Here is a 48,829-nt window from a genome sequence, read left to right on the forward strand (position 1 = left end):
GTGCTCATGCAAATCCAGCGCAGAGGAGACTCTGGGTCGCCCCGCATTTGCTCGTCAATGAGTTCTTCCAAGGCTGTTACCAGTTGCGGGTCGGTCACCGTGATGGGCTTGCGTCCAGCTCCAGGTTGCCGGATGCGCCCTTCTCCTGGCGTAGAACCTTCTTGAATTTCACAAATACCCTTGGCTATCGCTTTGCGTGAAAGTCCACACGCACGACTTACGAGTGACACTCCCCCATATCCCAAAGCTTTGGCTTCGCTTGCTGCCATGATCCGTCGCGTTCGTTCGTCCAATAGCGGCCATACTGAATCAAATTTTTCTCTCATCTTGACTAATGTGCTCATCAAATAAAGCTTAGCATATTTTATTCAATATTGCTACCTTTATTTATTTACGCCGCCTAAAGGTTATTTCCTTACACTTTCTGAGTCAAGTGGTCAATTTCTTCTACTATATAAATAAGTGCTTGAGGAAATTAAGGGTTATCCACAAGATTAATAAGACTTAATAAAAGTCCTTCGTGTTCACTGTAGCTAAATCAAATCCTTATAACAATTCAACATTCGTGTCCATTAGTAGTTAAATCCTTTTTTTGGCCAAATGTACTTACACGTGTCTCTATCACAGAAATCGTATCTTTTTTCTCTGCTAAACTAATCTGGTTAGCCTTTACCACCAAACCAAAAAGAATCCAGAAATAGCCCATGGCATTAAAATAAGACCACTTATCCCCTGTTAAATTACCTACAAGATTTGCTACAATCATGGCAACAAAACCCAATCCAAGACCTTTCATCTGGAGATCATCTGATTGTCGGAATAGGGACCAACCCTTCTTCATTGCTGTATAAAATACTATAAGGAAAATACCTAAACCTATAAAACCCTGCTCAACAAGCACCTTAAGATAACCATTATGAACACTCTTACGAATCCCCTTTGCTGATCTAATGCCTAAATATTGGGTATTATCAAAGCCAATTCCTGTTAAAGGGTTAAGAGCAACAGACCTTAAAGCTTGTGACCACATTTCAATACGACTCTGCGATGATTGATCCAAACCTTCATCTGTTCTGGTCATTTCAATTCTTTCGACAACCGATTGAGGAAGGAGAACAGTCCAACTGAACATCAAAAGTATTAGAAAAACTAAAAGGAGTCTCTTCTTAAATACTCCTAAAAATATAAGACCTACAACTGCAGAAAGATATCCTCCTCTTGAAAACAGATATAACAAGCAATGAAAATTAAATACTACCACAATCAAAAAAAGCATCCTTCTTACTTTCACATTATCACATAAGAAGAAACCTATTAAAAACACGGTAATTTGTGCATAGAACGCAGCAATTTCATTTGGTCCCAGATAAGTGAAGGTAGAACCAACAGCTCTCTTATCCTCAGAAAAGTGTTCGTACGTAAACCACTTAGTGTTTTGATAGAAGTTAACATCCATCAGAATAAGAGCTATAACCATTATCCAAATTAATATCATTATTTGTTTCTTATTTTCAACAATGTTTAATGTTACAAAATATAAAAGTGGTAACATAATAAAATTTTTCCATGCTACAAACTGTTCATCATTAACAGATATTGGATAAGGTAATCCAAACTTGAAACTACCAACCCAAAGAGCAGAGTAGGATGTAAAAATTAGCAACATTATTGCTCTATTAACAAACTTATCATCCAGGGAATTTTCTTTTTTACTTATGATAATAATGCTTAAAAAAGCCAGCATAAATATATCCATAATATCTTTACCAAAAGGAAAAACCTGAAGTTTATCCATAAGGTTCTGTAATGGAATCAATAATGTTACAAGATAAAGACCAATCTCTGTCTTGTAAAAAATAGTTAAAATAAAACAGACAACACAAATAATATATGCAAAAAGTGGTATATATTTAGTAAGTCCTAATCCCAGCATTTTATAGTTTATCCTAATCCCATTCCAATCATTTTTCTTTGTTATTGATTCTGGATATAACAAACCTGAACTTTCCAGATGGCTCACAAGGGATACTGTCCACATACTTTATACTCAAAACAAATGATTGGCCAAAAACTTCCCTACTCCTTTTAATTAATTCATTTCTACTATCTGCATTGAACTTTTCATTATTCCGAATCTTTATTGTTATTTTATTAATATCCTCTTGTATTACCTGAGCCTGCATTATTCCTTGGATATCACATAATAGAGGTATAGCCATAGGCCCGGCAATTATCCTGCCCTCTGGTGTTTTAATGTAATCAGTAGTTCTTCCTTCAATGGGTCCCATTAAAGGCAAGCCCCTTCCACAACTACACTTTCTTTTAAGTAATCGCCCCATATCACCTATCTTGTAACGGATAAATGGCATGGCATAGTTTAGAATATCTGTAACTACAATTTCCCCAACATCTCCATCCTTAACAGGTCGACCCGTCTCAGGCGCTAATATTTCAACAAAAACACTTTCGGCATTAATATGAAGACCATTGTGTATTTCACATTCTCCGGCAATAGGTCCCAATTCTCGACAGCCATATCGTTCAAACACCTTACAATTGAAAACACGTTCAATAAGTTGTTTATTATCATTTGAGAGTGCTTCTGCTGATGTAATTATGCCTTGAGGATGCAAGTTTGTGATACCAGACTCAGAAAGATATTTTGCAAATAGAGACAGTGCACTTGCATAAGCTATTATTGTTCTTGGTTCATATGCCCTCAGTCGACTGGCAAATTGAACCATTTTTTTTTCAGTTAAAGAATAGGCGTCTAAGTGAATACCTTCACGTAGAACATTATTTTTTATCTTACTTTTAAAATCATCAGATAAATTCCTGCTCTCCCCCCATATAATGGCCGTTTTCTCACCAATATCCCATGAACTCCACCGATTACTCCTTATACGAAAAGCTTCTCTTAACTCTTGTCTTTGTTTGTCATAATAAAAAGAAAGAGGAGTGCCAGTTGAACCACCAGTTCTATCTGCAATTAAATCTGAGGTGCTGAGACTATGCGAGACAATATCCTTAAGATTATTTTGTATATCAGATTTGGTTAATACAGGTATTTGAATAAAATCCCTATATGTGTTAACTTCGTCAGGATCGAGTCCTAAATCCTTAAAACGTTGGTGATAGAACCGAGTATGACTATAGGCGTGTTTGATAATTTTTTGTAACCCCTTCCATTGAAGCTCTTCAATGCTTCCGGAAGAAAAATACTGTGTTTTCTCATAATAATCAAGGTACTCTTGCAATCTGCTTCTGTTTTTTTTAAGATACAGTGGAAATAAACATTTTCTCACTATGATAGAGTAAACGTCCATGACATCTCTTTAGTGGTTACTTTAAAAACACCTTTTTAATACTAATTCTCAGTTTTTTATTAATAGACCAAACTACAAACAGATACAACAAGGCTCCTACAATAATTTTCAGAACAAGATTGAATATATTTACATCAATATCCATTTCTGACAACACTAAATACATACCAATGCCTGCAAGCAAATAATGGAACAATGCAAGAAAATCAGTGTCTACTTTCAAGTAATTAAATGCCACCTTGACAGTCAAAACAAGAGCTATGATATAAGTAATAAGAGTTGCGATTGCAGCTCCTTGAAGACCCCACCGGGGTATCATGTAAACATTCATGGCAATGTTAAGGAACATTGAAAAAGCAATTATACGATTATAAAGGTTAATCCTCTTTTTTATATAAAAACCGGTTGCATAAAGGGGTATTACCCCCCAAATAGCCGCTCCGGCGACCAAAAATGGAATAACCGATGCGGCCTCCATAAATTTTTTTGACGCTAATATCTGAATCACTTCGCGCGAAATAGCTGATAAACCAAAAACAACGGGGATACTGATTAAAAAAAGGATATTTAAAGACTTTGACACAAATTCTGATGTCTTCTCTTCTCCTTCTGTCCGGTATATCTTCATATACATAGGGGTTAGGGCCAGCCAGATTGAGGAAAAAATGCCGGTACTTATTGACATGCATAAGTTACCGGAAACACTATATACCCCAACCTCACTTGTTCCCAGGAAGTAATCAATGAGATACCTGTCAGAATATTTTATAAGTAATGCTGCTGCTTCAATGCCTATAAAGGGATATCCATAATGCAGGCATTCTTTTAGAAACTTAGATGAGAATGAAGTAATCTTGATTTCTTTAAACCATTCCATAAATAGAGGACTCAATATCAGTAAAACAACATTCGTCAATAAGGTACCAATCAGAAAACCCTGTACAGTTCTGGAAATAAAATAAAAATATAGGAGCCCGGTGGCTATGCGACCATAGCTTCTGATAATGCCTATCCAAACAAAAAGTGCTGACTTTTGCTCAATACGCAAGAAATTCTTAATCCTGACTATCATAGCTTCGGTAACTACCAAGACTGCAATTATAGCAATAAAATCAACAAGGCTTTTATTTGGAAGATATTTTAGTAATTCACCACCCGCCACAAAAAAAATTACTGCTATAGACAATGCTATGAATAAAGATCCCCAGAACAGGGTACTGTAGTATGTTTCTGTTCTGTTTCCTCTTTTGTTTAACTTAAATTCATCGAAATAAAAAACTGCTGAATTTTGCAAGCCAAACTTAGCAGGCACAAGTACAAGAAAGATTGTTAATGTTACCAAACTCAGCATACCATACTCACTTTTAGACATGATTCTTGTTAGAATCGGTAATGAAATAAAACTCGACAGAGATATAACCATCGTGCCGATATAATAAACTGATGACTGTTTGACTAATTGACGTATAGATTGAGTCATATATTTTTCAGCATTACTCTCAAATTGCAAAATCAATAAAATGAACTACCCTGCTGCAAGCAAGCGGGGTATCAACTTCTCTATTTGGTGCATTACTCGCAGCAGGCAACAGGGAAATAGACTCTAAAAGAGATTAAAAATCTCATATTAGAGTTGCCATCAAAGAATATGTGTTTGAACTTAAGCTCTAATAGAAAAAACTATCCTTTCCTCAAGATTGCTGAAATATGTGATGTAAAAAATTCACGAATAAATGGCATTTTCACTAAAGGCAACAGTCCCTTAACCGGGGTTAAAGACATTTTTTCAACTATAAATCCTGACTGTTTCACATAATGTTTAAATCTCCTTATTGTCATCTTATTTAAACCACCGTCCACATCCTCAAACCTATTAGCATCATCACTTCTATAAAATTTTCTCACGGTCATAATTGTTTGCTCCGAAAATAAAACATGTGCCCAAGGATATTTAATCATCATAAACATATGAACCCCATAAGGATGTAACCATGGAGGGCCAAAAGTAATAAAAAACTTACCATGCTTTTTTAGCACATAAAAGACATCATTCAATATCTTCTCTGGATATATAAAGTGCTCAAATGAATTCTGACTGAAGGCTACATCAATAGAGGCTTCTCCAAGCTTCGATATTGGTGGAAAAATAAATTCAACCTTATCATAAATCCCCAGATCTTTAGCACGATTTTCTGCATCTTCAAAAACCGGCCTGATTTCCGTCCCGATAGCATGTTTCCCTCCCTCTAAAGCTACCCCGAGGACCTGACTTCCATCACCACATCCAATGTCCAAAACCACTTTATCTTTTATTGACTGGACAAAACAATCACCAAAGTAATTCTTAAGTAACCCTAAAGGATTTGAAACTGAAACTAAAGTATCATCTATACCTGATATTTTCCTGCCTGGCGGTGGATAGCAATAAAATCGGAGAAATAGTTTTTGAAATAAGTTTAATTGGGGAAAATTATTATTACTTTTCATTTAATTCACACAATGCAATTCACTGCCCTATTATTATATATAGCAGCAAACTACATATACCCCAGGGATTTCAGATTTTTAGCTATTTCCTCATCTACGCTATAAGAACTGTCTTCCTCTACGACACTGGTTAATTTTCTATATTCGAAAAGTTTATTTTTTAAATCTTCCAGGGTACGGTTACTCAACGATGATTTATTTAGTAAAATTTCTTTTCCATCCGATATGTCATAAAACTCCTCATTTCCATCCGAGCTACTGATATATTTATATTTATCGTTCTGTATCATTATCATCCTGCTCTTAATCATTTCCAGGTTAATCCTGTTATCGCTATGCTCAAATCTTTTAGCAATAAAAAAAGGAACACGACCCTCCCATTCAGCAAAAACATGTTCGTGATGCTTCTTTTGATTCTCTTTGAATTTCAACAAATTAATACCTGAAACATTTGTTAATTCATCCTTTGAAACTCCGGCTATTCCCATTATAGTTGGAAATATATCAACAAGCTGTGTATACCCATCTACTTCAGTATGACAATCTATTCCTTCAGGGTATTTAATGATAAGGGGAACATGGAGAACTTCTTTATGCAGGCTTGCCACGTGTGACCAGTGTCCATACTCTCCGAAGTGTTCACCATGGTCTGAGGTAATGACAATCATCGTGTTGTCATAAATATTATTATTCCTGAGCCTGGATACTATTTCACCAATAACACTGTCAGTATATGCAATCTCCCCGTCATACAGATCCTTTATATACGACACTTCGTTATCATTCAGATTGATGTCTTCCACATAGCAAATCAGAGGATTGTGGGCTATTTTTTTTACCTTGTCTTTATTGATATTTTTATATTTTCTTAAAAATTGTTTTCTAAATGGAATAGGCGGAGAAAGTGGATTATGCGGTTCGATATAATGAAGAAAACTGTAAAAAGGTTTATCTTTCTCAGTCCTGTTAATCCAGTCTAAAAATAAAAGGTTAGTCCTCTTTGCACCCATATCCTCATAGCTCAAAAAACTCCTTATCTTTCTGAATCCACCATTGATTATCTTTTCAAGCGCCGTTCTTGACTGAACACCTTTCCAGACCTCCACAAACAGATCATGTCCCTTATTAAACCCAACAAGTTCGCCAACCTGACTATTGTTTACAAAACCTGCTGTCTGGTATCCGTTTTCTTTTAAAATTGTGGCAACGGTTGGTATTTCGTCTGCAAGGCGTTTTTCTCCGTAAACACCGTGCTCTGACACATATAGACCTGTAAGCATTGATGCATGTCCCGGCGGAGTCCATACTCCGGTTGAATAATTCTGCCTGTAAATCGTTCCTTCAGCAGCTAACCTGTCGATATTTGGCGTTGTGGGCCTGTGGTAGCCGTAACACGAGAGGTGGTCAGCCCTCAAGGTATCAATGGATATTAATATAATATTGGGTTTCACTTACAATAACTTCTTTAGCCGCAGATTCGCACAGATTTAATAATTTTCTAAACACAGAGGCAGTGAGAATAGACAATACCTTTTCAGCCGTTAAAGACACTAACTTTTTTTAACCACAGAGACACTGAAACACTGAAACACTGAGTTTAAAAAGATAAAAAAACTTCAGTTTATGTTACTTCTCCGAGTCTCAGTGTCTCAGTGGTTAAATCAGGTCTTCTTTTCTTCATGCCGACCTCAGTTCCCTTTGAAAACTTCTTCATAAAATCTCTCATGTTCCTTTATCATTTTTTCAAGAGAAAATGTGCTTGCAGCACGTTCTCTTGCCTTAACGCCCATTCGGACTCTCCTCTCAGGATTGTTGTAGAGTTCCAGTATAGCCTGTGAAAGGCGGTCGGAGTCATCGGGAGGTATGATAATACCTGTTTCGTTATGTATGACAGCCTCAGCATTCCCACCAACGTCAGAGGCAATAACCGGTCTTCCTGCAGACATAGCCTCCAGAATGGCGTTAGAAAAACCCTCATTCTTGTTAGGCACAAGGCAAAAGACGTCCATCAGCGGCAGGAATCTTTCCACGTCCTCAACAAACCCCATGAACTTCACGATGTTCTTAAGAGGCCCATTACTGCAATAAGATTCAAAATAGTCTTTTGTCGGTCCAAAGCCCAGCACTAACACCTTCAGGCTTTTAATTGAAGGCAGAACCTTTTCTATTCCTTCAAAGAAAACGTGATATGCTTTTTCCGGCCTGAAAATCGCAGAAGTTCCAACAACAAAATCACTCTCAGAATATCTTAACTTTTCTCTTATTCGTTGAACCCTGTCGACACTGTTATGGCTGAATCTCTTTATATCAACACCGTTATAAATTGTCTGTGTTTTATGCTCAGGAACTCCTTCGTTTTCATAAACCTTCCTGCCTACTGTATTGCATACCATAATAAAACGGTCGATAAACCGGTTCATAAGCTTGTTTAAGAATATTTGCCTGGGCTTCTTAAGATCACCGGTATCCCTTCTGCTGGATATGATTTTCTGTGCTCCGGCAAGCTTCGCGACAACAACACCGAACGTGTCTGACTTGAAATGAAACGTCTGGACTATATCTATCTTGTTTTCTCTTATAAACCTCCCTAACCTGATCCCCTGTACAAGTGCCCTATGCGAATAAATTCTGCTCAGGTTAAGGTCCTTGACCGGAACCCCCTGCTTCCGGATCTCTTCATGAATTGTTCCTGGTGCACCTTCAAAAAATGATATCGCTGTGTTGAACCTCTCTTTATCGAGCAGCGTTGCAAGCCTGACAAGGTGCCTTTCAGTGCCTGCACCAGCCTTGAGTTGATCTATTATGTAGAGGACTTTTATCTTCTTTTTTTCTTCTTGCCGGCATCTCATTTTTCTGATCCTTCTATTGTGTATGAAATCCAGAAATCCTGTCATCTGGACGGAAAATACGGCTTCAGAAAAGAAACTCAAAAGTGTTGTCTTAATCTGATTGGTCACACAAGCCCTCTTGAGCAGAAACAGATCGTCCCCGGCCCTGTTTATTCCGTCTTTCAGCACACAGGCACACTTAAACCCGACATCCTCAACAATGTCTCTGATTTTCCCATTGATATCCTTATCAGAACCATAGGGATAGGCAAATGTACTTATCTCTTTGTCGAGCCGCTCTTCCATCAACTTCTTTGAGAGCAGGATCTCTTCTCTTGCTTCCTCTATGGGTATTCGAGACAAGGATGGATGGGTATGAGTGTGCGCACCAAAAGATATGCCCTCCTTGTTCATCTCTATAATCTCCTCCCATGACAACATTTTATTCTTTAAGTCATAATCGGCAGCATCAACATTTAAATGTCTGAAGATAAATTCCAGAAATTTCTTCCTGTTTATGGTGCTAAGGTTCTTACTGTATTCATTGACTTCCTTAATGGCCTTCTCCTTTAAAATAGCTGTCCTCAGCGGATACTTCATGAAATTCCATTCCGATAGATCAAGTTCTCTTTTCGCGGTATTTCTAATGGCATGTGCAACGGCATCGACAAAAGGGGGAAGGTTGCCGTTTGAAGAGCCGATCGATCCAGTGGCAAGAAATACAGTGATCGGCACTCCAAACTCTTTTACAACCGGGAATACAGCATGATAAACACTCTTATACCCATCATCAAAGGTAATCACGACCGTTTTTCTCGGTACTTTTTTGCAGGATTCCAGCAAGTTCGCCGCATCTTCAAGTGAAATCAGGTTGTAATTATTTTTAACCAGGTATCTAACATGCCTTCTGAATATTTTCTCCGGAACCTCCAGGTTCAGATATCCCTTGTCGGCTATATCGTGATAGGCAAGAATTTTAATTCCGGCAGATCCTTTATTCAAAATCTCACAGAGTCTTGTTACACCAGAGTAATGCAGGAATATGCATATAACCAAACGAACAAAAGATTTGAGATCCGATACAACTTTTTTCAAATAAATAATAAGTATTTTCATCCTGGTGGTCTGAACAGAACTCTGCACTTATATTAGATTAGAGACTTTTTCTCCTGTCCTCTTCAAATAGTAACGTAGCTTATTCGGGAAGGCAGGATAGAATGTCGGCATTACACAGTTGCTGCAGATCATTATTTTGTCTCTGCGTTGCAGTCTGATAAACTCCCGGTGTTTGAAGTTACCCCAGACCTCATCAAGCCTTTTACCCTGGCAGAGGTTGCCGATAACATACTTTGGATAAAAGGGACACGGAGTGACGTCACCGTTCGGATTTATCGTAACGAGGGTGCTGCAGCCCAGGCAACGCCTGAAACCGTATTCACCACATGTGAAGGCCTCGTCAGGAGCAAAGTCAATACCCTGGAAGTTAATGTACGGGTCTGCGGCATTAATCGATTTCAGCCTGCTGATGATTTCATGAAAACGTCGGGTCTGTTGCAGGCTGAAGAGGTGGGACTTATCTTCACTTGTAACAAAATAGGGGTCTGGTCTTATCTCGTTAATTACCGAGGAGTCGATGTTATGCTGGGAAAACTCCGTTACAAGTCTTGGATAGACTGCATCCACCGGATAGTCTTTCAAAAAATCTACTATTGATTCAAAAGACTCATAATTGATGTTGGAGAGGGTTGAACAGATAATTATCTTCGGGTTTTCAGAGCCTTTCCTCGCATCAACCACAGATTCTATTGCCTTCTTTATTTTCTGAAAAGTCCCGCTGACCCCTCTGACCTTATCGCTTTCCAGATCAATGGCATCGAGAGAAAAGTAGATCGTATCGAGGCCGGCATTGACAAGGCCCTCTGCGGTCTCCCTGTCCATCAGGATACTGTTTGTCGGGAAATATGTTCTAATGTCGTTTTCGGTACAGAATCTTATCATCTTGAAGATTATGTCTTTTCTCAACAGGGCATCACCGCCGAATATTTCCACTGTTTTGATTCCATAATCCCGCAATCTTTCAAGGACAATATTCCACTCTCTCCAATCCAGCTCTAAACCCTTTTCTGCATTGCGTTTCCAGATATTACATGTCTTGCACCTACTCGTGCACCTGTAAGTCAGAAACAACATGGAATCAAGTCCCCTGACTCTGAATGAACTTATCTCGCGGTTGATGTCATTTGTTAAATCTTTTGCAATACCGTGGAACTGTTCGATCATTGTAAGCACCCCTGTAATCCTTGTGTGGGTGTATGAATCATTCCTGCAGCAAACCTAACCAATTATCTTTGGGATCGGTACACTCCCACTTTTAAGTTTGGCCAAATAGTCTCGAATCAACCCGGCTTCCAGCCGATTGTGCAATTCGCGAAAATGCTTTACAGTCGTTGCGCTATCCAGATACAACCTTCCTTTTTCAGTCTGTTTATGGCCTTCGACCGTCCCGTCTTCAACCTCTTGCAGACTCTTTATCATAAGCTGTGTCCCCAGTTTCATCATTTTTATAAAGATAGTGATTTCGTTATCGTCTTCATCCAGCTCCGGTCGTCCCTGGTGAATTATATCCCCATCATCAATTCCAGGATTAACATAATGAATTGTAACACCAACATATTCAGGCTCATTATTATATAAAGGCCAGAAATAACATGAGCAACCTCTGTAATAAGGCGCAAGTCCGCTATGCAGATTGAGTGTGCCAAGGGGAGGCACGGATAGAAGGTTCTTCTTGAGTATTGAACAGCCACATACAGCTATTACATCCGGAGATAGCTCTTTTAATAATGATACATTTTCAGAAGAAGAAACATCCCTGATTTTTGTATAGTACACAGGACATTCGCTGTATGTATCTATAATCTTACCCTTTTCATAAAAACTCTCCATAAAAAGATCAGAAACCCTACTTAAATATTTTTTATAATACAACGTATCTGAACAACGGCTTGCTATAGCAATTGGGGTTAACTTGTTTTTAAGTATCATCCTGGAGAACATTGAAAACTTTTCAGACAGTGGTTTTTCTCGATATTGGGGCTCAATAAAAATACCAACTACATTGAACTTATCAAGAATATGACTTGCGAAATACTTGTCCTGAATGTCAGGACTTATAATAATCGCCACTTTTAATCGTTCTCCGGTCATTCTTCCATTTCCCGTTTGACATCAAAATGCATCGGTTTCCTGATATAGTCAATGCACTTTGAAAATCATTTCATGCAGGTATGTCTCCTGAAATGACGTTTAGGTTCCTGTAACAGTTACCTTGTCCCTGATTCTCTTGAAAAACCTGACCGGCTTGTCTTCCAGAAAATGCAGAAACCTTGAATATACTGAATTATTAAAAACTATAAGGTTCTTATATGCCCTCACGTTGTTCGTCCATTTCTTTTTGTACTCATCATGTATGCCACACATGTCGTATTCATGAACACCATTAACAAATAACGATCGTATTATTTCATGGTCAAGGAAACTCCCTGGTGAAAAATTTTTATATTCACTGTTGAACTCCGAAAGCAAAGCTATATCACATCCCTTGTACTTCAGATGGTACTCATATGCAATCGGTTCTTTGCCTTTATAAACGCACCAGATTGAAAGCCATCCCTTGTTTCGGGCCTCCTCCGAAAGCAGCCTGAAAAATCTGTTTCTATCGGGGCAGTTAATAAACGCCTTCCCTTCCCTGTATTTCCATCCCTTCTCAGTAACAGATACGATATCATCAAATCCTTTCATGTCATTATATTCTCCGACATCAACATCACCGAGCCTCTTGATCCTGTTGCACACGTTCCTTATCGTCTTTCTATACTTACTCGAAAGACCTTTAATATACTCATCCCACTCACTCTTTATCTCGATATAGGGAGAACTCAGTCCTGGATTTACAATATATCTTTTTCCTGTCTGTTCAAGAACTTTCACCATTAAACTGTTTATGGTCTCGTCATGTATCATGTTCTTGAAAAATATTACATCCCACTCCTTACTATCATTTAGCAGAAAGGAAAAAAAAGTTCCCGCCAGGTATTCATGATTTTTTTTTAATATAAATCCGCATCCAGGAGAATCATCGTTTGAGAGGAACTCGACACCTCTTACCGGAATCCCTCTAAAACTGCTTTGACACCTCATCAGCGGAGCGATCCCTTGAATGCCGTCTCTGTCAACGGCTGCAATAATGAAAAGTCTCTTTCCCTCACCAAAGGCCTGCCACCACGAAGCAAACCATTCATGTGTCAGGAACACCCTGTCGTTTCCTGACTGTTCCAGCAAACTATTCCAGTCATGGCGCAGCTCAAGAAACTCATTAAAAGTCGTTACTGTTTTTAATTCAACATCTTGGTCATGGTTCATGGGATTACTTCAAATGTCCACCAGATCGATTTTTTTCATGTCATCATTGCCAAGACTATACTCCATAGCGGCCTTATGGATGAAGGCCGGTTCAGGATCAAGAGGCTTTAAAGAATGACTCTTCCTCAGGGACTCGATCATCTGCCATCCAATGGAGTCAATAGCCACGGGATCAACTCCAAAGAGGAGCTGATTGGTTACATCTACGGTTTCCTGGTCCCGTCCGTTGAACCATTTATATTCTGTAAAAATCGCATCCGCAAGGATCAGCCTCGTTTTCTTAACTATGAGGTCATGGGCATTAAGCATTGCAATAGAATCCTGGATCGTTGGATGAAGTCTGTCAGGAGAAGAAATCGAACCGAAATGATTCTTCATGCTTATACTTACGCCTGAGTAACCGTCGAGTGCCTTAAGTACCGGCATGTTAATCAGATAGTCACATCCGTAAGCACCTTCACCGGCAAGGACCTTGCAGAACTTGTTACCCACAAATGGAATCGGAGCCTTGAACCAGGTTGTCCAGGAATAACCTCCGAGTTCATTGCATGTGCCGACCTTTATGCCTGTCCCCCTGTTCTTTTTAAAGCCGGCATACGCAAAGGCATTATCAGTGAGATCATATATTATAATGTTGGAAGGGGGAACTCCCCGGGCGATCAGTCCTTCCGTTACTGCCGAAACGACCTTTGCCTTTGTATATATCCCCGTCACCTGGCAATTCACCTTGATCGCGACCTTTTTATCCGGATTGGGGATAATCTCTTCCCATGCTTCTTTTACGGTCAGCCTGTTTGTGAATTTTTTTATTCCCTCCATAACCATTTCACGCACTGCCGCACCGTCAAGATTCACATTATCTTTTCCACCGCTGCGGTCTGTGGCATCCGGGTTTGTGATACGGACGACCCTGCTTCGTTGCGGCGGATCAAACTTCCTGGCCCCGCACGAATAAATAAGGGATGTCAGACTCAATGCCAAAGGGGCAAGAAAAGCATCGGCCAGAAAATGTCTCCGGGTAAGGCCGGCCTTCTCAGCTTTGTATCTGCCGCTTGTCATGGGCTGGATTCAGGCACAAAAGGCTGTCTTCAGGCAATGCTCCGCCTTCTCAGTTACATAACCTGTAATTGAGAAGTAGAAATTAAAATAGTAAGCTGCGGGTTTCAGGTGCTAATCTTGTAAAAACAAACCGCAACTCATGTCTTATGCTGCTTCAAGCTCATCGGCGTATATTTTTACGCCCACACTTCTGCCTAAAAGATCTATATTAACATGAAACACATACTGGTCTTCCTTATTCCTGAGAACCCCCTCTGCTCCTTCAAGTGGGCCCCTTCTCACTCTCACCCTGGTTCCCTCCTTCAGGAAAGGATGGACATCAAACTCTTTTCCGCTTTGTATCAACAACTTCAGGGAATTTATTTCCTCAGGTGACACCGGGGCCGGATAGCCCGGGTTCAATGAGATAAAGCTTACAACACCCTTTGTCTTCAGCACATTTAAAAACGCCTCCTGGTTGGCACAAATATGGACAAAGAGATAGCCTGGAAAAAGAGGAAAGTCAACAAATTTCCTCCTGTCCTTCCACTGTCTCAGCCTCTTGACTGAAGGCAGATACGACTCCACTCCCTTTTTCAAAAGCTCGTTATGGACAGCAAATTCATGTCTTGACTTCACATACAGGGCATACCAGTTAAGGCTCCCGGATTTCATTTATTATCCTTTCTGATAAGTTAACTATCCATTTGCCCAAACTAATAAATAACGGCAACCTACCCGGTCTTGTGCCAGGGATCAAATCCTTAACCCATTTTTGCCCATTCGTCCTTTCTACTTACTTGCTTTTTTCCAGGGCCGAGCCTCTCCTGAAGTTCAGTTGTAACCTTTTTTAAGGTCTCGATATCCTTAACAATATTTTCGATCTTGCTGCTGAGGGAATCGCTGTCCTGCCAGAACCTGTTTTCAGTCTCAAGCTCCCCGATAACCTCCTTAACAAGGTCCGGACTGATCTCCCTCGTCTCTTCAACAAAGGCTGCCAACATAAGGAAGTCACAGACTATATTGATAAGTCTCGGAATGCCTTTACTGAAGTTATAAACCGAGTCAACAGTCCCGTTTTTAAATATAACCGCATCCCTGTTGCCTGCAACTTCAAGCCTGTGAAATATGTACTCCTCTGTTTCGGCCCTCGTTATGGGATAAATATGACAACTGATGCTGATCCTCTGTCGAAGCTGACGTAATTCAGAACGGGCGAGAACCTTTTTCAATTCAGGCTGTCCGACCAGGACTATCTGTAATAGCTTTGCATCGTCTGTTTCAAGATTAGACAACATTCTGACCTCTTCAAGCAGTTCAGGGGTCAGATTCTGAGCCTCATCAATCACAAGTATCGGGTTGTGTTTCTTGGCATACTGTTCGATCAGGAAATCATTCAGTTCTCTAAGCAGGGATATCTTGTCCTTGCCGTTTACATCCAGGCCAAAATCCTCGTTTATCAATGAGATGAGCTGCTCAGAAGATACCCTTGTGTTGAATATTTTCGACAGTACAATATTGCTGTCCAATCCCTTTATCAGGTTCCTTATCAAGGTCGTCTTGCCGGAGCCGACCTCCCCTGTAAGGAGCATGAATCCCACCTTCTCTGTAATGCCGTACTTGAGATATGTCAATGCCTTCCTGTGAGACCTGCTCGGAAAGAGAAAGTCAGGGCTTGGCACCAGTTCAAATGGTTTTACTCTTAGATTATAAAATCCTTCGTACATCCCTCTCCTTTAATTTCAAGCACCAGCGCTCCATATACTTTTACTTAGATAGCAAGTCTGAGCTGCAACCATGCTATATTGTTTCTGTAATCATTGGCATTTATATCCGAATCACTCAGATTGTGTGTATAACCAAGAGTTGCTGTAAGCATCCTTAAACTGTAATTAAAGGAAAGACCGAGACTGTACCTGTCTACTACTTCTTCCTCAGGCAGAAACTCATAGTTTATGTATCTTCCTGTCAGTCTTGCTGTTATTCTGGATGTAACCGGGGTGCTGGAGCCGAGGGTTACACCTTTTGACCTGTCTTCCCTCTCAGCTGTATTATATTTATCTATATTCCTGAAAGCGCTCAGGGTTATTGTACTCTTTCCACTGTAGCTGATGGCTCCGGTTGAAGCCTTTCTCTTATAAGCACCCACATTGACAGAGTCTGAAAAAGCCTCGGAATAACCTGCACTGAATATAAGGCTCTCCGTTAATAAATAATCAGCTTTAATATTCCATACAGTTGAATCAATTTCAGTGCCTGTTTTATACTCAAACCACGTCTGTCCTGCCCCGGCATTAAGAGACAGTTTTGGACTTAATTTATAGTCAATATTGAGACCGGCATCCTGCCTGTCATACTCTTCTGTCCTGGCAGGTCTGTGTGATAAATAGGTATACGTCAATGATGCCGTCATCTTTGACGTTAGCTCCTTTATAAGACTTAAAGCAGCTGAATTATTCTCTGCATCATCCCCTTCCTCTTCCTCATACCAGATATTTTCATAAGTGTAACCAACCCTTGCCAGGAATGTCCCGCTCAGGGGATATTCAAGATAGGGATTAACAATGAAGCGGTTCGAATCGGTCGTATTTGTCAGGATATTGTCCAGAGCTACCTGTCTTCGTTCATCAATTGGCACCCTCGTATATACATCAGAGACTCTTATAAAAAAAATATCTCTGTAAGGTGAAAAGGTAGACTCGATCCTTCCAAGTTGTCTTATATCATTTCTGTCAGAGTTATCCTTATAAAAATCAAAACTGAGTCTGTAGTCGAGTGAAAGGTCTATTCCCCTATCAACATAAGTCAGAGCAATTGCAGGGCTAATGCTTGTTAAGAAATCACCCTCCTCATCATATGCTGTGAGAAAAAGATTGTCATTGTACTCCTCCCTGAGAGCGATACTCGGTGTAAAGCTCAGCTCTGCCCGTGACAGGGAGACCATACTTACAAAAAAAAACGGTACCATAGAGAGTATGAGCAATATTTTGGTCTTTTTCATCCCTCACCTGTTTTGATAATAATGAGAATAATGGTAGTGGCCACTCAGAAGAACAGTTTCAGCAGCATTATATACCACTCCAAGGACGTTGGTATCCTTTAACATTGCAACTGCATCCTTCATATTATCCTCGGGAGTGACTCCTTCTCTTACCACAAATATCACTCCATCGAGAATGGCCCCGAGTGAAAGTACCTCAGCAAAGGGAAGCACCGGAGGGGCATCAAAAATAACATACCGGTCTGGATAGCGGTGCTTGAGCTCTATCACAACCTCTCTCATCCTGTTTGATGAGAGTAACTCCCCGGGGTTGGAGACCTTACGACCGGCCGGAAGAAAGACAAGTCCGCCAATGCCGGTCTTTATAAGTGCGCTACCAATACCTACACCGTCTACAAGGCAATCAGTGAGACCAATTTCCGAATGAATTCCAAGGTAATCATTTAATGATGGCTGCCTCAGGTCTGCATCAACCAAGAGGACCGTATGGTCATATTCCTGAGCAAGTGTAATGGCAAGGTTCAGGGACGTTACACTCTTGCCCTCTCCTCCTATGGCACTTGTCACCATAAGCATATTCCTGAAATCATCCATTTTTGTAAGTTTTACAACCATGGACTTTAATTTCCTGTATTCTTCAGATATTAATGAATCCGGATCAACAATAGTGACCAGATTAGGGTTCTCTATTCTTGCCTGTCTTACAACCCTGGGAACCTTGGACCCAGGCGGGCTTATCCTCCTTGATTTCTCACCATTCTTCTCTCCATCTCTCATTTTTGCAGCTTTCTCAAGAATCTCTTCTATCCTGCTCATCCGGGGTCTCCTTTCATAATCATTCAGCCGCTATCATTAACCTGTTTTCTAAAACAACCTGCCTTGTAATTGCGCTATTACATTCATCAGACTAATCTTTATATCTGCAAATGCTGTCTCTATGTATGTCAGGCCCAGCAGCTCGTGGATAAAGGCAGCACATATGATGAGGAAATAAAAACCCGCAATTGTGTATATAAACCAGTCTCTTTTCCGCTCTTTTTTCTGTTCGGCTTCATTAAAAATCCTGGGGATTACGGCAAGGACTTCCAGCTCAAGGTTTTTGATTGTCTGGACCTCTTTCACTGAAGAATCAAGAGTATCCTGGAGAAAAACTGCACCAAATCCTCCTGCAAAACCAAAAAAGATACCTGCAAGAATCAAAGCCTTCCGGTTAGGGCTTACAGGCATGGTTGGCAGGGTAGCCGGCTCAACAATCCTGAATGTCGTTGCCTTATTTGCTATTTCCATCTGCTTTGAAACCTCAGACTGTCCAAGTCTCATCAAGAGTTGTTCGTATATCTTTCTATAGGAATCCCGTTCTTTTTCAAGGTCAGCCAGCTTCTTCTTGCCTTCTGGAACATATCTGAGTTCTTTTTCTTTCTGCTTAATCATAACACCCAGCATCTTCTCTTTTGCATCAAGTGCGTTTATCTCGGACTCTATCCTGTTGAGATCCTGTTTAAGGTCCTGATATATCGGGTTAATCGTGCTTATAGCTGAATCTCCTGAATTCACTTCTCCCTGGAGTCCATTGTCCGTTGGTTGGAGGGACTGCTGTTTTTTAAGTGCCTCTATCTCCGCCTTCAGCTTTACCACCTCTGGATAATTTTCCGTATAGCTTACAAGGAGCTGATTAAGCCTGTTCTCCATAGACGCTATCAGGATATTATTGTTGCCTTTCATGTTATTAATAACAGCAACAGAATAAGGCTCCTCGCCTTTAATTTGTCCCTTGATACTCTTCCTCTTTGCAATCAGTTCATTCCTTCTGAGTTTTATCTTGCCTATATCGCTCCCATACTCCTTTATTTCATTAATTAGGGAGCGCTCGTCTATTGCTACATAGATGCCCTGATCCTGTCTGAACTTGATTATTGCATCCTCAGCCCTATCCAGTTTCCCTTTAAAGAATGCTACCTGTTCCTTAAGGAATCTGCTGGCACCATAGGCCTCTTCCCTCTTTGCAGTTACGTTTTCATTGACATAGGTTCTCACAAGACTGTTAACGTAATCCATTGCAAGCCTCGGGTCCTTGTCCTGAAACGTCACAATAAAGAGATTGTTTTTCTTAACTTTTACGTTTGTCCTTTTCTGAAAGTCAACTATCATTGCCTCCAACTCTTTATTGTCCGCTGCAAGTGTGTCAAGGTCCAGCTCGCGAAGTACACTCAGAATCAAACTCCTGCTGAGTATGGTATCCCTGAGCACCCTGATCCTTTCCGTCATTGACGGAGTAATGGCAACGCCTTTAATCAGATCGTTAATGACATTACGTTCAATAATAATAGAGCTTTTTGCTTCATATTTTCTGGGTATGAAATATCCCCCCCAGACAATGACGGACATGGTGAAGAGAGATACCACAATGAAAAGATATCTCCTCTTAATGATCATTTTCAGGTATTTCTGAATCTCTGCATATGGTAATGCCATCTTTTTACCCTTCACCCCATAATATCAAGCAACAAATAAAGACCCGTCTCTGTTGCAGGCTTTTACAGACTGAAATCGTAACCCGGGTCAAAATATACCTTCCTTGACAATCACAAAGTCACCAGGCTCTAACGCAATGTTCTCCTTAAGATCTCCCTCTTTCATAAGGTCCTTCGTCTTTACAACAATAGTCTCCATCTGCCCATCTTTCTTCCTCAGGACGAGAACATCGTTTTCCTTGGCAAATTTTGTAAATCCTCCTGCCTCCAGGAGTGCATCAAGTATTCTGATATTTTCACGGTAAAAGACATATCTGGGCTCATTTACTGCTCCTGTTATATAAATCTTGTTAAGTTCATTATCGGGCATATAGATTATGTCCTCTGCCTTCAGCATTACATCTTTGGAAAGATCGCCCTTTATAAAGAGGTTGTAGAAGTTAACATCCAGTTTCTTGCCTTCCCTGACAACATAAGCACGCTCAAGGTCTGCATTCTTAAAACTTCCAAGCCTGCAGAGAAAGCGGAGCAGACTCGTCCTGCCGGGAAGATTGTGTACACCTGAGGGGACGCCGCCGCCAAAAACATATACTTTATTGTTTGTAATTCCTGTAACTGTAACCGTTACAATAGGTTTTTTCATAATCTTCTTTAATTCCTCGGTCAGTTTTCCGGCAAGCTCTCTCGGTTTATACCCTGAAGCATCTACATCACCTACTGCCGGAAGCGTTATCTTGCCATCAGGCCTGACAATAGTATCTGCGCTGAGTTCAGGCTCCCCCCACACAGATATCTGAAGCGTGTCTCCATCACCGATCAGATAATCATTGGCAAAGGCCACCGGCAGAAAGGCCAAAGAAAATATCAAACAGAACAAGACCTTTTTCATCTTTATCTTTCCTCCCCTTTCCATTTCTCAAGAAGACTCCTGGCCCTCGCTTCATCGGCAAATTTTCCCGTTGCAATAGCCTTTTCAAGGGTTTTTCTGGCAGCTCCGGGGTTACCACTTTCTCTGTATGCAAGTGCAAGGTGATAACGGATAGTGGGATTAGCTGGAAGGAGTAAAACAGCCTTTTCAAGCATCTTCACGGCCTCATCCGCCTTGTCATTCTGTAGGAAAACATAGCCAAGGGTATCCATGACACTACCATTGAAGGGGGCAATGCTGTATGCCCTGAGTGCAAGCTTGAGTGCCTCTTCCCTGCTCCCGTATCCCTCTGCATAAAGGTATGCAAGGTTATTCAGTGCAGGAACATAATTTTCCGCCACTTCAAGAACCTGAAGGTATTTTTTGACAGAATCCTCTTTTCTCCCCATAAGGTCATAGAGATTCCCCACAGCAAAAACCGCCTGCACATACTGAGGATTATCCTTTACGATATCTTCATAAACATCAATAGCACGCTCATTTTCACCCTTCCTTGTATAAAGGGAGGCTTGCATCATCCTGGCCTTGACATTGCTACTATCAACGCTCAGTCCTTCTTTTAGTGTTTCCAGGGCCTTATCCAGCTCTTTCTTATTCATATAAACAACGGCAAGCACTGTATAGCCATCGGCAGAACGGGGTTTCTGTTTTATCAGCTTGTTGGCAACCTCCATTGCCTTATCGGTCTCCCCCTTAAGCAGATAGACCCTCACAACATCTGCCATCAAATCGGAATTCCCGGGAGTTTCCCTTTGTCTGTCCTCTATTTTTCTCAGCGCATCCTTATAGTCCCGATTTGCTATATAGGCATTAATTATCAATGGAAAAGCCTTTTCAGGAGAAATGGCTTCCATATCCTCGAACACCCTCAAAGCATCTTCAAACCTCTTTTCAGACAAATATATACGTCCCTTCAGCACCCGTACAGGGATATTGTCCGGAATCGTCTGTATGGCTTCGTCAAGCACTCTGAGGGCCTTCCTTGCATCCTTTTTCTGAACGTAATAGTTTGCAAGGGCTATAAACCCTTCCGGCGTTTTAGTCTCCATGGCCTTTTTATAATAGCCAAGCGCCTCTCTGTCCCTGCCGGTCATTTCCAGCAGTGCAGCCATTTTCATATTAGCCTTGAGATTGCCCGGGTCCCTGCTTAAGACACCCTTATACTCATCTGTAGCCTTCCTGTAATTACCCCTCACTGCATAGTAAGCGGCAATGTTAAAGTAAGGGGCAAAATAGTCAGGGTCAACACCTTTTGCCTTATAGAAATATTCAAGGGCATCATTGAACTTCTGTCCTGCCATAAGGGCTACAGCTATATAGTTGTACAGCACCGCATCTGTTTTCATGTTACTTAACCCCTCCTTCAGGGTCTTTACCGCCTTGTCATACTCCTTTTGCTTCAAATAATAAGCAGCAAGAACAAGCCTCGTATTCAATACATCCGGAGCAATCTGCACAGAGGTCTCCAGTTCCGTCTCTGCTTCTTTAAACCTTCCCTTACTGATGTTAAAAAGGCCTTTCTTAATGTAAACATCCACGAGTTTCGGATCAATATCCACGGCCCTGTCAAACTCTTTCATCCCCGCTTCATACATTCCCTTTGCCATATAGGCGCTGCCCAACACGTTATGGGCCATTGCCATATTGTCATCCATCTGTAATATCCTCTTGCTCTCGGCAATAGAATCATCAATCCTGCCCTGTTTCAGAAGTATCATCGCTATCATGAGCCGCGGTTGAACAAAAGAGGGGGCAAGGTCAACGGTCTTTTGAAACCAGCTCAGGGACATCTCCATATCTCCCTTACTGTAGTAGCTCAGCCCCATAAAGTAGTACGTCCTCATGTCGGGCTGTATACTAGCAGCCTTCTGCAAGGCGGTTATGGCTTCCTTAAAATCCTTCTGATAAAAAGAGACAATCCCCTTAAGCCGGTAACCCTCCGGCCGGTCAGGAAACTTTTTGAGGATTTTATTTGCCATCCCCTCAGCTTCCTTCAGTTCCCCGTTGGCAACATGTAATAACCCGGCCCTGAAAAAGGCGTTAACATCCTTTGGGGTTATCTCTATTATCTTCTGATAAGCCTTTAATGCCTCGTCCCTGTTATTTAAGGATGTCTCCAGGCTCGCCAGCATGTAGTATGCCTTTGTATTCCTGGCATCCCTCTCCATAGTCTCATACAGGAGTGCCCTTGCATCGCTGTCGTCACCATTATTCATGTATACCCCGGCGAGGGCAAGTCTGGCAGGGATTCTCTCAGGATCAAGGGTTAAGGCCTTCTGAAAAGAATTCCTTGCTTCCTTTGTCCGGCCCTTAATTAAAAAAAGCTGACCCAGCACCTCATATGCCTCAGGGACATCCGGTTTTTTGTGGAGATAAACCTCCACCTCCTTTATTCCATCATCCGCCCTCTCCGTATAAAGATATATCTTTGCAAGTTCCAGATGAATGTCCGTATAATCCGGCTTCTGCCTGAGGACCTTCAGAAATTCCTTCTCCGCCCTGTCAAACTTACCGGTTAAAAGATAGGCCCTTGCGAGGTAAAACCTTGCTTCAAAAAAATTCTTGTCTTTCTCAAGTACATTTTTTAAGAGAACAATAGCCCCTCGGGGATTTCCGTCCTTTATATATGCAATCCCCTCTTTAAGCAACTCCTCCCTTGGCTTATCAGCACAGCCCGCAATAAAAAAAACAATCATAAAAACCAAAAAGATTTTTTTAAACAATAGCGTACCCTCCCTGGATATTCAGCTCACCCCCCATTACCTGTTTTACCAAAGACATGAATTTCCGGTAATCAAGCGGCTTTATCATACAATAAGAGTTATCAAAGTTTTCGAGTATGCTGATCAGGTCGCTGTTAATATGATCGGAAAGGATAATCGTAGGTATATCTCTCTTCTTTATATCCTCGAAAAGAAAAGCACCATAAGGATAACTCGTTATTATCAGTCCGAATTCGTTATTGTTCAGTCTGACTGCAATATCACATGAATTAACAATCGTTTCAACCCCGTATCCCTCGAATTCAAGAATCGCATAACATACACGTGTGAACCCTGACTCATCAATTATCAGTATTGTTTTATCACATTCTGCAGGCATGACACATAATGACAGCAAATTTGATGCCTGAACAAAAGATTCGCCATATTAACGACAGAGCGTGCTAAAACCCTCAAACTGTCCCGTTAAAATTGTTGCATCTGTATCCGATAGAAACAATATTACTATAGCCATAAGGATTGGTAGAGGTGTAGCATTATGACACACCTCTACCAATCCTTTAAAATTAAAGAATTTTAATAATAATACTGTCTCCAATGGATACACTTATTCAATATTCCAGTCCTTGAGCCTTTTGTAAAGCGCCTTCCTCGAGATCCCGAGCAGCCTTGCAGCCTTTGACTTATTACCATTGCATACCCGAAGTGCATTCTTTACAGCCTCAGACTCCAATTCACTGAGGGTCTTTAATGAATGAAGGGGCTCCTCCCTTTTTTTCAGGGATACAAACTCCTCAGGGAGTTCCCGTGAGGTAATAGTATCCCCCTTTGAAAGCACCACAGCCCTCTCCATAACATTCCTCAGTTGCCTGACATTTCCCGGCCAGTGGTAGTCATGAAATATTCTCATCACCTCATCTGATACAGTAAGCACTTTTTTCTCTCTTATACAGAACTCGTTGACATATTCCGATACAAGTAAAGGAATGTCATCCTGCCTCTCTCTGAGAAGGGGCACATTAATCTGAATAACGTTCAGCCTGTATAAAAGGTCCTTCCTGAAATTACCTCCCTTCGACTCCTTTTCAAGATCGCGATTTGTAGATGACACAAGCCTGAAATGGACCTTAATCTTCCTGTTGCTTCCAAGTCTCTCTATCTCTCTCTCCTGAAGGACCCTGAGCAGCTTTGCCTGAACCGAAAGATCAAGTTCACCTATCTCGTCAAGGAAGAGGGTACCACCGGAGGCCTCCTCAAACCTGCCTATCCTTCTTGAAACAGCTCCTGTAAAAGCCCCCTTTTCATATCCAAAGAGTTCAGACTCAAGTAACTCACGCGGTATGGCAGCACAATTCACTGCAACAAAGGGCCGATCCCTCCGGTCACTGCCGAAATGTAATGCCCGGGCAATTAATTCCTTTCCAGTTCCGGTCTCACCACAAATAATAACACTGCTCTCCGAATCCTTTATTGTCTCAATTGTATTGAATATCTTGAGCATCAGGGGTGTTTTCCCGATAATCCGTGGAAGGGTTGTTTCTTCTGCAAGTCTCTTTCTGAGCGCGTCAATCTCTCTTTTAAGTCGCCTCTGTTCGACTGCCCTCGCAAGGATACTCTTGAGTTTCAGATAGTCAGGGGGCTTGATAAAGTAGTAAAAAGCGCCATGTGTAATTGCATGTACAGCAGAATCAACGGTCCCGTATGCAGTCAGGAAGATAACGGGAATGTCGGGGTGGTTTTCAGTAACGTGTTCAAAAAGCTGCATCCCGTCCCTGCCCGGCATTCTCAGATCCGTAATCACTACATCTACGTCTTCCTGATGGAGCGCTTTCAGGGCCATGTCAACGTCTATGGACTCTACAACATTATAATCAGCTTCCAGAAGTATTGCAGACAGCACCTTGATGGCGTTTGGCTCGTCGTCTACAATCAATACTGTTCCATTGCCCATTCATACCTCTCCTAACTACTTACGCGAAGATACAATCTTACAGTAGTTCCAGCACCCTTTCTGCTCTTTATCTCCAGAGAACCGCCATAATACTGAAGGATCTCACGGGTAATAAACAATCCAAACCCCCTGCCCTTATTTTCAGGGGAAATATCGTTAATGCCACTGTCAGCCATCCCCGGTCCGGTATCAGAGACCTCGATCAATACAAAATCATTACCGGAGACATTTTGAGTCCTCGTCCTCACTGAAAGCTGCCCTCCTGAGCCCATCGCCTCGATCGCATTGTTTATAACGTTCAGCACCGCCTGTTCAAGCTGAAATGAGTCTATTGCCGCCAGCGGTATATCCCCATACTTATAGTCGGTACTTATGTCATTCGTATGCGTCTGGAGTGACGTATAAATCTCTATTTTTTTTAACAACATGGTTACATCCGACTCAGACAAACCGGCAACAGATATGGATGTACTGAGAAATTTTGAGATAAAATTATCAAGCCGCGTTATCTCCTCCTCCATTATCCTCGTAAACTCTATAAGGGTCTGTTCGTTCGAATATTTCTCTCTGAGATAGACAACAGAGCCCTTTATGGCATTCAACGGGTTTCTGACTCCGTGTGCAAGGGTGGAGGCTATTTTACCAATATCAATAAGCCGCTGGGAATCTTGCAATTTCCTGGCCATTGAACAGGCCGAGTAAGGACTGATCTCTACCCTGAGCTCTTCAATTTTTCCGCTGTCAACTCTTACCGGATCGATTCTTACATCAGCTTTAACCCGGTCATGCAGGCAATTAAAGGAATATCCTTTAAGGTTCAGGGGGGTTTTATCTGCCAGTGCCACGGACAGGGCATCCCTGTCGTCAGCTAATATCCTTGGAAGCACTTCATAATATTTCATGCCAAGTACTGCAGAGGAAGGTATCCCCGTAACCTCTGTAATCTCGTTTCCCCAGGAATTGATGCATAACATGTCATCGGTACAAAAACTATAGGATTGCTTCACAATACCCCCCTCTACTGAAGAAGAGATGTGACAAGTGAGAATCTTTAGTCAAACCTGCCGTTGCCAGCCACAGTTGTTAAGTATTTTTAATCTGTTAAGTATTTTTAATTATAACGGATATATAAAAAAAACTCCGGAGATTTTTCTATACAGAAATAACCCCAGAGACATGTTCCTATTAAGATTATAATGAAAAATCTCCTGAAATATCAAGAAAAATAGGCATATTTCTTGCTTTTTAAAATTGCATTTAAATGAAGGTTATACAATTTTACAGGTGAACAAGGAGGCAACATGTGCGGAATAGTCGGATATATTGGGAGGAGGAACTCTCTGCCGATTTTGGTTGACGGATTGAAGAGACTTGAGTACAGGGGGTATGATTCTGCGGGAATTGCCTTTCAGAATGGCAAGGGGATAGAGATATATAAAACAAAAGGCAAGATTAAGGACCTGCAGAAGATCCTGCCGCATCCTACACCGGACGCAATGGTAGGACTGGGACACACAAGATGGGCCACACATGGAGTCCCTTCTTCCAGGAACGCCCATCCGCACAGTGCAGACGGGATAGCAGTAGTCCACAACGGGATAATCGAGAATTACAGGAACCTGAGATCGCATCTCATTGCAGAGGGTCATACATTCTCTTCCGATACCGACACTGAGGTTATTCCACAGATGATTTCAAGCTATCTGCGGAAGAAACTGCCTATAAGGGATGCCATAAAAGAAACGGTTGCACACTTACGGGGTACCTTTGCAATAGGTATAATGAACGAGGCACATCCTAAAACCCTTTTTTCCATCAGAAAAGGAAGCCCTCTTGTAATAGGCATTGGCGATGGGGAATTTTTCTTTGCCTCTGATGTTTCCGCACTCCTTCCATACACAAAAAGGTTTATCTTCATGGAAGACGGACAGATATGTACGATTGGAGAGGAAGGGATAGAGCTTCGGTATCTTGACTCTCAGGAAACCACACCTGTTGAGGAGCAGGCAGTAGAGATTGACTGGACTCCGTCCATGGCTGAAAAAGAAGGTTATAATCACTTCATGCTCAAGGAAATCCATGAACAGCCAAGGGCGATGATGGATACCATCAGGGAGTGGACAGAAGACCCCGAGAGGATCCTTGACGAATTTGGTCTCACTGTAAAACGGACAATCGGGCTCAAAAAGCTACAGGTCGTTGCCTGCGGCACATCCTACCACGCAGCCCTCGTAGGCAAATACATGATAGAGGACATTGCACGCATCCCTGTTGATGTTGAAATAGCCTCTGAGTTCAGATATAAAAGCCCCATAATTGAACATGACTCCCTCTTTATCTCGATCACTCAATCCGGAGAGACCGCAGATACACTTGCGGCTCAGAGGGAAGCAAAGAAGAGGGGGGCCAGGACGCTGACTATCTGCAACGTGGTAGGGAGCACATCATCCAGAGAGGCAGACTCCGTCTTATACACAAGGACCGGCCCAGAGATAGGTGTGGCCTCTACAAAGGCATTCACTGCACAGATAGGGGCACTCTGCCTTCTTTCCATTGCACTGGGAATCAGGACCGGAAGGCTGACTCCCGGAGAGGCTGGCACACTGAGGTCTCAACTCCTGAAGATACCGGCATTTATGGAAAAGACACTGAAGATGAATTCAGGAATCGAAGAGCTTGCCAGGACACTCATATACTCAAAGACGTTCCTTTACCTCGGCAGGGGCATAAACTATCCGATAGCCCTTGAGGGAGCCCTGAAACTGAAGGAAATATCATACATACCTGCTACGGGATATCCTGCCGGAGAGATGAAACATGGTCCCATAGCCCTGATAGAAGAAGGACTACCGGTTGTTGTGGTAGCACCTGTGGATAACCTCTTTGAAAAAACCCTCTCCAACATAGAGGAGGTTAAGGCACGTGGTGGAAGGGTGATAGCAGTAACTGATGAGCCTGAATCACTTCGTGACAAGGTGGATGACCTGATTGTGGTGCCCTCTGCACACACTTCACTATCGCCCCTTGTCAATGTTATCCCCCTGCAACTCCTTGCATATTACATCGGCATGTTGAGGGGCTGTGATGTCGACCAGCCAAGAAACCTGGCAAAGAGTGTAACAGTTGAATAGATTAAAAAGAGACGGTATAGAATAAGGATATGGTAGGCGGAACAGGGATCGAACCTGTGACCTCAGCCTTGTAAGGGCTGCGCTCTCCCAATTGAGCTATCCGCCCATGTATCATTATTTAAAGACGTAAAATTTAAAGACATAAAACGCAAAGCGTTATGGACAAAGCAGAAAAAACTCCGTGTTACGCACTGTGCCCTTATGAGCCTTATCTTTAACGTTTTGCGCTCCCTAACTCTCTTCTTTCAGCCTCGCGATATAGTTGATTCCATATCTCAAGTGGTTATATTCTAAAATAAAACAGTATTTTTGTCAAATTCCCGGGAACGGCTTCAACTATGGGCTTCAGCCCAGTTTTTGCCATATCCGATATCGACCCTGATGGGCACCAAAATGACAGCGGCATTCTCCATCTCATGTTTGACAAGGTCTTTTACAGGCTGAAGCTCGTCTTCCCTTACCTCAATGACGAGTTCGTCATGGACCTGAAGGAGCATCCTGCTCTGAAGCCTTTCGGCTTTAAGCCTTTTGCTTATATTTATCATGGCCTTCTTTATGATATCGGCAGCCGTACCCTGTATGGGGGTATTCATGGCAAGCCTCTCTCCAAACGCACGCTTCTGGGCATTTGAGCTCCTCAGTTCAGGTATCTCCCGCTTTCTTCCAAAGAGGGTCCTCACATATCCAACCCTCTTTGCCTCCTCGATTATCTGCTTCACATAACGCCTGACACCGGGATGCTTCTCAAAATACTGCTCAATATAGACCCTGGCATCCTCCCTTGAGGAGCCTATGGCCCCTGAAAGGCCAAAGGCAGACATACCATAGACGACACCGAAGTTTACCGTCTTGGCCACCCTCCGCATCTCCGGGGTCACCTGCTCCCTGGAAACGCCAAACAGTTCCGCCGCAGTCCTTGTATGAATATCTATCTCTTTCCTGAAGGCATCAATTAGCCCTTCATCCCTGCTCAGGTGTGCAAGTATCCTCAGCTCGATCTGGGAATAGTCGGCAGAGAGCAGGAAAAAACCCTTCTCGGCAATAAATGCCTGTCTTATCCTTATTCCCCACTCCCCCCTGATGGGGATATTCTGCAGATTAGGGTCACTGCTGCTGAGCCTGCCGGTGGCGGTTACGGTCTGGTTGAAAGATGTATGAATACGGCCTGTCTCCGGACTGACCAGTTTTGGAAGGGCGTCAACGTAGGTGTTTTTCAGCTTGCTGAGCGTCCTCCAGTTCAGTATTTCACCGGGCAGCTCATGCATGAGGGCAAGTTCCTCAAGAACACCAACCTCGGTGGAATATCCTGTCTTTGTCTTTTTCCCGGGCTTCAGGCCGAGGGATTCAAACAATACTGCGCCCAGTTGCCGGGGTGAGTTGATATTGAACTCCTCACCGGCCAAAAAATATATCCTTGTCTTCAGGGCTGTCAACTCACGTTCAAGCTCTCCGGAAAGGTCGTTCAGAAGTTCAGTATCCACTTTTATACCCGCCTCCTCCATATCAGCAAGAACCCTTATCAGGGGCATCTCGATTTCAGAATAAAGACCCTCAAGCCCCTCCCCTTTCAGTTTCCCAAACAATATCCCCTCCAACTCCATGACAACGGCGGCATTGGAAGCTGAAAACTCGGTTGCCTCTTCAATACTCACCGCTGCAAGGGAAGAGCGCTTTCCGGCAACCTCTTTAAATGTCTTGATTCTCAGGGAGAGGTACTCAAGGCTGACCTCTTCAAGGTTGTGATTCTGTTTGTTCGGATTAAGGAGGTATGAGGCAACCATGGTATCATAAAGCTCACCCTTCAGATCAATGCCTGATTTTCTGAGTACGAGGAGTTTAGTCTTTAAATCATGGCCGATCTTCCTTATTGATTCGTTCTCAAAAAGCGGCCTGAATGCGTCAATGACTGTCCCGGCATCCAGCTGTCCGGGGGCTTCAGGGTAGTGATGGGCAATGGGCACATAATAGCCCCGGCCCTTCCCGGATGAAAAAGAGATGCCGATAACCTCTGCACTGACGGGGTGGGTGCCCGAAAATTCCACATTGAAGGCAAAGGAGTCCTCCATGGCATTTAGCAGGGCCTTGAGACGCCCTGATTCCAACACTGTCTCATAGCTGCCGGAGACATTCTGAGGAGGTATTAATTTAAGAAAAGTCCCGAATTCAAGCTCGCTGAAGAGATTGAGCAACTCCTGCCAGTCAGGCTCCCGGCGTATACACTCACTCACATCAAAATCAAGGGGCACATCCCTGTCAACTGTTGTCAGGGCATAGCTCCTGAGTATGGAATCCCTGTTCTCTGTGATGAGCTTTCTCAGCCTCTCCCGCTTTATCAGTTCAGGTTTGTCAAGAATATCATTAAGGGTGTGGTCCTTAAGAATCTCGCAGGCAGTCTTCTCACCGATACCCTTTACACCCGGGATATTGTCTGCCGTGTCACCTGTGAGGGCCATAACTTCCGGGATCCTCTCCGGGGGGATACCAAACCTCTCTATAACATCCGCCCTGCCGATGACCCGGTCCTTTACCGGATCATATATCCGGATGTGCCCGTCAACGACCTGGAGCATATCCTTGTCACCGGAGACAATATAGGCATCAACCCCCTCAGTGGCAGACTTGACCGACAGGGTGGCAAGCACGTCATCCGCCTCATACCCCGGCACCTCGTATATCTTTATCCTGAAGGCCTGAACAATCTTCTTTATGTAAGGCATCTGCATAATCAGCTCATCAGGGGCCGGAGGCCTCTGGGCCTTGTACTCTTCATATACCCGGTGTCTCTCTGTGGGAAGGGGTGAATCAAAGGAGACCACAATAGCGTCCGGCTCCTTTTCTCTCAGTATCTTGAGAAGCGTGTTGATAAAGCCATAGATGGCGTTGGTGGGAAACCCCTTGGAGTTGCTCAACCCCTTAATTGCGTGGTATGCGCGGTAGACATAGGAATTTCCGTCAATGAGATAGATGTTTGCGGGTTTTTTCATAATACCTATTTAAATCTCCATCACTCTTTATCCCTCTTTCCCCGCCTCTTCTGTTTCCAGGACTTTTTTATACTCACATTCCTTGTTCGGACAGGTAATGGTAACCTGTCCTGTCCTGTCCCTCTTTTCCACCAGATATTTTGAGTCACACTCCGGACACTTCTCAGCTATCGGCTTGTTCCAGGATGCGAATTTGCACTCAGGCCAGTTACTGCAACTCCAGAAGACCTTGCCCTTTTTACTCTTCCTCTCGATTATCTCCCCGCCGTCAAGGGGACAGCTCACGCCTGTGCCAAGGGGTTTTGTGCCCTTGCATTCAGGATAACGTGTACAGGCAAGGAACCTGCCGTAGCGGCTCTGCTTTATCACCATTGGAGAACTGCATTGAGGACACTTCTCCGTGGTCTCCTCTACAGGCTTCAGATTGCCGTTTTCCTCTTCAAGGGGTTTTGTGTTCTTGCACTCCGGATAACCGGTACAGGCAAGGAAACGCCCGTGCCTGCCCCACCTCTTGACCATTGGCAGCCCGCATGACTCACACAGGATATCCGTTGGTTCATCCTCGGGTCTTATTCTTTCCTGTGAATCCATTGCCTCGCTGAGGTCCTTGCTGAAAGGGTCGTAAAACTCCCTGACCACCCTGACCCACTTCAGCTTGCCCTCTTCCACCCTGTCCAGCTCGTCCTCCATCTTAACTGTAAAGCCTATATCTATGAGCTCGGGAAACCTCTCAACAAGGAGATCGTTTACAAGCATACCCAACTCTGTGGGCCTCAACTTGCCCTCTTCCCTCTTTACGTACTTCCTTTCCTGAATAGTCGAGAGGATGGCAGCATATGTACTCGGCCTTCCGATGCCCTTCTCTTCAAGGGCCTTGACAAGTGAGGCCTCGGTAAACCTTGGGGGTGGCTGCGTAAAGTGTTGTGATGCGCTTATATCCTTCAGTGAAAGGGTCTCTCCCTCCTTCAGGCGGGGCAGCAGACCCTCTTCTCCGGTATCCTCGTCCGTAGTAGTGTCAACACTCTCTGTATAAACAGCCATAAACCCTTTAAACCTTATCACATCACCCGACACCCTGAACTCTGCGCCGTTTCCTTCAGGAGTAATGATAAAAGTGGTCTGTTCAATCTCTGCCGGGGCCATCTGGCTTGCCACAAACCGCTGCCATATCAGCCTGTACAGGGAATACTGGTCCCTTGAAAGGAAGGCCTTGATGGACTCCGGAGGCCTGTTCATATACGTCGGCCTTACCGCCTCATGTGCGTCCTGTGCCTGACCTTTCTTCTTATATGCCGGAGGTGTCTTGGGAAGATACTCCTTGCCGTATTTTTCTTCTATAAAAACCCGTGCAGCCTCCTGGGCCTCTGTGGATATCCTGACCGAATCAGTCCTCATGTACGTAATCAGGCCAACCGAGCCTTCTTCACCAAGCTCAATCCCTTCGTAAAGCTGCTGTGCAACAACCATGGTCTTCTTTGGCGTAAATCTGAGCTTTCTGGAGGCCTCCTGCTGAAGGGTACTGGTAATAAAGGGTGGAGAGGGCTTACGTTTCCTGAGTTTTTTCTCTATCTTCTCAAGCACATAGGTCTTTGTCTTCAGTTCTTCGACGAGGGCCTCTGCCGTTGTCTTGTCTTTGATAAGGAATTCATTCTTCTCACGGTTTATTACATGCTTCTCTTTATATTTAAAGAGTCTTGCCTTGAACTCGGGAGGCACGGAACCCTCAAAGAGACCCCCTATGTTCCAGTATTCAGTGGGCTTGAAAGCCTCTATATCCCGTTCCCTCTCCACGATGATCCTTACGGCAACAGACTGCACACGGCCCGCACTCAGTCCCCTCCGCACCTTTCTCCACAGGAGAGGACTCAATCCGTAGCCCACAAGCCTGTCCAGAATCCTTCTTGCCTGCTGGGCATCCACCTTGTTCATATCAACCTTGCCAGCGTTTTTGACGGCATCACGCACTGCCTTTTCTGTAATCTCGTTAAAGGTAATCCTGTATATCTCCTTACCGTCGGCCTTGCCGGATTTACCTCCTCCGGCCTTCTTTAACTCTTCAACTATATGCCAGGCTATTGCCTCACCCTCCCTGTCCGGGTCAGGCGCAAGATAGACAACATCCGCCTCCCTGGCAGCCTTTCTCAATTCCTTGATAATCTTCTCCTTCCCGGGAATAACAACATAGCTGGGAGAAAAATCCTTCTCCACATCAACGCCGAGCTCTTTGGCAGGAAGGTCCCTGACATGACCGACTGATGCCTTTACGGAAAAACCCTTGCCCAGGATCTTGTTTATCGTCTTGGCCTTTGCAGGTGACTCTACTATTACAAGTGATTTCATTCTCAATACCTCTTTAATTTAAAGTAAACATCTGTTGCAAATGTTCCGGTAATCAGTGCCATATAACGCTTTTACCATTACCATAAACAAGGGCATAAATCTCTTCTGTCTCAAGCCCGCTATTCTTCATAAAGAGATATACCACCACTGACTTTATGGTATCCAGATCCTCGTCCCCTATCAAACGGCTCTTCTCAAGAATCCGCAGCTCATCATTTACCTTGAAGAGATTAATGTCCGACATCTCAAGTTTCACGATAATATCATCAAATTCATTCTCTTCTTCAAGCGAATCACCGTTTATTACCTTCACAATCTCCATAAACTTTCTATACACTCCTGAAACCTCCTAATAGTTCTTTAAAGACGAAAAGCGCATGGCGCATGGCGTTAAAATCCCGTATCCTGCACGCTTTGCTCTATGCTCTATGCGTCTTAGTCCTCTCCATTGCTCCATCACTCCAGGTTTCATCCCCTACATCTCAAGATAAAACTTTTTACCTCCTGACTGCTTAACAATCCCTTTGAGCTCAAGGGTTGTAAGAATTCCAAGCACCCTGTAGGAGGGCAAACCACTCTGTCTTGTCAGTTCATCAATATGTAACGGCTCCAGAGACAATTTCTCTGTAATACTCTTCTCCTCTTCAGTTAAGGTGACTGCGCACCTTTTTCTCTCCCTTATAAAACCCTTAAGCTGCGGAGCCAGTTCCTCTATTATATCAGCTGCCTTTTCCACGAGACGCGCCCCCTGCCTGATAAGGGCATTGGTCCCCGAAGACCTCGTTGAGGTTATCATTCCGGGGACGGCAAAGACCTCACGACCCTGCTCAAGTGCGTAACGGGCTGTTATAAGTGTGCCGCTGTCACCTGTGGCCTCAACAACAAGGACACCAAGGGAGAGACCGCTTATCAGACGGTTCCTCCGCGGAAAGTTCTCCCGCTCCGGTTTGGTACCCAGGGGGTACTCACTGATAACAGATCCATTTGCCTCTATCATCTTCATCAGCCCGGCGTTCTCAGGAGGATAAGGGACATCCAGTCCTGAACCAAGAACGGCAATGCTCCTGCCACCCTTTCTCAGGGCCGCCTTATGTGCCACTGTATCAATTCCCCGTGCCATGCCGCTTACTACCGTCATACCCAGCCTGCCAAGTTCTCCTGCAATCATATCCGTTACCCTTACTCCATAATCCGTCGGCCTCCTGGGACCAACGACTGCAATGGAAAACCTGTCCTCTTCTTTTATATCACCCATTGCATAAAAAATCAAAGGGCTGTCACTTATCTCCTTCAGAAAACAGGGGTAGGAGGGGTCACTGTACCTGATAATTTTCACACCCAGGGCCTCGCACTTTTTAAGAATCCCCTCGATTCTTCCCCAATCCTTAAAAGACTTTATGGCCAACGCCCTGCGCTCTCCCACACCCTCTACAGACTTAAGTCCTCTCGGAGTTGCCTTAAAAACCGCCTCAGGTAACCCAAAGGTATTCAGGAGATTCCTCATCCTTGCAGGCCCTATATCCTTTATTGAGGAGAGGGCAATCCAGTAGATTAAGTCATTTGTCATCTTCCATTGGTCATTTTCCATTTTCTCTGCTTCAGTCTCAATGCATTAAGTTTTATAAAACCCTCGGCATCCTTCTGATTATAGACCTCTTCAGCCTCAAAGGTTGCAAGCTCGGTGCTGTATAAACTCTTTGGAGAAGTTCTTCCAACTACACTGCAGTTGCCCTTGTATAATTTAAGCCTCACCCTTCCTGTCACATCCGCCTGAATCCTGTCCATCATCTCCTGGAGCATCTCCCTCTCAGGAGAGAACCAGTAACCATAGTAGACACATTCAGCATATTTCGGTATCAGTGAATCCCTGAGGTGCAAAACCTCCCTGTCAAGAGTAATGGACTCCATGGCCCTGTGGGCAACATGGAGGACCGTGCCTCCGGGTGTCTCGTACACACCCCTTGACTTAATCCCGACATACCTGTTCTCTACAAGATCCACCCTGCCTATTCCATGCTCACCGGCAATCGCGTTCAGCCTTGAAAGAAGCTCAAAGGGGCTGAGTTTTTCACCGTCAATGGCCACGGGGTTGCCCTTTTCATAATCTATCTCAATGTAAACCGGTTTATCAGGAGCCTTCTCCGGTGAAACCATCATTGTATACATATCATCCGGTGGTTCCGCCCACGGGTCTTCAAGCACTCCGCCCTCATAACTTATATGGAAGATATTCATGTCCATACTGTATGGTTTTTCCTTTGTAACCGGCACATCTATACCCTTTGCCCGGGCATAATCAATGAGAGATTCTCTCGAGTTAAAAGGCCACTGCCTCCAGGGCGCTATCACCTGTATGTCGGGCTTCATTGCATAATAGGTAAGCTCGAACCTCACTTGGTCATTACCCTTACCCGTAGCACCGTGGGCAACCGCATCCGCCCCTTCCTTCTCAACAATCTCAATCTGCCTCTTTGCAATAAGGGGCCTGGCAATGGAAGTGCCCAGCAGATAAACTCCTTCATAAACGGCATTTGCCCTGAGCATGGGAAAAATATAGTCCCTGACAAATTCCTCTCTCAGGTCTTCAATATAGGCACGCAGTGCGCCTGTACTGAGGGCCTTGTCCCTGACAGCCTCAAGGTCTTCTTCCTGGCCAAGGTCTGCACAGTACGCAATGACCTCTGCATTGTATGTATCCTTAAGCCATTCAATTGCAACCGAGGTATCAAGACCTCCTGAATAAGCAAGAACTATCTTCATCTATCCTCCCTTGAAAATCAAAAAAACTCTGGAGTAATGGAGTGTTGGAGTGATGGAATTCAATTCTCCAATTTCCCGTCAGTGTCTCCACGGTATATACCTTCCTGCGTTAAAAACGCTTACCTGGCGATTTATACACTAAAAAATAGTAATGATATCTGTCAAGTAAGCCGCCAGAGGCAATATCAATTCATCCGCAGATTTCAGGGAAAGATTATATACAGACTTTAATCCTCAGATTACGCAGATGACTCAGATTTTAAAAGCGATGGTGTGTGTGAAGGGCATATCCCCGGCCTGGATATTTTATAGTATTATACGTACAGAGGATAGAGGCGCATAGCGCAAGGAGCATAGCGCAGAGAGCATGGCGCAAAAGACAAGGCGCATGGCGTATGGTGGGACATGGAGCTATTACCTTAACGCTTTATCCTTAACGCTATGCGCTATGCTCCATGCGCCTTATCCTTTGCGCCTTTGAGAAACTGAAGGGGGGGAAAATGATGAAATACGTCATAACAGGAAACGGTGTTGCAGGCACAACTGCGGCAGCCTTTATCAGAAAGATCGACAATGACGGCATGATAACCATTATTAGTGATGAGACATATCCCTTTTACAGCAGAATAAGGCTCATAGACTTTCTGTCCGGGGATGTTGATGAAAAAAGTATTATTTTAAAAAAGGACACCTGGTATGAAGAAAACAAAATCAACCTTATCCTGAATACGGCTGTAACAGATATGGATATTGCAAAAAAGGAACTAACCATATCACATGATAAAAAACTGAAATATGACAAGCTCCTGATGGCAACAGGTGGAATACCCTTTGTTCCCGCCATTGCCGGTGCCGATAAAAAAGGGGTCTTTACCCTCAGGACCCTGAAAGATGCAATTGCAATAAGGGAGTATGCAGGGATGGGTAATAAGCGTCTCCTCATAATCGGAGGTGGCGTGCTCGGTCTTGAGGCAGGGAACGCCCTGAGAAAGTCCGGCATCTCTGTTGCAGTTGTCGAGTTTTTCGCAAGGCTTCTTCCAAGACAGATGGACCCTGACGGTGCCGATATACTCAGGACACAGATGGAGCAGATGGGATTCAGATTCTATCTCGGCACAAAAACAGAAGAGATATTTGGTGCAGACAAGGTTGAAGGAGTATTACTTGAAGATGGAAGAAGAGTTGCCTGCGACATGATAATCATATCTGCAGGCGTCAGGCCAAATGCAACCCTTGCTCAAAAGGCCGGGCTGAAGATTGAAAAAGGCCTGATTGTTAACGACAGGATGAAAACGGAACTGCCGGATATTTACGCAGCAGGAGATTTGATACAACACAGGGGGGTCTTTTACGGAATATGGCCTGCTGCAGAAAAACAGGGTGAAGTTGCAGGGATAAACATGGCAGGAGGAAACGCTGTTTATAAAGGCACGACAATATCCAATTTCCTGAAGATTGCAGGGGTGGGTCTTGTTGCAGCCGGCAACATTGACGCCGAAGGGAATCACGAATCAATAGTAATAAAAGATCCCGGCAAATTTATCTATAAAAAACTCGTCATCAGGGAAAACAGAATAATCGGCACAATTCTTTACGGAGATATAAAGGATATGCGAAGGATTGTCAAGGCAATCGAAAACAGGACGGATATAAGCGCAATAAGGAATGAGCTTGAGAAGTGGAATTTAGAGGGACTTACGCAGAGCAGCAAAGACTAAGGCGCATGGCGTAAAAGATAAAAGCAAAGGCGCATGGCGCAGAAGGCATAAGCTCATTTACGTCTTATCCTTAACGCTATGCTCTATGCGCTCTGCTCCATGCGCCTTTAACTTTAAAAAATTTGACTTTGTCTCCCTCTTTGGGGTTTAATTAATATCATGCGTTTACCTGTGATGGCTGCAAACTGGAAGATGAACAAGACTACGAAGGAGACCGAGGGGTTTATTAATGGTTTCCTCCCGCTTGTAAAGGATGTGCAGGATGTGGAGATAGTTATTGCCCCGCCTTTTACCTCGCTGCCGGTTGCTGCAAAACTCCTCGGAGAGAGTAACATTAAACTCGCAGGACAGAATGTCTTTTATGAGGTGTCAGGGGCTTATACGGGGGAAATATCCCCTCTTATGCTTAAGGATGTGGAGTGCTCATATGTGATTATCGGCCACTCAGAGAGGCGCCAGTATTTTGGTGAGACTGACGAGACTGTGAACAGGAAGATCAGGGCAGCCATAAGCGCAGGGCTTGCAGTAATATTCTGCATTGGAGAAACACTTGAGGAAAGAGAGTCCGGGGATACATTTAATATACTGAAGAGGCAGATAACAGAGGGATTAAGCGGAATTACCGCCAACGGGCTTGTTCTGGCATATGAGCCTGTATGGGCCATCGGCACCGGCAGGACCGCATCACCTGAGCAGGCACAGGAGGCGCACCGGTTTATCAGGTCGGAACTCGAAAACCTCTATGGTGATACTGCCGGCACAATAAGAATTCTCTATGGTGGAAGTGTAAAACCGGATAATGTATCCTCCCTGATGTCAAAGGAGGATGTGGACGGCGCCCTTGTTGGAGGGGCGAGTCTGAAACCGGACAGTTTTGCAGGAATAGTCAAGTACATTTAGCGGAGATAAACAATTATGATAATAACAATACTTACATTTATTCACGTAACCATATGTCTGTTACTGATAGGCATAGTCCTGATTCAGGGTGGAAAGGGAGCCGAGCTTGGTTCAGCCTTCGGAGGCGGATCGAGTCAGACGATATTCGGCGGCAGGGGTGCGGCTACATTCATGAACAAGCTCACCACAGGGATTGCCATAGCCTTTATGGTTACGTCCCTTATACTTACAGTGGTTTCTGTAAAACAGGGCTCTGTTGTCAAATCCACCATTATGCCTGAAGAGAGGGCCATACCCTCCTCTCCTGCAGGTGTGACTCCTGGGTCAGAGGGGGCAAACCCGGCTATACCTGAACAGGTCCCGACAGATAAACCGGCAAGGAAATAAACTCTCCCCGCAGATATGTTCTTTAGTAAACATCTGCATAAACCCTGATTCAAGCAAAAATCGTCATACTATCAAGAGTGTCCTTGACTTTAAGCTTTATAAAGGTATAAAATATTGTTATGAATCTGGCACATACACTTGTTTCTTACTAAAAACCCCATGTCAAAACCAAAAAAATCCACATGCTAAAAAAACCCCTTAGAATGGCGAATGCCGCAATCCAGTTTAACCTCTTTAAAAAGAGAAATCTTATCAAGGTAGGGCACAGGATAACCCACAAATGCAATTACAAGTGCTCTTACTGTTCGCTATGGAAGGACAATCTCAGGGAACTGGATACCATACAGGCATTGAATCTTGTGGATCAGGTTGCTGATATGGGTTGTGTAGTCTATGCCATAAGCGGGGGAGAACCCCTTATAAGAAAAGACCTTCCCGATATTCTCAAACGGATAAAGAAGAGAGGCATGATAGCAAAAATAGTTACAAACGGCTCTCTTGTAGCAAAAAGAATCGATGAAATATGTAACAACGTGGACGTAATGAACTTCTCTTTCGATACAGTAAATGCAGATGTCCCTGAAGATATTGGCATTATAAAAGTCCTTAACGATTCTGTAACCGAAGGCATTAAGGTAGCGGTCAAAAAGATCCCCCACGTCGGGCTTAACGTGGTACTTACCAAGCTGTCTGCAAAAGAGCTTGATAAAATTGTAGCAACGGGTTACGAACTTGGGATTAAATCTTTCACCTTCTTTCCCCTCATCACTCATTTCAACTATAAAAACCTGGATGAACTTGAAAAAAGATATGATAATATCTATGGAGGCATAGATAACTATAGAAACGCTGTCTTAAAAATAAGGGAACTTCGGGATAAAGGTTATCCTGTAACAATGAGCAACATGATGCTTGATGCCATGTACACATTCAAGATACCAAAGATGAAGTGCATCTCAGGATACCTTAGCTGTGGTATATCGCCTGACGGTAAGCTGGGAACATGTTATGAATTTTTTAAAGAGAGTACGGGATCGTTTCATGATAAAAACTTTAAAGAACTTTGGGAAGAGCTTGGAAATAATCTAAGTGTAGTGGATAATTGCAAGGGGTGCCTCCTGCACTGCTACTTTGAGCCTAATGCAATATTTTCAGCATCTCCCGGAGCCATCTTCTCGTACGGCAAAAGATATATCAGGGCTCTTTTGCGGTAAAATGACCATAATTCAGATCTCCTATCACCTGTTAATAACAGATGATACCTTATGAAAGTTCTACTTATCCATCCCCCAATTAGCATGACAAAGAACACCCCGCCTATATTTAATTCGCTGCCACTGGGGCTGGGATACATTGCATCAGTGCTTGAGCAGAATAATATTGATGTCAGGATCATTGATGGCTACATTGAAGGTCTGAATCGCGAGAAACTCAGCAATGAACTTGACGCTTACTCACCTGACCTGGTAGGAATCAGCGTTGTAACACCGAGGGCAAAACAGGGACTGGAGATTGCAAGGATAATCAAGGAGAAATCACCGGAAACATACGTGGTGCTTGGCGGGCCACACATCACTGCTCTTGGCCCCGAGGTCATCACACGCGACGAAGTGGACATAACAGTCATTGGAGAAGGCGAATACACCATGTTGGATATAGTCAGTACCCTTGGAGGCAATCGGGACTTAAGTGGTGTCAAAGGGATTCTCTTTAAGAAAAACGGTAACGTGATCAACACGGGGGTCAGGCCGATAGTTAAGGATCTGGACCAGATACCTTACCCTGCCTTTCATTTACTGCCGATCGGAAAATACACTCCCTATCCCTCAAATACAAGAGGCAGGCCAGGCAATTTCGTCAATATAATTACAAGCAGGGGCTGTCCACATGCCTGCACATATTGTGATGTCAAGCTCACATTTGGCCAGAGCTTCCGGGTCCACAGCCCGGAGTATGTGATAGAGGAAATTCAACATCTGTATGATAAATACAAGGTCAGGAATTTCTCCTTCCGCGACAGTATATTCAACCTGAACAAGGAACGAATAAAACAGATCTGCAGGCTGATTATCAAACGGGGTCTTGACATCTCCTGGGAATGTAACGGCAGGGTGAACTACGTGGATGAAGAACTCCTGAGAGCAATGAAAGAAGCAGGCTGCTGGCAGATTCAGTACGGAGTGGAATCCGGCAATCAGGAGATACTGAACAAGGCCTCCAGAAACACAACTATTGATCAGATAAAGGAAGCCTTCAAGCTGACAAAAGAGGTTGGCCTTGAGGTCCACGGATACTTTATGGTTGGACTGCCGGGAGAGACAAAGGAGACCCTTAAAGACACGATTAAGCTGGCAAAGGAGATAAGCCCGGACCTCGTAGGATTCACAATCGCCATCCCGTTCCCCGGAACGGAATTCTTTGAATGGGCCAAAGAACATAACTACCTGAGGACCGATGACTGGAACAGTTTTGTTTATAATACCGCAATTGTAGAGACTCCCCAGCTAAGTATCAATGACCTGCTGGATGCCCAGAAAAAGGCGCTCAGAAGCTATTACCTGAGACCAAGCCAGATATTAAAACATGCACTGAAGATGAGGTCATTCAATGATCTGAAGACCAATATTGGGTATGCAAAGGTGCTGCTCTTCAGTTTCAAGGATATATACAGGGGATAACCCTGGATTTCCTGCCTTCTCACTATTTTCCTTGATATTTTCTTTCATACGCAATCGATTTGTGATAATATGGTAGTATAATTTATCTGCCTTGGCCGATGGGCTCCAAGGCCTGTTCATATCATAATTAAGGAGGTCATCATGATTGTAATAGCCGAAAATCTGAACACGAGAAACCAGGCTTACATGAAGGCAGTAACGGAGTTTGACCCCGAGACAATCAAACGCCTGAGTGGTGAACTTGTAAACACAGGGGCTGATGTTATCAACATTCAGTGCTCACTGGACGGCTCCGGAGATGAGGAGATGCTTCCGAGGGTTGTTGAGGTCATAGTTCAATCACATGATCCGGTTATAAGTCTTGATACAAGAAATACCGAGGCACTCAAAAGGTCTGTTTCCCTGTGTACGAAACCGCCGATTATCAACTATCTCTCTCTTGAAGAGCAAAACGCTGAAAAAATCCTCTCACTCTGCCGTAACAACCAGTGCTGGTTGATAATCAGGGCATTGAAGGGCATAATCCCTACCTCCCTTGAGGGTAAAATGCAGGTACTTGAAGAACTGATCGAGATGGCCAATGCAGCGGACATACCGAATGTACGGCTTTTTGCAGACCCGTCCGTGGTACATATAGGCAGGGGAATGGGACAGGACCACATCGCAAGCTCCCATGAATGCATTCTTGCCCTTAAAGAGATGGTTGACCCGCCCATAAATACCATAGCCTGGATATCCAATGTCTCGGTGGGACTCAATAAAAACCTGAAATCAACAGTAGATTCAACTTTTATGACTTACATGGCAGGTGCCGGACTGGATGCCGCCATAGTTGATGTTCTTGACACGGAGATCATGAAAACCATCTACCTGATAAGATCGTTCAGAGATGAGATAATCTTTTCAGAGGCTGACCTGGAGGGTGTGGGATGATTACCGGTAAAGAAGACCTGATAGAGGCAATTGTTGAGGCCTACGCAATGGAGAAGGGAACAAGGGATTTTTATGATTTTGCAGCTTCAAAGGCCAAGGTTGATTATGCAAAAGAGACTTTCACAAAACTCCGTGACTGGGAAGAGACCCATATGAACTACCTTGAGTTTTTACACCGGTCCCTTCAGGGAGATATTGAGACCCTGAGCTACGAAGAGTTCAGGAAAAAGGTTCCCGCTACGCATATTGAGTCGGGAATTCCTGTAAAAAACGCCGAAGAGCTGTTTGAGGAAAAGGAATTTATTGACGATACTGAAGCCATTATATTGGCACTTGAGATTGAGGGGAAGGCATTTAATTTTTACAGAAAACTGTCTGATTCAGCAGAGGATTCCAATGCAAAGGTAATCTTCAGGGAAATGATGTCCCAGGAAGAGAAACACATCGACTCCCTCATGAGCTTGAAGAGGACTACGGGGTGAGGAGAGAAGATTGGAGTGGTGGAGTGGTGGAGTGGTGGAGTAAGGATTATGGAGTGATAGGAAGCTTTATAGGGTTATCTTGTCAGTTAACTCCTAAACTCCTCAACTTTTTTTATCCTTAACTCCTCAACTCTAAAAAACAGGAGGCAAAAGGGTTGTTAAAACTAAAACACGGGATTGCTGAACTTTACAGAAAAGTGGCAACCTCCCTGCCATCGGATATCGAAAATGAACTCAAACAGGCACATGAAATAGAAGATGAAGGGATTGCCAAAGAGGCAATGAAGGTAGTCCTTGAAAATATTGCACTTGCAAGAAAGACATCACGACCCATTTGTCAGGATACCGGAGTGCCGACATTCTTTGTCAGAATCCCGCAACAACTGAGCCAGAAGGAATTGAGGGAGATCATCGTTGTTGCCACAAGGGAGGCCACTGAAAAGGTGCCCCTCAGGCCAAATGCCGTGGATATCCTCACAGATAAAAATTCAGGGGACAATACCGGAAAAAACATCCCGGTGATATACTTTGAAGAGACCGGGGAGCATGTCCTCACGATTGATCTCATGCTCAAAGGCTCGGGATGTGAAAATGCAGGACAGATCTACAAGCTGCCGGCAGAAGAGATAAACGCCCAGAGAGACCTTGACGGAGTCAGAAAGTGTATAATTGATACTGTTTTCAAGGCACAGGGAAGGGGTTGTCCCCCTTATACCCTTGGCGTCGGGATTGGGGCAACAAAAGACCAGGTCTCTGTGCTTGCAAAGAGGCAACTGCTCAGACGGATTGATGAAAGAGACGGAGATGAAGAAATCCACGCCCTGCAGGTAAGGCTCCTTGATGAACTGAATCAGCTTGGCATAGGGCCCCTCGGATTTGGCGGCAAGACCACGGTAATCGGGGTAAATATAGACTACAACCACCGCCACCCGGCCTCCTACTTTGTGGATGTCTCGGTCTGCTGCTGGGCTAACAGGCGGGGAAGACTGGTTTGGGGATAGAGAATATTTATACCTTGGAGGCACTCAGTGGATCTCAAACGATTAACTACCCCACTCTCTGAAGAAGATACCGGTTCATTGAGAGTGGGAGACTTTGTGATGCTGAATGGAATGCTTGTAACAGGCAGGGACAGGGTCCATAAATTTCTGTTCAGCGAAAAACTTGACAGTAAATCCATCCCCTTTGAACTCAAAGGTGCTGTACTCTATCACTGCGGGCCAATAATCAAGAAAGAAGAGCAGGGATACAGGCTTATAGCCGGCGGGCCGACAACAAGTCAAAGGGTGGAGATGTATGAGTGGTGGGTGATAAAAGAGTATGGACTGAAGGGAATTATAGGGAAAGGCGGCATGGGAGAAAAGACCCTCCAAGCACTGAGAGAAGAGGGGTGTGTTTATCTCCATACCATAAGCGGCGCTGCAGTTTATCTTGCTGACAGGATAAAGAGGGTTGTGGATGGCTGGAAGATTGAGGAGTTCGGGGAGCCGGAGGCCATGTGGCTCATAGAGGTTGAGGATTTCCCTGCAATAGTCACGATGGATGCCCATGGAAACAGTCTGCACAAGACCATTACTGAAAACTCTATGAAAGTATATAAGGAGCTGATTTTATAAGAACAAGCTAATCTGCGGATAGAGGATATTAGTTTCTATATCTTTTTAAAACTATGATATTTATTGCTGGAGCAACAGGTTTTGTAGGCAGACACCTTACAAGGAGTTTAAGCTCCGGAGAGTATAGGGTAAGGTGCCTTGTGAGGTCTGATAAAGGGGCCGGAGCATGCACGTCCCCTGGCTTTGAGACTACTAAAGGTGACATTACCGACAGGGAGAGTTTGAAGGGAAAACTTGAAGGGGTCAGGCTTGTCACTCATCTTGTCGGGATTATCAGGGAGCAGGGAAAGAGCACTTTTGACAGGGTCCATATTGAAGGGACAAAAAACCTTGTTGATGAAGCAAAATCCTCTGATGTCGAGCACTTCTTCTTTCAGTCAGCCCTTGGTGCAGACCTCCGCTCTCCGTTTAAATACCTTCGGACAAAGGCCGAAGCTGAAGAGATAGTAAAAGACTCCGGAATCCCCTATACCATATTCCGGCCCTCGTTAATAATAGGCCCTGGTGATGGATTTACAGAAAACATAAAGGAGCTGCTAAGACTTGGGCCTGTTGTGCCTGTGCCAGGGGATGGAAAGGCAAGGTTTCAGCCGATATTCATTGATGACTGGGTCAGATGTTTCTTAAAGATTCTTGATGGTCAGGACTTTATAAACCGGGTTCTTGAGTTTGGAGGCCCTGAGCATCTGAGTTACAACGAGATATTGAAACTCATAATGAAGGAGATGGGGATAAACAAACCCATTGTACATATCCCCCCCACTATCACAAAGGCCGGACTCCCCTTTCTTCAGGTCTTCAGAACACTTGGCAGGACAGTTGGAATAAAAATGCCGGATGTAAGTGCTGAGCAGATCGACCTTCTTCAGCTCGACAATATTACTGAGCTGGATTCTGTAGAACACGAGTTTGGTTTCAGGCCTGTGGGGTTTGAAGAGGCTGTAAAGAAGACACTTACGGATCAACCAGACAAGACCTGAAGTTCATTGTATTTAGATGACAGATAGCCAGGGCCAGGGCATCAGCACCATCAGGAGAGGGCTCTTCGTCAAGGGAGAGGATAGTCTTTACCATCTTCTGGACCTGCCTTTTTTCAGCCCTGCCATATCCTACAACCGCTTTTTTTATCTCATTTGGACTATATTCCTGTAAAACAACCCCCTCTTCAGCCACAGCAAGCAAAATGACACCCCTTGCATGGCCAAGGTGAAGCGCTGCTTTTACTCCCTTTGCAAAAAAGACCTTCTCTATAACTGCCTGCTCCGGGTCATACAGCTTCATGATATCCCTGATGTCTTCATGCAGTTGCTTCAACCTTATATGCAGAGGCTCTTTTTTGGGGAGGGCTATTACTCCTGAACTTACATGCAAAAGGTTCTTGCGATCATCCTGCTCTACAACTCCGTATCCGCAAAGAATACTTCCGGGGTCTATCCCTACAATCCTGATATCTCACCTCGCATTCAGAAGTTACAATACTTACTCAGCGCTATCGCTTTCTGGGCACCTCAAAGAGTATCTCATCAACCATCTGACAGAGTATATGACCCAGGGTTATATGCACTTCCTGAACCCTCGGGGTATCAGTTGAGGCAACCACAAAAGCATACGCGGACCTGGAAGCCATCCTGGTACCCTTTCCCCCGGTAAATGATATTGCAACCAGCTTCTTTTTCTTTGCTACATCAAGGGCCTTGTGGATGTTTTTAGATGCCCCGCTCGTACTGATGGCAATAACAATATCTCCCTCTTCAGACAGACTCCTCAACTGACGGGCAAATACTTCAGAATAATCATAGTCATTGGCAATAGCCGTCAATACGGCAACGTCGGTATTCAGGGCAATAGCGGGCAGACCGGGTCTTTCTCTCTTAAAGCGGTTTATAAATTCCGCAGCAATATGTGAGGCATCAGTGGCAGAGCCCCCGTTGCCAAAGAGGATGAGCTTTTTCCCGTCATTGAAAGCATCGGCAATGACTTTAGAGACCTGGATTATATTATCGATATTCTCTTCAAAAAACTGCTTCTTTACCTCAAGGCTGTCCCGGACAGCCTTTAAAATTGATTCTTTCATCAAGTATTACTCCTTAACAGATAAATGTCGACTCGCCTCTGTCCCATAGACTCTGTCAAAATAAATGACGCCACCCCCTGTAGGTTAGTACTATCAGCGGTCCATGCCTGCTTTTTTTCGGTAGTGCTCTTTGAAAGTTTTGTTTTCGATTGATAATCATTCAGGGTTGGTGGACCTTTCTTGCCACATGCAAGGACAATTAAAGAAAAGGCCACCAGTAAAGCTAATCCTGCTATTCTTACCATAAATCTCATTTCAGGTTAAATTATACCACTATAACGATTTCCTTAGCCGGTCAATCTGCCTTCTTACCTCGTCCGGAGATGTGCCTCCCCTTGAATTTCTTCTCTTCACAGCCTTTTCAATGGTAAGAAGTTCAAAAATGTCCGCACCTATCAAAGGTGAAAACCCTTTGAACTCATCAAGCGTCAATTCATGAAGTTCCGAGTCTCTTTCAATGGCATATCTGACAACCCTTCCGGTAACCTCATGGGCATCACGGAAGGGCAGACCCTTTCCAACCAGGTACTCGGCAAGGTCAGTGGCAAGCGAATAACCCGCGGCAGCTGTATCCTTCATCCTCTTTTTATTAAACCTGACCCTTGGCAACATCTCGACAAGTATGGTCAGAACGCTGTTAAGGGTATCAACAGTATCAAATACCGGAAGTTTGTCCTCCTGCATATCCCTGTTATATGCAAGGGGGAGGGCCTTCATGGTTGTTAAAAGACCTATGAGTGCACCATAAACGCGGCCGACTTTCCCCCTTATCAATTCCGCCACATCCGGGTTCTTCTTCTGCGGCATTATACTTGAACCCGTTGTAAAGGCATCAGGAAGCTCAATAAAGGAAAACTCCTCTGTTGACCAGAGGACAAGCTCTTCTGCCATCCTGCTGAGATGAAGCATCAGGATTGAGCCAATGGACAGAAACTCAAGGGCAAAATCCCTGTCTGAAACCGCATCCATACTGTTGCCGGCAATCCTCTTAAACTTCAGAAGCCTTGCAACATAGGCCCTGTCTATCGGCAGGGTGGTACCGGCAAGGGCACATGCGCCAAGGGGAAGTGTGTTGATCCTCTTGAGGGCATCCTGAAGCCTTTCCCTGTCACGCTGAAACATCTCGACATATGCAAGAATATGATGCCCGAGGGTTACGGGCTGAGCCCTCTGAAGGTGAGTATATCCCGGCATTATCGTATCTGCATGCCTTTTGGCAAGCCTCAAAAGAACCCTCTGAAGCTTTTTTATTGTCCTTATAAACCCCTCCACTTCAGCCCTGAGATAAAGCCTCAGGTCAAGGGCAACCTGGTCATTGCGGGAGCGTGCTGTGTGGAGCTTGCCGCCTGAAGGCCCGATCTTCTTTATGAGTGCAGCCTCTATATTCATGTGTATATCCTCAAGATCCTGCCTAAAACGAAACTTGCCTGCTTCTATTTCAGAGGCTATCTCCTGAAGACCCTTGATAATCTTATCAGCATCATCACCAGAAATGATTCCCTGACGGGCGAGCATCCGTGCATGTGCAATACTGCCCTGAATGTCGTAAGGCCAGAGCCTCCAGTCAAAGGATATGGACTCAGTAAATGCCTCGACACTACCGGCAGTCTTCTCTTTAAACCTTCCAGCCCAGGGTTTCTTCATTCCGCTA

Annotated in this window: 40 protein-coding genes and 1 tRNA gene; 11 read left to right on the forward strand and 30 right to left on the reverse strand. The window is 43.8% G+C overall.

Going from position 1 to position 48,829, the window contains the following annotated elements:
- The 21 genes from VST71_05390 to VST71_05490 all read right to left on the reverse strand — a co-directional run.
- On the reverse strand, positions 1-326 hold a 326-nt coding region (locus tag VST71_05390; GenBank protein MEC4685149.1), incomplete at its 3' end, for an ISAzo13 family transposase.
- Between the two features lie 230 nt (positions 327-556).
- Positions 557-2,020, reverse strand: a complete 1,464-nt coding sequence (locus VST71_05395) for an O-antigen ligase family protein (GenBank protein ID MEC4685150.1) — start codon at positions 2,018-2,020, stop codon at positions 557-559.
- Positions 1,962-3,326, reverse strand: coding sequence for a hypothetical protein (locus VST71_05400; protein ID MEC4685151.1), 1,365 nt, complete (start codon positions 3,324-3,326; stop codon positions 1,962-1,964). The genes VST71_05395 and VST71_05400 overlap by 59 nt, the downstream gene beginning before the upstream one ends.
- 16 nt (positions 3,327-3,342) lie before the next feature.
- The gene (locus VST71_05405; protein ID MEC4685152.1) at positions 3,343-4,806 is read right to left on the reverse strand and encodes an oligosaccharide flippase family protein; all 1,464 of its coding nucleotides are present in this window, start codon (positions 4,804-4,806) and stop codon (positions 3,343-3,345) included.
- A 200-nt stretch (positions 4,807-5,006) separates the two neighbouring features.
- The gene (locus tag VST71_05410) at positions 5,007-5,813 is read right to left on the reverse strand and encodes a class I SAM-dependent methyltransferase (protein MEC4685153.1); all 807 of its coding nucleotides are present in this window, start codon (positions 5,811-5,813) and stop codon (positions 5,007-5,009) included.
- Between the two features lie 50 nt (positions 5,814-5,863).
- On the reverse strand, positions 5,864-7,264 hold the full coding sequence (locus VST71_05415) for a sulfatase (GenBank protein MEC4685154.1): 1,401 nt from the start codon (positions 7,262-7,264) through the stop codon (positions 5,864-5,866).
- Between the two features lie 237 nt (positions 7,265-7,501).
- Positions 7,502-9,643 carry a glycosyltransferase gene (locus VST71_05420; protein ID MEC4685155.1) on the reverse strand — a complete coding sequence of 714 codons (2,142 nt, stop codon included), beginning with the start codon at positions 9,641-9,643 and terminating at the stop codon, positions 7,502-7,504.
- A 141-nt stretch (positions 9,644-9,784) separates the two neighbouring features.
- Positions 9,785-10,921 (reverse strand): radical SAM protein, encoded by a 1,137-nt coding sequence (locus tag VST71_05425; GenBank protein ID MEC4685156.1) that lies wholly within the window; start codon positions 10,919-10,921, stop codon positions 9,785-9,787.
- A 54-nt stretch (positions 10,922-10,975) separates the two neighbouring features.
- Complete coding sequence (locus tag VST71_05430; GenBank protein MEC4685157.1) at positions 10,976-11,827, reverse strand: formyl transferase; 852 nt, start codon at positions 11,825-11,827, stop codon at positions 10,976-10,978.
- A 120-nt stretch (positions 11,828-11,947) separates the two neighbouring features.
- Positions 11,948-13,063: a GNAT family N-acetyltransferase gene (locus VST71_05435; GenBank protein MEC4685158.1), complete on the reverse strand. Its 1,116-nt coding sequence runs from the start codon at positions 13,061-13,063 to the stop codon at positions 11,948-11,950.
- Between the two features lie 9 nt (positions 13,064-13,072).
- Complete coding sequence (locus VST71_05440; protein MEC4685159.1) at positions 13,073-14,122, reverse strand: DUF362 domain-containing protein; 1,050 nt, start codon at positions 14,120-14,122, stop codon at positions 13,073-13,075.
- A gap of 144 nt (positions 14,123-14,266) precedes the next feature.
- Positions 14,267-14,776 (reverse strand): UpxY family transcription antiterminator, encoded by a 510-nt coding sequence (locus VST71_05445; GenBank protein MEC4685160.1) that lies wholly within the window; start codon positions 14,774-14,776, stop codon positions 14,267-14,269.
- An 89-nt stretch (positions 14,777-14,865) separates the two neighbouring features.
- Complete coding sequence (locus VST71_05450; protein MEC4685161.1) at positions 14,866-15,828, reverse strand: XrtA/PEP-CTERM system-associated ATPase; 963 nt, start codon at positions 15,826-15,828, stop codon at positions 14,866-14,868.
- Positions 15,829-15,872: 44 nt separating this feature from the next.
- Entirely contained in the window at positions 15,873-17,102 is a 1,230-nt protein-coding gene (locus tag VST71_05455; GenBank protein MEC4685162.1) for a TIGR03016 family PEP-CTERM system-associated outer membrane protein, read from the reverse strand.
- A 3-nt stretch (positions 17,103-17,105) separates the two neighbouring features.
- Positions 17,106-17,918 (reverse strand): XrtA-associated tyrosine autokinase, encoded by an 813-nt coding sequence (locus tag VST71_05460; GenBank protein ID MEC4685163.1) that lies wholly within the window; start codon positions 17,916-17,918, stop codon positions 17,106-17,108.
- A 48-nt stretch (positions 17,919-17,966) separates the two neighbouring features.
- Entirely contained in the window at positions 17,967-19,574 is a 1,608-nt protein-coding gene (locus tag VST71_05465) for an XrtA system polysaccharide chain length determinant (protein MEC4685164.1), read from the reverse strand.
- An 87-nt stretch (positions 19,575-19,661) separates the two neighbouring features.
- Complete coding sequence (locus tag VST71_05470; GenBank protein ID MEC4685165.1) at positions 19,662-20,462, reverse strand: polysaccharide biosynthesis/export family protein; 801 nt, start codon at positions 20,460-20,462, stop codon at positions 19,662-19,664.
- Positions 20,463-20,464: 2 nt separating this feature from the next.
- The gene (gene prsT, locus VST71_05475) at positions 20,465-23,224 is read right to left on the reverse strand and encodes an XrtA/PEP-CTERM system TPR-repeat protein PrsT (GenBank protein MEC4685166.1); all 2,760 of its coding nucleotides are present in this window, start codon (positions 23,222-23,224) and stop codon (positions 20,465-20,467) included.
- Positions 23,217-23,603: a DNA-binding response regulator gene (locus VST71_05480; GenBank protein ID MEC4685167.1), complete on the reverse strand. Its 387-nt coding sequence runs from the start codon at positions 23,601-23,603 to the stop codon at positions 23,217-23,219. The genes prsT and VST71_05480 overlap by 8 nt, the downstream gene beginning before the upstream one ends.
- Positions 23,604-23,831: 228 nt before the next feature.
- Entirely contained in the window at positions 23,832-25,175 is a 1,344-nt protein-coding gene (locus VST71_05485) for a sigma-54 dependent transcriptional regulator (protein ID MEC4685168.1), read from the reverse strand.
- Positions 25,176-25,186: 11 nt separating this feature from the next.
- The gene (locus VST71_05490) at positions 25,187-26,182 is read right to left on the reverse strand and encodes an ATP-binding protein (GenBank protein ID MEC4685169.1); all 996 of its coding nucleotides are present in this window, start codon (positions 26,180-26,182) and stop codon (positions 25,187-25,189) included.
- 294 nt (positions 26,183-26,476) lie between these two features.
- Here VST71_05490 and glmS point away from each other — a divergent pair, with 294 nt between their 5' ends.
- A complete protein-coding gene (gene glmS, locus VST71_05495) occupies positions 26,477-28,306 on the forward strand; it encodes a glutamine--fructose-6-phosphate transaminase (isomerizing) (GenBank protein ID MEC4685170.1) in 1,830 nt (609 codons plus the stop codon).
- A gap of 30 nt (positions 28,307-28,336) precedes the next feature.
- Here the strand turns inward: glmS and VST71_05500 are convergent.
- The 6 genes from VST71_05500 to VST71_05525 all read right to left on the reverse strand — a co-directional run bounded on the left by VST71_05500 (position 28,337) and on the right by VST71_05525 (position 36,390).
- Positions 28,337-28,412 (reverse strand) — tRNA-Val (locus tag VST71_05500).
- A gap of 226 nt (positions 28,413-28,638) precedes the next feature.
- Positions 28,639-31,290: a DNA polymerase I gene (gene polA, locus VST71_05505; protein MEC4685171.1), complete on the reverse strand. Its 2,652-nt coding sequence runs from the start codon at positions 31,288-31,290 to the stop codon at positions 28,639-28,641.
- A 27-nt stretch (positions 31,291-31,317) separates the two neighbouring features.
- On the reverse strand, positions 31,318-33,630 hold the full coding sequence (topA, locus tag VST71_05510; GenBank protein MEC4685172.1) for a type I DNA topoisomerase: 2,313 nt from the start codon (positions 33,628-33,630) through the stop codon (positions 31,318-31,320).
- Positions 33,631-33,682: 52 nt separating this feature from the next.
- On the reverse strand, positions 33,683-33,967 hold the full coding sequence (locus tag VST71_05515; protein ID MEC4685173.1) for a hypothetical protein: 285 nt from the start codon (positions 33,965-33,967) through the stop codon (positions 33,683-33,685).
- A 138-nt stretch (positions 33,968-34,105) separates the two neighbouring features.
- Positions 34,106-35,218: a DNA-processing protein DprA gene (gene dprA, locus VST71_05520; GenBank protein ID MEC4685174.1), complete on the reverse strand. Its 1,113-nt coding sequence runs from the start codon at positions 35,216-35,218 to the stop codon at positions 34,106-34,108.
- Positions 35,194-36,390 carry an argininosuccinate synthase gene (locus VST71_05525; GenBank protein ID MEC4685175.1) on the reverse strand — a complete coding sequence of 399 codons (1,197 nt, stop codon included), beginning with the start codon at positions 36,388-36,390 and terminating at the stop codon, positions 35,194-35,196. The genes dprA and VST71_05525 overlap by 25 nt, the downstream gene beginning before the upstream one ends.
- A 500-nt stretch (positions 36,391-36,890) precedes the next feature.
- Between VST71_05525 and VST71_05530 the strand changes: the two genes are divergently transcribed.
- The 10 genes from VST71_05530 (at position 36,891) to VST71_05575 (ending at position 46,084) form a co-directional block, all read left to right on the forward strand.
- Complete coding sequence (locus VST71_05530; protein ID MEC4685176.1) at positions 36,891-38,108, forward strand: FAD-dependent oxidoreductase; 1,218 nt, start codon at positions 36,891-36,893, stop codon at positions 38,106-38,108.
- 159 nt (positions 38,109-38,267) lie between these two features.
- A complete protein-coding gene (gene tpiA, locus VST71_05535; protein MEC4685177.1) occupies positions 38,268-39,008 on the forward strand; it encodes a triose-phosphate isomerase in 741 nt (246 codons plus the stop codon).
- A gap of 15 nt (positions 39,009-39,023) precedes the next feature.
- The gene (secG, locus tag VST71_05540) at positions 39,024-39,395 is read left to right on the forward strand and encodes a preprotein translocase subunit SecG (protein MEC4685178.1); all 372 of its coding nucleotides are present in this window, start codon (positions 39,024-39,026) and stop codon (positions 39,393-39,395) included.
- 203 nt (positions 39,396-39,598) lie between these two features.
- Positions 39,599-40,609, forward strand: a complete 1,011-nt coding sequence (locus tag VST71_05545; protein ID MEC4685179.1) for a radical SAM protein — start codon at positions 39,599-39,601, stop codon at positions 40,607-40,609.
- Positions 40,610-40,660: 51 nt separating this feature from the next.
- On the forward strand, positions 40,661-42,073 hold the full coding sequence (locus VST71_05550) for a radical SAM protein (protein MEC4685180.1): 1,413 nt from the start codon (positions 40,661-40,663) through the stop codon (positions 42,071-42,073).
- A gap of 141 nt (positions 42,074-42,214) precedes the next feature.
- Entirely contained in the window at positions 42,215-43,006 is a 792-nt protein-coding gene (locus VST71_05555) for a dihydropteroate synthase (GenBank protein ID MEC4685181.1), read from the forward strand.
- On the forward strand, positions 43,003-43,488 hold the full coding sequence (locus VST71_05560; protein ID MEC4685182.1) for a ferritin family protein: 486 nt from the start codon (positions 43,003-43,005) through the stop codon (positions 43,486-43,488). The genes VST71_05555 and VST71_05560 overlap by 4 nt, the downstream gene beginning before the upstream one ends.
- Before the next feature lie 155 nt (positions 43,489-43,643).
- The gene (locus VST71_05565) at positions 43,644-44,489 is read left to right on the forward strand and encodes a fumarate hydratase (protein MEC4685183.1); all 846 of its coding nucleotides are present in this window, start codon (positions 43,644-43,646) and stop codon (positions 44,487-44,489) included.
- A gap of 27 nt (positions 44,490-44,516) precedes the next feature.
- Positions 44,517-45,104 carry a FumA C-terminus/TtdB family hydratase beta subunit gene (locus VST71_05570; protein MEC4685184.1) on the forward strand — a complete coding sequence of 196 codons (588 nt, stop codon included), beginning with the start codon at positions 44,517-44,519 and terminating at the stop codon, positions 45,102-45,104.
- Between the two features lie 53 nt (positions 45,105-45,157).
- Entirely contained in the window at positions 45,158-46,084 is a 927-nt protein-coding gene (locus tag VST71_05575; GenBank protein ID MEC4685185.1) for an NAD(P)H-binding protein, read from the forward strand.
- Here VST71_05575 and ruvC read toward each other — a convergent pair.
- From ruvC to argH, 3 genes are all read right to left on the reverse strand, one after another.
- On the reverse strand, positions 46,059-46,553 hold the full coding sequence (gene ruvC, locus VST71_05580) for a crossover junction endodeoxyribonuclease RuvC (protein ID MEC4685186.1): 495 nt from the start codon (positions 46,551-46,553) through the stop codon (positions 46,059-46,061). The two genes, VST71_05575 and ruvC, sit on opposite strands and share 26 nt — an antisense overlap.
- Positions 46,554-46,593: 40 nt before the next feature.
- Complete coding sequence (locus tag VST71_05585) at positions 46,594-47,178, reverse strand: D-sedoheptulose 7-phosphate isomerase (GenBank protein ID MEC4685187.1); 585 nt, start codon at positions 47,176-47,178, stop codon at positions 46,594-46,596.
- Positions 47,179-47,451: 273 nt separating this feature from the next.
- Positions 47,452-48,822, reverse strand: coding sequence for an argininosuccinate lyase (gene argH, locus VST71_05590; protein ID MEC4685188.1), 1,371 nt, complete (start codon positions 48,820-48,822; stop codon positions 47,452-47,454).
- Positions 48,823-48,829: the final 7 nt, after the last annotated feature.

Source organism: Nitrospirota bacterium, assembly GCA_035873375.1.
In the GTDB taxonomy this organism is placed as follows: domain Bacteria; phylum Nitrospirota; class Thermodesulfovibrionia; order Thermodesulfovibrionales; family JdFR-85; genus BMS3Bbin07.

Bases quoted from the DNA above. Each gene is read 5' to 3' on its own strand.
- VST71_05400 (MEC4685151.1), bottom strand. From the start codon at position 3,326: ATGGACGTTTACTCTATCATAGTGAGAAAATGTTTATTTCCACTGTAT.
- VST71_05405 (MEC4685152.1), bottom strand. From the start codon at position 4,806: ATGACTCAATCTATACGTCAATTAGTCAAACAGTCATCAGTTTATTAT.
- VST71_05410 (MEC4685153.1), bottom strand. From the start codon at position 5,813: ATGAAAAGTAATAATAATTTTCCCCAATTAAACTTATTTCAAAAACTA.
- VST71_05425 (MEC4685156.1), bottom strand. From the start codon at position 10,921: ATGATCGAACAGTTCCACGGTATTGCAAAAGATTTAACAAATGACATC.
- VST71_05435 (MEC4685158.1), bottom strand. From the start codon at position 13,063: ATGAACCATGACCAAGATGTTGAATTAAAAACAGTAACGACTTTTAAT.
- VST71_05440 (MEC4685159.1), bottom strand. From the start codon at position 14,122: ATGACAAGCGGCAGATACAAAGCTGAGAAGGCCGGCCTTACCCGGAGA.
- VST71_05445 (MEC4685160.1), bottom strand. From the start codon at position 14,776: ATGAAATCCGGGAGCCTTAACTGGTATGCCCTGTATGTGAAGTCAAGA.
- VST71_05450 (MEC4685161.1), bottom strand. From the start codon at position 15,828: ATGTACGAAGGATTTTATAATCTAAGAGTAAAACCATTTGAACTGGTG.
- VST71_05455 (MEC4685162.1), bottom strand. From the start codon at position 17,102: ATGAAAAAGACCAAAATATTGCTCATACTCTCTATGGTACCGTTTTTT.
- VST71_05460 (MEC4685163.1), bottom strand. From the start codon at position 17,918: ATGAGCAGGATAGAAGAGATTCTTGAGAAAGCTGCAAAAATGAGAGAT.
- VST71_05465 (MEC4685164.1), bottom strand. From the start codon at position 19,574: ATGGCATTACCATATGCAGAGATTCAGAAATACCTGAAAATGATCATT.
- VST71_05470 (MEC4685165.1), bottom strand. From the start codon at position 20,462: ATGAAAAAGGTCTTGTTCTGTTTGATATTTTCTTTGGCCTTTCTGCCG.
- VST71_05480 (MEC4685167.1), bottom strand. From the start codon at position 23,603: ATGCCTGCAGAATGTGATAAAACAATACTGATAATTGATGAGTCAGGG.
- VST71_05485 (MEC4685168.1), bottom strand. From the start codon at position 25,175: ATGGGCAATGGAACAGTATTGATTGTAGACGACGAGCCAAACGCCATC.
- glmS (MEC4685170.1), top strand. From the start codon at position 26,477: ATGTGCGGAATAGTCGGATATATTGGGAGGAGGAACTCTCTGCCGATT.
- polA (MEC4685171.1), bottom strand. From the start codon at position 31,290: ATGAAAAAACCCGCAAACATCTATCTCATTGACGGAAATTCCTATGTC.
- topA (MEC4685172.1), bottom strand. From the start codon at position 33,630: ATGAAATCACTTGTAATAGTAGAGTCACCTGCAAAGGCCAAGACGATA.
- dprA (MEC4685174.1), bottom strand. From the start codon at position 35,218: ATGGAAAATGACCAATGGAAGATGACAAATGACTTAATCTACTGGATT.
- VST71_05525 (MEC4685175.1), bottom strand. From the start codon at position 36,390: ATGAAGATAGTTCTTGCTTATTCAGGAGGTCTTGATACCTCGGTTGCA.
- VST71_05530 (MEC4685176.1), top strand. From the start codon at position 36,891: ATGATGAAATACGTCATAACAGGAAACGGTGTTGCAGGCACAACTGCG.
- tpiA (MEC4685177.1), top strand. From the start codon at position 38,268: ATGCGTTTACCTGTGATGGCTGCAAACTGGAAGATGAACAAGACTACG.
- secG (MEC4685178.1), top strand. From the start codon at position 39,024: ATGATAATAACAATACTTACATTTATTCACGTAACCATATGTCTGTTA.
- VST71_05545 (MEC4685179.1), top strand. From the start codon at position 39,599: ATGGCGAATGCCGCAATCCAGTTTAACCTCTTTAAAAAGAGAAATCTT.
- VST71_05550 (MEC4685180.1), top strand. From the start codon at position 40,661: ATGAAAGTTCTACTTATCCATCCCCCAATTAGCATGACAAAGAACACC.
- VST71_05555 (MEC4685181.1), top strand. From the start codon at position 42,215: ATGATTGTAATAGCCGAAAATCTGAACACGAGAAACCAGGCTTACATG.
- VST71_05560 (MEC4685182.1), top strand. From the start codon at position 43,003: ATGATTACCGGTAAAGAAGACCTGATAGAGGCAATTGTTGAGGCCTAC.
- VST71_05575 (MEC4685185.1), top strand. From the start codon at position 45,158: ATGATATTTATTGCTGGAGCAACAGGTTTTGTAGGCAGACACCTTACA.
- VST71_05585 (MEC4685187.1), bottom strand. From the start codon at position 47,178: ATGAAAGAATCAATTTTAAAGGCTGTCCGGGACAGCCTTGAGGTAAAG.
- argH (MEC4685188.1), bottom strand. From the start codon at position 48,822: ATGAAGAAACCCTGGGCTGGAAGGTTTAAAGAGAAGACTGCCGGTAGT.